The sequence below is a fragment of the Rahnella sp. BIGb0603 genome (assembly GCF_024808755.1).
Taxonomy (GTDB): domain Bacteria; phylum Pseudomonadota; class Gammaproteobacteria; order Enterobacterales; family Enterobacteriaceae; genus Rahnella; species Rahnella contaminans.
Map to the genome: position 1 here is coordinate 516,068 of NZ_JANUEX010000005.1, position 57,671 is coordinate 573,738.

Here is a 57,671-nt window from a genome sequence, read left to right on the forward strand (position 1 = left end):
TCAGTGAGAGCGGGTCGGCCAGCGAGAACCGGGTCGCCAGGTAGCCCGCTTTCTGGCGTACCACGTCGTCGGCGTTCAGATACCAGTCGTCCCATTCCGGTTCCGCAACATCGCCGTTCCAGTTGTTGAAACTGCCCATGGTGTCGCTGTCGATCGGGCCGTTGGCGCTGTATGTCGAGTTGTGCTGGCGGCTGTAACTGACGCCCGCGACCATTTCATGCTGGCGGCCAAAGAGCTGGAAAGGTCCGCTGGCGTAGGTATCCACCGAGTCCAGTTTACGCGTTCCGCGGTCTTTACTGCCGAACCCGGAAATCCCTTCGCCCGTCGTCGCGTCCGGGAAGTCTTCGATATACAGCAGCTTGTCGTCGAATTTCTGTTCGCCGTGCGTACCGTTGATGCGGAATGTCCAGCCGTTATCGAAATCATGTTTCACATTGGCGAAGACTTTGCGCGATTGTGTGTTGTAGTGCGTCCAGTCCGCGGAAGTGTTGGTGCTGCGGTCGAAATGCGTGCGTGCGCCGTTGCTGTACCAGGTCGGCAGCCCGCCCCACGTCGGATTGCCGGTATTGTTTTCCTGATAATCGTAGCCGAGCGACACCGTGGTGTTATCTGTCACGTCGGCATCGACCACGCCATAAATGAATTTCTTGGTTTTATGGTAACGGTCGAGCCAGCTGTCCTGAGCCTGATAACCGGCCACGACGCGGCCGCGCACCGAGCCTTCTTCGTTGAGCGGGCCGGAAACGTCGAGCACATAACGCTGCTTATTCCAGCTGCCGTAACTGGCGCTGATATTGCCGGTGAACTCTTTGCTGTCCGCCTGTTTGCGCACCATATTGACGGACGCTGCCGGGTTACCGGCACCGGTCATCAGCCCGGTTGCGCCGCGGACCACTTCGATGCGGTCATAAATGGCGGTGTCTTCGGCGGCATCGCCAAAGTTCCAGGTATCGCTGACGGAAGAAGGAATGCCGTCGTAGGTGTAATTATTGATGTAAAAGCCGCGTGAGAAATAGGAAACGCGTTCGCTGTCGATCACTTCCGTCGAGATGCCGGTGGTGTTATCCATCACGTCGCCGACCGATTGCAGGTTCTGATCCTGCATGCGCTGTTGAGTGATCACGCTGACGGACTGCGGTACGTCACGCGGCGTCAGCAACATTTTCGTGCCCGCGCGCGTGGTTTTGACGTTGTAATCCTGTGACTCATCGGCGGTTCCGCCCGTTGTTCCTTCCACAACCATATTCTCATCGGCGGCGGGCGCGGCGGCTGTCGCTGTGCCGGTGGCGGCTGCGGCGTGAGCCGCGGAGGAAGCCGTCATGACCAGGATCGCCAGTGCCGACAATGAGGTTGAAAGCTTACTTTTGTTCTCCGGCGCAGACGTTTCCGCGCCGTAATCCCTGCCACTGAAAGACATAATGTATCCCGTAAAAACCACATTAATAGAAAGCGCCGCCGCTTCTTTTCATTGTCTTTAAACAGGATCTTCTGACCGCAGTCATCAGCCCGAATCGCAAATTTTAAGAAGAGCACGCAATGAGAATGTGAATAGTAATCATTTGTGTTTTATCCGTCCCAAAATCTTTTGCCATCGTAAAGTAACAAAATATGTTTGCGTCTGACCGGCAGCATAAATCCCTGATTAAACGTAAACCACTGCCAGCTAAAATCGCCAAAGTCGTCATTGCGACGCAGGCACAGGCGACTGAAATAACTGACTAAACATTCTTCAAGGCCTGCCGATAAACCGTGCAAAGGGCGATCACCCATTTGCCATCTGGTGCTGACGCCTTCCTGTTGGATTACCGCTGTTATCAGAGGAATTGATATGGGATTTACCATCAAGAGCCGGTTGATTGGCATCGTAGGATTGTTGTGCGTCTTGCTGACTGTCGCCGCCGTCTGGGCCATTTTAGGGTTGCGCGCCGCCGATCAGCGGGCGATTTCGACCTACCGCACCGAGTTATTACCGTTACAGCATTCAGCGAAATTATACCGTCTGGCACAAATGCAATCGGCGACGCTGTTTGAATCGCTGCGCTACTGGACCGATCCGGCAGAAGTCGATCAGCGTGTTGCGCAGATTGATGCTTACGGCGGGCAAATTGCCACCGAGCGCAAGGCGTATGAAGCCACGTATGCGGTGCCCGGCAGCGAAAAACTCCGCACCACTTTTCTCGATGACCTGAACAGTTATCAGGCCGCCATCAGCCATGCTGCAAAACTGGTCGCCGGAGGCAATCCGTCCGGTGCGCTGGTCATTATCGAAACCCGCCTGAAAAATGGCAGTCAGGCATTGCAGCAGGATATCGACGGGCTGGATAACCTGATGCGAAGCCACGCCGAAAACAATTACGCCACCAGCTCAGCGGCGTACGCCACGATGCGCAACAGTATGGCGGCGATCCTGGCCGTCGGTTTACTGGTCGCCGGGATAGCGGGCTGGTTGCTGGTGCGTTCGATTACCGGCGCAGTGCGTCGCGCACGTCGTCTGGCTGAATCCATTTCCGAAGGCGGCCTGAATCACCGTCTGGGCGCAATCCCGAAAGATGAAATGGGCGAACTGATGCAGGCGCTGGCGAAAATGGACGCCCGTCTGAGCGGCATTGTGCGCGAAGTCGGGGAAAGCGCGCTGGCGCTGAGAAGCGCAGCCGGGCAAATGGCCGACGGCAACAATGATTTGTCCTCGCGCACGCACGCGCAGGCCAGCTCGCTCGAACAGACAGCGGCCAGCATGGAACAAATGACCGCCACGGTGAAATTCAACGCCGATAATGCCGCGCAGGCCAGCGTACTGGCGCAGACCGTCCGCAAACAGGCGCAGCAAAGCAGCGGAATTCTGGACGATGCGGTGACCGCAATGCGTGACATCGAAGAATCCAGTAATAAAATTGCCGATATTAACCGGGTGATCGACGAAATTGCCTTCCAGACCAATCTGCTGGCGCTGAATGCGGCGGTGGAAGCCGCGCGGGCAGGCGAACAGGGACGCGGTTTTGCGGTGGTCGCCTCAGAAGTGCGTCAGCTGGCACAACGTTCTGCCACGGCGGCGCAGGAAATCAAAACCCTGATCCAGACCAGCGTCAGCAAAGTCGATGCGGGCAGCAAACTGGTGCTTCGCTCCGGCGAAACGCTTCAGGAAATCAACGGCGGCATGGCGAAAATGGTGGAATACGTGGCTGACATCGCCGTCGCCAGCCGTCAGCAGTCCAGCGGTATCGATCAGGTTAACGTCGCCATCGTACAGATGGACAGCGCGACGCAGCAAAATGCGGCGCTGGTGGAAGAGGCCAGCGCGGCCAGCCATACCGTGAACGAACACGCGGCGCGGCTGGTTGAGAAAATGTCGTTCTTCCATCTGCGTCCGTCAGCACAGTTTGCGCCGGGTGCCGTGGAAGGCGTGCTGGAACCGCTGCCTGCGCTGAATTCGCCGGAAACAGCGCCCCGTCAACCGCGTCTGGCGAATGCCTGAGCCGAAAAGGAGCACGAATATGTCAGGTCTCATGCCAGGTCTTTTTCAGCGACGAGTCTTCAGTATTTTGCTGCCGCTGGCCTTTTGCGCCAGCGCGCAGGCGCAAACCGTGGTCAAAATTGCCACCATCGCCAACGGTGACATGACGATCATGCAGCAGATGTCCGGTGAGTTTGAGAAATCACATCCGGACATCAGACTCGAATGGCACGTCATGGACGACGGCGAGCTGCGCAAACAGGTGCTCAGCGACATGAACAGCGGGCAGGCGAATTTCGATGTGATCACGGTCGGCACGTATGAAGCGCCGTTGTGGGGCAAAAAAGGCTGGCTGCAACCGCTCAACAATTTGCCCGCTGATTACAATGTCGATGATCTGCTCAAACCCATCCGCAGCGCGCTTTCCTGGCAGGGCACGCTGTACGCGTTGCCGTTTTACGGCGAAAGCAGCATGACGTATTACCGCAAAGATCTGTTCGCGAAAAAAAATCTGACCATGCCGAAAAATCCGAGCTGGGATGAAGTGAAAGCTTTCGCGGCGCAGCTGACCGATAAATCACAAGGCGTTTACGGCCTGTGCCTGCGCGGCCTGGCGGGGTGGGGCGACAACGTAGCGTTTATCACCACGATGGCCAACGCCTATGGCGCGGAATGGTTTGATGAAAACTGGCATCCGCGCCTCGACAGCGACGAGTGGCGTGCAGTGCTCACTGATTACGTACAGATGATGCATGATTACGGCCCGCCGGATGGGACATCCAACAGCTTTGGTCAGAACCTGAAACTGTTTGCGCAGGGCAAATGCGCGATGTGGATCGACAGCACCGTCGCCGCCGGAATGGTAATTAATCCGCAGATTTCGCCTGTCGCCGACAGCGCCGGTTTCGCGCCCGCGCCGACGGCGCTTTCGAGTAACGGTTCGCACTGGCTTTGGGCGTGGGCGCTGGCTGTTCCGCAACGCGCCAGCCATAAAGACGAAGCTCAGCAATTCATCACCTGGGCCACATCGCAGGCATATATTCAGGACGTCGCGAAAACCGTGGGCTGGGGCGCTATCCCGCCGGGCAGCCGCTATTCTTCTTACGCGCAGGTGAAATACCAGAAACTCGCGCCTTACGCAGACGGCGTAAAACAGGCGGTGGAAACCGCGACGCCGGAACAGCCGACATTATATCCGGTGCCGTATCAGGGCGTGCAGTACGTGAGTATTCCGGGCTTTGATCAGATGGGTGATGCGGTCGGGCGGAATATTTCGGATTTGCTGGAAGGGAAGAAAACGCTGGATGAAACGCTGAGCGCCAATCAGCAGGCGGTCACCACAATTTACGCCGAGACGTCGCAGGGGAATTAAATGCAAAGAATCACAGGATGATGGAATCCTGTGATTCTTGTTTTGACCACACGTTTCTGTGATTACGTGCGGTCAGTCCAGACCGTCTGCACGTTGCAGAATTCACGCAGGCCGAAATGCGACAACTCGCGGCCATAGCCACTTTTCTTCACGCCACCAAACGCCACACGCGGATCCGATGCGCTGTATCCGTTAATGAACACGCCGCCGGTTTCCAGCTCTGCGGTCATCTGTTTTGCACGTTCTGCATCAGCGGTGAAAATCGTGGCGCTCAGGCCAAAATCGCTGTCATTGGCCAGTTCGACCGCGTGATCTGCATCGCGGGCAACCGTAATCGCGGCGACCGGCCCGAACAGTTCCTGACGAAATGCCGTCATTTCCGGTGTAACGTTGCCGAGAATAGTCGGTGCATAGAAGTTACCGTTTCCGGCCATTTTCTCACCGCCCAGCAGCAACGTCGCGCCTTCGGACAAGCTGTCCTGAACTTGTTTATCCAGCTCATCGCGTAAATCGAAACGGGCCATCGGGCCGATATAAGTGGCGTCATCCAGCGGATTTCCTACGACCAGCGCCTGGGTGGCCGCCACAAATTTCGTCGTAAATGCGTCGAGCACGCCTTCTTCAATGATCAGACGTTTTGCAGCGGCGCAAACCTGCCCGGTATTCTGATAACGCCCGGCGACGGCGGCTTTCACCGCTTCGTCAAGACTTGCGTCGTTCAGAACGATAAACGGATCAGACCCGCCGAGTTCCAGCACGCATTTTTTAACCTGTTTGCCCGCCAGTTCCGCAATCGCCGCACCGGCACGCACGCTGCCGGTGACCGTCACCGCCACCACGCGCGGATCGGCAATCAGCGTGGCAACGGCCGGAGTACCGACATTGATCACGCCAAATGCACCCGCCGGGAAACCGGCTTTCAGCACGGCCTGCTTCACCAGATATGTGGTGCCCATGACGCTCGGCGCAGGTTTGAGCAGGAACGTATTCCCCGCCAGCAAGGCCGGAACCGCGCCGCGCAGGATCTGCCAGACCGGGAAGTTCCACGGCATAATCGCCAGAATCATGCCGGAAGGGCGGTAATGAATGTGCGCTTCGCCGTTATCGACCCGAGCCGGTTCCGGTGCCAGCATCGCCGGGCCATTTTCGGCATACCATTCGCACAAACCGGCGGATTTCTCCACTTCGGCGCGCGCCTGTTTCACCGGTTTGCCCATCTCAAGAGAAATGCTGCGGGCGATGTCTTCACTGGTTTCGCGCAGTGCGGCTGCCAGGCGGAACAAAAGGGCAGCGCGTTCGCTGACGTCTGTTTTGCGCCACTGTTTGAAGGCAGAAAAGCCCTGCGCAACGGCGGCTTCAAGTGCCAGATCGGTGTCGTACGCATAATCTGCGATATGTTCGCCGTTAAACGGATTGACTGAGATTGCATGTGTGTTCGAAGTTGCTGTCGTCATTTCGGTGTCCTCGTTAAGCCAGTTCATTAAGAATAGAGGCTTGCGCGATTTAATAAAAATGAATAAAAATAAGCAAACCGTTCACTTTTTGAGAATCACTATGAACCTGTCCCAGCTTGAGATGTTCCGTGCCGTGGCCGAAACCGGCAGTATCAGCGCCGCCGCGCAGCGCGTACACCGCGTGCCGTCGAACCTGACGACACGCATTAAACAGCTTGAAGCCGAGCTGGGTGTGGAGCTGTTTATCCGCGAAAACCAGCGTTTGCGGCTTTCTCCTGCGGGCCGGAATTTTCTCAGCTATAACAACCGCATACTGGATTTAGTCGAAGAAGCGCGCTTGTCGGTGTCCGGCACAGAACCGCAGGGAATTTTCTCGCTCGGCGCGCTGGAAAGCACGGCGGCAGTGCGCATTCCGGCATTACTGACGCGCTATCATCAGCAGTTTGGCAAAGTCGAACTGGCGCTGAGCACTGGCCCTTCCGGCGAACTGCTGGATAAACTGGTGGAAGGTGAACTGGAAGCGACGTTTGTCGACGGGCCGGTTTTGCATCCGGTACTCGACGGGATCCCGGTTTATCAGGAAGAAATGGTGATTGTGGCACCGCTCAGTCACGCGGCGGTGACGCGGGGGAAAGAGGTTAACGGCGAAATTATCTATGCGTTTCGTTCGAACTGTTCGTATCGCCGTCATTTCGAAAGCTGGTTTGCCGATGACGGTGCCGCGCCGGGCAAAATCTACGAGATGGAGTCATATCACGGGATGCTGGCGTGTGTGATTGCAGGCGGCGGGCTGGCGCTGATGCCGCGCAGCATGCTGGAAAGTATGCCGGGCAGCACGACGGTCAGCGTCTGGCCGCTGGCGGATAACTACCGCTTTCTGACGACCTGGCTAATCTGGCGCCGGGGAACGCTGACGCGCAATCTGTCGGAATTCATCAGGATGGCAAAAGTCGCTGCGGTCAGCCCTCAACCGTCTGTAAAATAACCTGCCAGTCGAGCGCCAGTTTGAGTAACACGCAGGCGGAGCACACGAAAATAATGGTTTTGAACATAATATGAGGGAAATCCTGTTTGTGACCGAAGTCACAGTCTAAGGCGAGAATTGTTAAATTACGCCCTATTTCTTGTGCAGAAAATGCGTTGAGGCGTAGAAAAATCGGATGATTCTATCAAAACGCTATTTTCCCCGCAGCGGTTCGCACGAAAAGAAAAGAACTTGTGTCAGTCGTGCATAATAGCAACATCGGTTATTCACGCTGCGATACTATTAAGAAGATGCCTAAATTTAGGTTAATAATTCGCAACCTATTTCAAGGGGGTAAAGCGGAAAGTGGATAACTTTATTTATTCTCATGCGGCAAGCCCTTATAAAAATAGCATATTAACATTCAATGAAACTAAACGGCAGGCAAAGGAATTGTGTAATCGCTTGTAATATTATCCTGGCGCAATTGATATCATTATTTGTTTGTGTAGAATCAGTGTCACTAATTTAATGATACCCCCTAAAGTGAGCACATCATGGACAACGCGTTAAACGTTTTGAATAATATCCGTACACTTCGGGCTCAGGCTCGTGAAACGCCATTAAGCACTCTGGAAGAAATTCTGGAAAAACTGACCGCTATTGTTGAAGAATCCCGCGAGAACGTGAAAGCACGCAGCGCGCAACAACAAGAACGTGATGAGAAATTACTGAAATATCGTGAAATGCTGGCAAATGACGGCATCGCAATTGATGACCTGCTGGGGCATCAGGCGGCAAAAGAAACCACCAAAGCGAAGCGCAAGCCGCGCCCTGCGCTGTATGAGTACACCGACACCGACGGTTCCAAAAAAACCTGGACCGGTCAGGGTCGTACTCCTTCAGCCATCAAAGCCGCTCTGGATAAAGGCGCTGCGCTGGAAAGCTTCCTGATCGCGCGTTAATTAAATCGTGATGTGTTGGGGCGTTACCTGTCAGCTTGTGAAACGGGCAGGTAGCGTTATCCAACTTCTCAGCTTTTAAAGCCCTTATTCATTCACCGCCAAAGCGGTTAATTTTTCTTTCCACACAATCTTCTCCCCGGCGCGTTTACCGCCGTCTTAATGTAAGCTTAAGTCTCAACAAGTAAGATAACGGTAACTTTGTTTACCGGAACTTCTATGCGTACCCGATATTCTTATCCGCAAATTGTGCTTCACTGGCTGGTGTTTGTTTTGGTCGTTCTGACCTATACGACGATGGATATAAAAGACGCGTTCGCCAAAGGTTCCTTTGTACGAGAACTATTAACTCTTACGCATTACAGCCTGGGTTTCTGCGTATTATTTCTGATGTGCGTACGCCTTTTTATCCGCGCGATGTACGTCACGCCTGCCATTAAACCTGTTCCACCGCGCTGGCAACATTGTTTGTCGGTCCTCACGCATGGTTCTGTTTATCTGATGTTTATGGGTTTACCGGTGCTGGGCATTTTGTCGCAATATTTTGGCGGCCATGACTGGACGATGTTTAACATCAGAATGCCCAAAAGCTACCTGGCCGATCTGACATTACAAAAACAGTTAAAAACCCTGCATGAATGGCTGGCGAATGCCGGATATTATCTGATCGGATTACACGCTTTCGCTGCGCTCTGGCACCATTACCGCCGCCGCGATAATACGTTGATACGCATGTTGCCGGGGAAGAATTAGCAGACATTAAAAAAGGTAATCCGGAAGAATAAAATTTCCCGCGGTGGATTTAGTATTGGATATCACGCCAGGCGGTTTTATTGAAATAACCTGTTTGATTTTTGCAAGCGACTGAATTTATGGCTCAACTTAACTCAAATTAAACCCATGAAAGATATGCCAGAACAATGAGTTCGCGCGATTTGTAGCCGGGTGCGTGAATTTGAGTTAATCACCTCCCCGCAGGTCGTCTGTTTATTGTCAGACCGCTAATCGAAGCACCACAAAAATCCCGCCTTTTGGCGGGTTTTTTGTTTTTATCGTTTGAAGATCCTCTGGCCTTCAAATTTGGCAAAATCAGGTATTATTCGCGGTTCTTCTGATACACACACAAATGCGTATACGCTGCCTGTAAAAGTGGAATGCTGATCCCCACACGCGTTGCGCGTTCTACCAGGTCACCAATAATCTGCTCCGCTTCGATAGGATATCCCTGCGTCATATCGCGATACATAGATGACGTCTGCGGCGAATTTTTGTCGGTCACGGCTTCCCTGACTTTCGCCACCGCCGCCGCGCGTTCCGCGTAGCCAAAGGCTTTCATGGTGGTTAATGCTTCGCTCACGATGGCCTGTGCGAACTCCGTTCCGCCAGGCGCAGAGGCGACCTGACCGATGTTGCCGCGCATGGTGCAGGTGATGGCGCCGAAGCTTGACAGCAGCAGCCACTTCTCCCACAAATCGCTGATGATGGTTTCCGAAAGTAGGGCATCGATACCGGCGCTCTGAAATGCCTGATCAACGCTAAGGATGCGCTCGGTTTTCTCGCCGGAGAGTTCGCCATAGATAATCTGATGCAGCGGCGTCATCTGGTGGATATGGCCGTCGGCATCCAGCGTGGCGTTGATTTTGCACAGTCCGCCAATCAGCGCGTGCTCACCAAACCGCTGGCTGAGCGTTTCCATGTGCTTCATGCCATTAAGTACCGGCATGACCAGCGTATTTTCGCCAACGACCGGTGCGATATCCTTAATGGCCGCTTCCAGCCCAAAACTTTTCACCGTCAGCAAAATCAGATCATAAGGGCCGGTCAGCTGAGAAGCCTGTACCACGGCGGGTTGCAGGTGAAAATCACCGTGCGGGCTGTGAACCGTCAATCCGTCTTTCTGCACCGCCAGCGCGCGCTTCTCGCGCAGTAAAAACGTCACATCCTGCCCGGCCTGAGCCAGCCGCGCACCGAAATATCCGCCCGTCGCACCCGCGCCTACCACTAAAATCCGCATATGTTTTCCCCATTGTTTCAAGACATTCAGAAACCAAGCTGTGGGTTTAAACTACGGGACAGTGTGCCTTTTAATCAAGAGGGGGTAATAAAGGATTGAGTAACAAGGTGGTAATAAAGGGTTGAGTAACAAACAGAAAAGAAGAGTTTTTGATGATTTTTTTCACCTGATATTCTTCAGTGTCATTTATTCGACGACCTGCACTCCCCGCCCGTAGGCGGGGAGTGCAGGCCAGACGCTATTTCCCCCGCGCTGTCATCAGCCTCCGGTAGAGCACCGGCAGCGAAATCACCACAATCAGCATCGCGCCGACGATGACTGACATCACAATCCCCGGCACGTTCAGCAGGCTGAGGCCGAAGGTCAGCAGACCCATCAGGAAGGCGGCAATAATGACGCCGGTCATGCTGCCTGAACCGCCCAGCACGCTGACGCCGCCGAGCACCGCCATCGTAATCACGCTCAGCTCCCAGCCAAGCGCCAGCGTCGGGCGCGTACTGCCGAGCCGTGACGTCAGCAGAACCGCCGCCAGCCCGGACATCACGCCGACCAGCACAAACAGCGTCAGGTTGTGGCGCTTCACGTTAATGCCGGAATACCAGGCCGCCACCGGATTATTGCCGATGGCGTAGGTACGGCGGCCAAAGTTGGTTTTGTGCAACAGGAAGTAAAAGACAGCGCCCAAAACCAGAAATAACGCGAACTCAAACGACAGCGGCCCCCAGACATAACCCTGCCCGAACCACGCAAAGCTGGCCGGATATTTATTCAGTGACTGATCGCCGAGCAGCACATACGTGATGCCACGGAACAGGCTCATGGTCCCGATGGTGATCACGATCGATGAGAGATTCAGGCGCGTCACCAGCAGCCCGTTAATCAGCCCGCACAATAATCCCACGCTCAGCCCGACGCCCACCAGCGCCGGTGTCGGCAGACCGGCCTGCGCGCAGAATCCCATTATGGTGGAACTCAGCGCCATCGTGGAGGCGACGGATAAATCGATTTCACGGGCGATAATCAGCATCGCCATCGGCAGAACAATGATGGCCTTTTCCGTGAAATTGAACGTCGCGTCGGACAGATTCCAGATATTGAGGAAATACGGCGAGGCGAGGGCGTTCACCACGAACACCAGCAGCGTCACCACCAGCAAAAATCCTTCCCAGCACATCAGGCGGCGGAAGAAGGGCGTCACGGCCATCGGCACACTTTCCCGTGCAGGCGTGCGCGAAGTTAAGGTCTTATTCATGATCTGGCCTCTGATTCAGGTCCTGATGCGTGGACGGAAGGAGAATGGCGTAAAATCAGTCTTCCTTTACGTTTATTGCCGCGTTCGTTGAGGATCACCGCGATAACAATCACCGCGCCCGAAATGGCCATCTGCCAGAACGGCGACACTTCAATCACCGGCAGGGCGTTATTGATGACGCCGAGGAACAGCGCGCCGAGCAGGCAGCCCACCACTGAACCGATGCCGCCCATGGTGCTGATCCCGCCGATGACGCAGGCGGCGACAATCTGCAATTCAAAGCCGTTGGCGACGTCCACGTAGGCGACGGCAAAACGAGAAATCCACAGGTATCCGCAGAAACCCGCCAGCGCGCCGGACAGGCAGAAGCTGATGAACTGCATTTTGCCCGCGTTGATGCCGGTGTAATATGCCGCCGTGGCATTGCCGCCCGCGGTATATAACGCGCGGCCTGTGCGGCTGTAGTGCAGGAAATACGCCACCAGAATCAGCGCGACAATCGCGCACCAGCCGAGCAGCGGCAGGCCAAGAAACGGCGCGCGCGGCAGGCTGAGGAAATCCGGGCTCATCTGGTGTGCGTTAATCCAGCCGCCGTTCGAGAGCAGGAAAATAATCCCGCGATAAATACTCATGGTGCCCAGCGTCACCACAATCGGCGGGATCCCTACTTTCCAGACCAGCAGGCCATTAACCGCGCCCATGATCAGGCCGAGAACCGTCGCCAGCACGACCAGCGACCACACCGGAATGTCAGGGTGATGGAAGTTGATCAGCGCAACAATCATGCCGGTGAGCGCCAGATTGGCGGCCATCGACAAATCAATGCCCTTGGTCAGCAGCACCATCATCTGGCCGAGCGCCAGGATGATCAGAATCGAGGTGTCGTTGAACATCTCAAGCAGGTTTCCGGCGCCGATAAACTCCGGTGAGCGTGCGCCGACGCCGAGCACCATCAGGACAATCACCACCGCCAGCAACAGCTCACGGTACTTGAGTAAATTCTTGATCATGCCGCCTCCTCGCCCGCGCCGCTGGCGGCACTGACAATCATTTCGGCGGTCGCGTCACCCGCGTTGAATTCCGCCACCATCAGCCCTTCGTGCATCACAATAATTCTGTCCGCCATGCCCATGACTTCCGGCAATTCGGAAGACACCATAATCACCGCCAGCCCGCGTCCGACCAGCTCGGACATAAACTGATGTACCGCCGCTTTTGAACCGATATCAATCCCTTTGGTGGGTTCATCGAGAATGATGATGTCCGGCTGCGTCGCCAGCCATTTTGCGATCACCACTTTTTGCTGATTACCGCCAGAGAGCGTGCCCACCGGTTGTTTCCAGCTTGAAGCTTTCACCTGCAACCGGCGCGCATAATCGTCGGCCAGCGCCCACTCTTTTTTATCATTGAGCACGCCGCGCGGGTTGAGCTGACTAAGCTGCGGCAAACTGATGTTCTGGCTGATCGGCAAATCGATGATCGCGCCCTGTTTCTGGCGCTCTTCCGGCACGTAAACGATTCCCGCGCGGATGGCCTGAGAAGGGCGGGTGAAATGATGTTCCTTGCCGTGGATCAGAATCTTGCCGCTGCCCGGTTGCGTCACGCCAAACAGCGCCTGCATCAGCTCGGTTCGTCCCGCACCGACCAGCCCGTAGAATCCGAGAATTTCGCCCTTGCGCAGTGAGAAACTGATGCCTGCAAATTCGGTCGGATGGCTGAGATTCTGTACCTGCAACACCGTTTCACCCGGTTCGCAGTTCACTTTCGGATACGCCTGGCTGACTTCGCGCCCGACCATCATCGTGACCATCTGCTGCTCGCTGATATCACTGATTTTGCCGGAGCCGACATAACTGCCGTCGCGCAGCACCGTGTAGTAATCGGAAATCGCGAAAATCTCGTCGAACTTGTGCGAGATAAACAGGATGGCTTTTCCTTCATGTTTCAGGCGTTCGACAATCTGATAAAACTCCACGATTTCATGCTGCGACAACGCCGCCGTCGGTTCGTCGAGGATTACCACCTGTGCATCAAACGACAGCGCGCGGGCAATCGCCACCATATGGCGTTGCGCGATGCTCAGTTCTTTCAAAATGGCATGCGGATCGATGTTCACTTCCAGACGCGTCAGAATATCGCGCGCCTGCTGATGCATCGCCGGCCAGTTCAGCCGCTTGAAAATCCCGCCGTAAACATAGTGGCCGACGAAGATATTTTCGGTCACTGAAAGTTCATCAAACAGCACGGTTTCCTGATGGATGGCCGTAATACCGACTTTGTGCGCGGATTCCGGATTGGGCAGTTTTATCGGAATCGCTTTATAGCGCAGCTCGCCTTCTTCCGGCTGATAAATGCCGGTCATGACTTTCACCAGCGTGGATTTACCCGCGCCGTTTTCGCCAATCAGGGCCGTTACTTTTCCCGGATACAAATCCACATGCACGTTATTCAGCGCCCTGACGCCCGGAAAGACCTTGCTGATGCCCTGTAATGACAACAGCGGAGTCGTGGAATCTGTCATTTCGTTTCCCCTGTCTGGCTAAGTACAACAAAACGGCTCACCGAAAAACGATGAGCCGCCGTCAGGATCAGAATATTTTCGAGAATTTGTCGATGTTGCTGGCGTCGTAAACAAACGGTTCAGCCATCGCGCCGCTGCCGTCCGCGTCCAGTTTCACTTTACCTAAACGCCCCATGCTGGCTTCGGTTTTGGTGGCGGTGCCTTTGACCAGATCGTCGGCCAGATAGGTTGCCGCGTAACCAAGATCAATCGGGTTCCAGATGGCAAAACTTTTGGTCGCGCCGGATTTCACCGCACCCGCCATTTCAGACGGCAGACCGAGGCCGGTGACGTAAACTTTGCCGATTTTGCCCTGATCTTTCACCGCCTGCGCGGCCGCCACGATGCCGACGGAAGACGGAGAAATAATCACTTTCAGATCCGGATAAGATTTCAATAAGCCGATAGTTTCGCGATAACTTTTATCCGACAAATCATCGCCATACGCCACAGTCACCAGATTGACGGAAGGATACTTTGGCAGCACCTTTTTCATCTCGGCAATCCACAGATTTTGGTTGGTCGAGGTAGGTGTGGCGCTGAGGATCGCGACATCCCCTTTTTCGACATTCAGCGCTTTCAGTGCATCGGCGGCCAGTTTGACGTTGGTTTCGCCAATCAGCGCATTGTTGGACGGATTCAGGTGGATCTGACGGCCCTCTTTGGCGACGCCGGAATCCCAGGACACCACTTTAATGCCGCGCTGCATGGCTTTTTTCAGCACAGGCACCAGCGCGTCCGGGTCATTGGCGGAAACCGCAATCGCATCAACACCCTGTGCAATCAGGCCGTTCAGCACTTCAATCTGCGCTTCGGCGGTGGTAGTGGTCGGGCCGGTGTAAATTACTTTCACATCACCCAGCTCTTTCGCTGCCTGCTGCGCGCCAACGTTTGCCGCTTCAAAGAAACCGTTGCCCAGTGACTTTGCCACCAGCGCAATCTTCACTTCTGCCGATGCCGCGCCTGCCAGCAGGATGCTGCTCGCGATCAGGGTGAGGCTCAGTACGTGTTTTAATTTCATTGTTTGTACTCCGCATAAGTCTGCATAAAGTTTAACGACCAAAAATTGCCGACGCGCCAGGCGCATGATCACGACTCTAGGAGGTTGCTGAGGATCTGACCTTTCCGCGAGTGCCAGTTCTGCGCTAACTATGGCAAAGCTGCAAAGGTTTAAGAGAACAACCTCACAAATTGATAACAATCTTGTTTCGACCCATGGAAATGCCCCGAAAAAAACCGATTTCGGGCAGGGAAAAACCGCACTGAAAGAGGGCGTAAACCTGCGTCATACGCCGGATTGCGCAAGATTGTGCCGGGAAAGAAAGGTTTTGTTCAAAAGCGGCTGGCAGATCACAATTTCAGCCCGATGACGGCGTCAGTGACGACTAAGATATTACGATAATGTTAATAAGGAGTCGGAAATGACCGTGTTACGCAGTAGTGAATATTTCCCTTCAGGAGATTTTCCGGTCGCCATTGAACCCCGTTACCCGCAGGAAACTTTTCCTGAACATCATCACCAGGATTTCAACGAGATTGTGCTGGTCGAACAGGGCACCGGGACACACGTTTTTAATGACCATCCGCTGATCCTCAGTGCAGGCAGCGTCTGCTTTGTGCGCCACTGCGACCACCATCTTTACGAAGATACCGACAATCTGCATCTGACCAACGTTCTGTACCGTGGCCCGAATGCGTTTCGATTCCTCAACGGGGTCAGTGATTTACTGCCGAAGGAAGTCGATGGCATTTATCCGGCGCACTGGCGCATCAGCCCGAACCAGGTGACGCAGGCTAAAACGCTCATCGACCTGCTGGCGCGTAAAACGGTCAGCCAGACGCCGGAATCCCAGGCTCAGCAGGAACTGTATTTCATGCAGCTTTTATTGTTGCTGCGTCAGGGCAGCCGTGACGTCGGGTATCGCGGGCAGGGTGGCGACCTGAATAATCTGCTGGACTGGATGAACGAGCATTATGACGAAGAGATCAACTGGCCGGTGCTGGCGGAACAATTCTCGATGTCGCTTCGCACATTACACCGCCAGATGAAACAGCAAACCGGCTGCACGCCGCTCAATTATCTTAACCGCCTGCGGCTGCTCAATGCGCGCAACATGCTGCGTTTCAGCGACAGCTCGATCACGGACATCGCGCATCAATGCGGTTTCTGCGACAGCAATTATTTCTCTACTCTCTTTAAGCGCGAATTTGGGTATGCGCCCCGCCACGTCCGTCAGTAACTACCCGGCATATTCCTTTCACAAATGCTCAATTTTCAAAAATGTTATGTCGTGCAGACCGATCATGACATTTTTGCCATTTCTCAAAACCAACTGGCAATCACGGAAAGGTAAAAACGTCACGGATAGAACAGGCTGTTAGAACTTTACAAAAAAGAGCTTATTTTTTAACAACTCGTTCATCATCCCTCTATCCGTTCTTTGGAGATTTCTGACATGGGCACAGTTCAAAAACGTATGTACATCAACGGTGAATTCGTTGAAAACACCGGCGGTAAGTGGATTGACGTGGTCAATCCGGCCACAGAACAGCTGATTTCGCAGATCCCTGAAGGCTCTGCCGAAGACGCGAAAAAAGCCATTGATGCTGCCGAAGCGGCGCAAGCGGGGTGGGAAGCGTTGCCCGCAGTGGAACGGGGCGTGTGGCTGCACAAAATCGCCGCCGGGATCCGCGAACGTGAAGCCGAACTGACAGAAACCATTATTGCGGAAGGCGGAAAAACCTACGGTCTTGCGCAAACCGAAGTGCTGTTTACCGCCGATTATCTCGATTACATGGCCGAATGGGCGCGCCGTTACGAAGGCGAAATCATTCAGAGTGACCGTCCAAACGAAAATATCTTTGTGTTTCGCAAAGCCATCGGCGTGACGACCGGTATTTTGCCGTGGAACTTCCCGTTCTTTCTGATTGCCCGTAAAGCCGCACCGGCACTGATCACCGGCAACACCATCGTGATCAAACCGAGTGAAATCACGCCAAACAACGCCATTATTTTCGCAGAAATCATCCACAAAATCGGCCTGCCAAAAGGCGTGCTGAATATCGTCACCGGCTACGGGCCGGTTGTCGGGCAGGAACTGGCCGCCAACCCGAAAGTCGGGATGGTCAGCCTGACCGGCAGCGTGGCGGCGGGTATCGCTACCATGACCGCTGCGGCGCAGAACGTTACCAAAGTCTCGCTGGAACTGGGCGGGAAAGCCCCGGCCATTGTGATGAATGACGCGGATTTGGATCTTGCGGTCAAAGCCATCGTCAGCTCACGCGTGATCAACACCGGGCAGGTGTGTAACTGTGCGGAACGTGTTTACGTGCAGGAAGGTGTGTACGACGAATTCATTTCGCGGATCAGCGTGGCGATGAAAAAAGTGACCTTTGGCAATACCGCTGAACAAAAAGAGCTGGATATGGGGCCGCTCATCAGCGGTGCGGCGTTAAAACGCGTCGAGGACAAAGTGGCGAAAGCCGTCTCGCAGGGGGCGAAAGTGCTGCTGGGCGGCAAACGTCACGGCGACAAAGGCTTCTTCTATCAGCCGACGGTGCTGGTGGATGTAAAACAGGATATGCCGATCATGCATGAAGAAGTGTTCGGCCCTGTGCTGCCGGTCGCGACATTCAAAACGCTGGAAGAAGCCATCGCGATGGCCAACGACAGCGAGTATGGTCTGACGTCTTCTATCTATACCTCCAATATCAACACCGCGATGAAAGCGCTGAAACAGCTGAAGTTCGGGGAAACCTATATCAACCGCGAAAACTTTGAAGCGATGCAGGGGTTCCATGCGGGCTGGCGTAAATCCGGCGTCGGCGGCGCAGACGGCAAACACGGCTTGCAGGAATATCTGCAAACCCACGTCGCATATCTGCAATTCCATTAATTTCTGCATGAAAACAGCCGGAGCGGGGGAAACCGGGTTCCGGCTTTTTGTATCTCAAGACTACGGCCATTAATCCTTCAAAACATCCGCTTAAAATAACTTCGATAAATAAAACAAATCCTATCTGATACAATGAGTAATTAGAATCTGATGCACCTAAGGTCTGCATCATGCGTGTCCTGAATATATCCTGCGAGCGAGCACGACAAAATGAGCGTGATACAGAGCCTTATCAAACAAGCCTTTGGCACCGGTAACAGCAATGAAGCGGCCACTTTTCTGGCCAGCGCGTGCAACCGGATGAAGGCAATGGATAAAACGTCCATCGCCCGCGAAGTGGAAAGCGCACTCAGAGGCGTCAGTTTCAGCCGCGCTGAAGGCGATAAAGCCAAAGTCAAAACCGTTTTTAAAGACACCGCCGTCACGCTCGAAAAACTGGCATCACTGGAAAAGCAGGTGCGCAGTCTGACCCATGAACTGGCCGTTGCACGCAACCAAACCAGCAGCGGGAATAAAGAAGACGTTCAGCGACTGGAAGGAGAATTATACCGTCTGAATACGCGGGTCAGCGAACTGCTGCGCCAGGCTGAAATACAGAAAAAACAGCACGCTGACGAACTGGCGCTGATGCGCGCACGTCAGCAAACTGCCGGGAATTCAGTTTCCGCCGAGCTGGAAGAGTCCAGAAATCTTGTCGCATATATGGGCAGTCAGATGGCGGCGATGGCCGCTGCCCGCGACAGGCTTCAGGAGCAGGTGACCGGGGAAGAAGACAAACGCCACGCGGCTAACCGTCGTGCAGACGGGAATTACGCCTTGCTCGGTCAGCAGAAAGAACTGACGGCTGAGGCTAACCGTAAAGTCACGCAACTGCGTGCCAGTCTGAAACTGGAAGAGTACGAAGGGCAGAACGCGAAGAGTGAAAAAGCGAAACTGAAAAAGCAGCTCGCTGAAATTCAGGAAGAAAATACCCGTCTGGCAGAGCGCGTTCGCGATAACGAAGAAGATTGCGAACGCCTGAGCCAGGCGCTGGATCGCACGAATCAGGAATTCGCCGCCTACCAAGCACAAAAACAGCGTTTAACCCGCTGGATCCATATTCCCGGCGCGATGATGGGGATCGCCGTTTCGGCGGTCATATTGTATACCGGCGCCCAGCCGGGACATCTCTATGACAGCCTCGCCCCCGCCGCCTTCCTCGGCTGCGTGGTGTACGCGCTATCCCACATGATCGCGTACACCCGAAAAGCATAACTTTTTATACGCAGCGCCGGAAATGGCTGCCACAACTCAGCAGGGATCTGGCCCGGAAAAATATTTCCTGCAAAACAGGCATAAAATATTACCGGGCCTGATTTAGTCTGCTTATTTAAGTGCAAACATTTGCCATGCACCTTTGATATTTTTCAACTCAATATTACTGATTATGCAATGGTTGGGGTTACCCGGCTGCGGATCCGTGGACACCGTGGCATTTTTATTAACCAGCGTGGATGCATTGGTGCCTCCTGCCTGTTTTAAATCTTTAGATCTGCCGGTATCCGTTTTAATTAACGCTTCGACTTTAGCCTGATCAACGCCGGAATTCGCTTTAGAGCATAAGGCCGAGACGTTTTGTAAGGTGCCCGGATATCCATCCTGGCTGGCGTAATTCGCATCCGTATTAGCCGCACCGTAACGGACTACTAATGCCCCTTTAGGCACGTCGTTAACTTTTGCAAAAGATGACGCGGAAACCAGCAAACCAGCAGCAATAACGAGCATATAATGTTGTTTCATTTGAACCTCGCTAACAGATTGATTTAAAGACATATGCAGGAAATCTGCACAGGTCACTTCACAAAAAATGGCCGAGGACAGATCGCAAAACAGATCATCTGCTTCGGGAATCTAACGCTAAATAATTTGTACAGAATCTTTATTCTCATATCAGATTTCGGGCATAGGCATCTCCTGATTGTGATATTTAAACTGACGGCATTCAGCCCTTTCCGGGTATTACATTACGGCACATAAATAATCTCAAACGTGGTGGTCTGGTTATTACGCTCCACTTTTCCTCCGTCGACGTAACGAATTTGCAGGTCATAGGTATATACGGGTTTTTTATCCGGATGCAGGATGAGATCAATGACCGATACTTTTACGATGGCGTCGTGATCCGGATTCGTTTTATTCAATTCGAAAGTTTCATTCCCGATATTGACTAACATACGCTCGATCGGACGTGGCCCGGACGAACTGTAGGCCTGGGGATCACTTTTGAATGTAAGGGTATTGGAAATGTCCACGGGCGTGGACTGTGTAATAAAATCGAGCGGTTTATCCTTATATTTGTCATCCAGCGCAATTCTTACCGGCAGTTTATCGGGATTGAATCCCTTGAACTGAACCTCCAGCTCCCCTTTGAGTAACAGGCTTTGCGGTGATTTTGAAAACAGCGCATCCCAGATTGTCACAAACTGACTGACCGGCAGGGTGAACGAATCTGCGACGCCGCTTTGCAGGTTAATCAGCGCATTCTTTTCCTCTGTTTTACCCGCGGGCAATTCCAGCTGTAATGCCAGCGTATCGGCATTGGCAAACGGGATCAGTTTTCCGTCAGGATGTTTCGGGGTGAACTGGTCTCTGGCGTTGGCAATCCGCGCCTGGTTCACCTTAGGCAGTAAAAAGTAGTCCATCGTGACGTTGACCTGATCCAGTTTCGTGGCGTTATCAGGGGCAGAAAATGAAAATGAGAGCATCGGTTTAAGGTCTGTGCCAAGACCAACCTCAAAGGTATCAGGCAGGTAATACAGGTAATTCTGGAGAACATAGTCCTGATAATAGTTGTAGGTCACATTCTGAAAAACCAGCGGCAGAAGTTTCAGTTGCAGTCGGGCGGGTGGCGGCAGAATGCCCTGATAAATATACGGATAGTAGTTTTCCGCGAAGTAGAAAACTTTAGGATCGGTGATCGTATTGGTAATGCTGTGATCGGTTTTGAGTGTAACGACCAGCGTGGTTTGCGCATCAAAATCAGACAAGGCGCGCAGCAACGCATCACGCTGTGCCAGCTCGTTCAGCTCAAGCTCTGCCTGATAAACATTTTCCGTTTCAGTCTCCATCACTTTGTCAAAGACCAGTTCTTCGGCATTGCCGAAGGTGCTGAAGCTCAGCACAACATAAGGCGTTTGCGGAACCGGCTGGCTCAGCGCGAAGTTCAGCATCATCTTCCAGCTTGTGCCGTCGGTGCTGGTCGCAATTTCGTAGCGGGTTTCTCCTGAGATGATTTCGGTACACACTTTGGCGGTCAGCGCATCGGCCAGCACCGCCTGCGCAGCCCGGTAGCGCAGGTGTTTCCCCTCTGCAACCGGGAACTGTTCGCGAGCGTTTTGCAGAATAATTTGGTTCAGCGCCACCAGGTTATTAAGAAATATATTCATGGTTTTCCTCAGCATATTCAGTTTGAGCCAGAGATCTGAACTGATTCAGGCAGGGAGACGTCCAGAGATAGCGCCCGTCATGCCGGCGATAAAGCGGGCTTTCCCGTTGTCCTGCGGGCAATTGCCAGCAGGAAAGTGCATTAATCAACGGCGTGAGTTGCGGGATCCCCGCTTGTCGGGCGTAAATCAGTGTGGCCAGCCATTCCCCAGGGTGGGCGTAATACGGGGTTAATGTACTGAGCCGGTCGAAGTCACTGCCGCTCCATTGCACTGCCTGATTCAGCATCTGAGTAATGCGCGGATAAGCGGGCGGCAGAGGACTGCCTTCATCCGTCAGCCTGTGCAGCAAAATCAGGGCATTGGTGTTGACGCAGCAATCGAGCTGAGAGAGTTGGTTCTCATCCTGCATCCAGGTATAAAAGCTCTGACACTCAGCCCACTGGTTTTGCGTGGCTTTCAGGCGGGGATCCACTTTCCGCACCTGATAATTGTTCATATGAGAAAGCGTCTGCCGGGCCTGCGCGAGCGACAGTCGGCCAGATTTATAAAGCAGTTCGGTAATGATGGCCGTGTCATCAATATCGGCACAGATTTTCAGGTTCGCCATCCACTGAGGATGGGCGGCGGCTGGCCAGAAACTGAAATGGTGCGGACGGGTTTCACAGGTTGTCAGGAAACCGAGCGCCTTTTCAATGTACGGAGCCGTCTGCGCGGTGTTCTCCAGCGTGCGTAAGACCTGCGCGGTCACAAACGCATTTTCATCCTGATGCCAGCGCCCGTCGGGTGTTCTGACATACGACACAAAAGCACCGCTGGCAGACTGTTGCGCCAGTAAGGATTTCAGGCTGAGCCGGGGCGTGTGTACTGACGGCGGCGATGGTCTGACCGGCAATGTCTCAAAATGACTATTCTGCGGGCTGAAAGTGCAGCTGATGGCACGGCTTTCCTGCCTGTCCACCGAAAAGCCCACCACGTTGAACTGTATGGGAATTTGCTCAGTAACCACCCGTTGCAGTAAAGGCAGCTGGTGGTCATTTTGCGTCAGCAGGTTCTGAACTGCGGGGAAAACCCGCTGATTATCACCAAAGAAACTTGCCGCCATCACAAACAGCGTGAAGCTTGCAGGCTCTGCATCCTGACCATAAACCAGACTAAAACCGTAGGTTGTCGCCGGAAAAACCTGCCCGTTTAGGGTTTGTTGTACGGCCTGCTCCAGCAAGGGCTTCAGCGCAGGCCAAAGCGATTCACAGTCAAAAAAACGCATGACCGCCGCAATGTCAGCGTGCGTGATGTGCGCGCTATGCCATTGAAAGTAATACTCACGCGGCGAGGCGGATTGCTGCGGATATTCGCCGGTCATCAGCAATGACAATCCGGCTTCCCGGCAGGCGGCGAGGGAGAGATTCTCCATCGCGCCGGGCCAGTTCGTTTCGTCAAAACCACCGGACTGCACCTCGGAATAGATCTTCGTTTTCATCCCTTCAGGCGTATATTTTCGCCCCAGCCAGGAGCCAAACCGCAGCGGTTGCGCGCTTTGGTTTTGCATTATGGCCGCCGCATCAAAACGAATGTCAGCGTCATTCTGCGAAACCGGCGCAACTATCTGCCGGTAATGGCGGGCAAACGCTTCTATCCGGCGATCTTCTGCGTAATAAGGTAAAAAGGGATCCAGAGTGCAGGCAAGCGCCTGCGGTTTTGACGTCGAAACAGTAAATTCAAGCGGACAGCCGTTGTAGGCCAGCAGGCTGGTATTAAAAGCCGTCGCTAAACCGCCGGATGCCAGACGTGCCTGCGTGAAACGGGCAATTTCCGCGGTCAGCGTTGCCCGCAGATAAGGCGCTTCCCGGCAAAGTGCGTTGACCAGGGCGTTCCATGCCACTGGGATTACGGTGTTAAGTTCGACCATTGTCTGTCGCCTACGCTACTGCCGGAATAACGATAGCGGGCGGGTTTTCGCTGCCATCAAGCGTCGTTGTCTTACCGCCGACTAAGAAATACGTGATTTTGTAGTTAACGTTCCACGGTTTCTCGGTCAGACAGCGGTATTTAAAGGTCTGGGCTTCGCTTTTATCTTCGCTGAAGGTGTACTTTTTGCTTTTTTTGCTCTGCTTATCGTCCGTATAAGCCAGCTCGACGATCAGCTGGTTGCAATTCTCCCACGAAAATTTCTTGTCCAGAAAAATGGAGATTTCATTGAATGTCAGCACTGAGCCGGGATCGAGATTCAGCAAGGTTGAGGCCGATTGTGATTTTGGCTGGTAGCTGCTGCTGCCTTCCCAGCCGGACGCGGCGGCGGATTTAAAAATAAACTCGCTCTGGATATCGAACAGTTCATTGGTGTTTTTACTCCGGGAGATATTCTTGCCCCATGTCCCGTCGTCGGCGGTGAACGGCGGGGCGGTATACACCTGATTGTTGTACCCGATTTTGAAGCTCGCGGCTTTAATGCCGTATTCATCAAATCCGTCCGGCCCGAGCACGGTGAAGTCAATTTTCTGGAAGAACGGATCGTTAACGTTGACTTCAATGAAGTAGGGAGGAACCTTCTTCGCCCGCAGGATATCGCTGCCGATAAAGTTTTGCGGCACCGCGGCCTGGGTGATCGCCTGCGACGAGATGTAGTTGAAGTTCAGCGCTTTCGTCTCTTCGATGCGCACCATTTTTATCTCCAGTGATGCGCTGGGGAAGAGCCCGCCTTTTCCGCCTTCTTCGTCCTCTTTTTTGTCGCTGGCGATCAGGGAATCCAGAATGGAGGAACTGGCCGATTTCGCCTGAGTATTGCTGTCGTCGTTGGGGCTCAGCGAAGCGGTAAAGAAGCTTTTCAAAATCTCTTCTTTGACAAACTGCAACGCCCATTCCTTTTCTTTTTCCGCCTGATCGCCTGGCATACTTTCAGTGACCTTGATGATCAGTTTCTGGTCCTGCTGTAGCTTCTTAATGACGCTGTCAAAACCCAGCCAGAAGCTGGCGGGCGTTTCGACCGGGATCGGAATATTGGCCCCAAATTTAAGATCAAACTCTTTATAAAGGCTTTCAAGCTTGGCTTCGACTTCCACTTTTAAGGCTGGCGTGATGCCCGTAAAACTGAGGTTGTACGCCACGGCGGCCGGTGCCTGCGCCTGATTAAACGCGGCTTCCAGGATCACCGCTTGTTCCGGCGTTAATTTCGCGCTGAAGATCGCGCTGTTTTTGCCAAAAAGGCTGGGGCTTTGGGCGCTGATTAATTCGCCGTTCGTCCCTTCCGCACCCAGAACAAAGAAATTCACCGTGCCTTTGTCAAACATCACCTGCGTTTTGCGCGCCGTTTTCGGATCCACCTTGAGTTTGCTCAGGTACTCCTGAAATGCGTTGTTGAGTACATCTTCATCAATGGACGTGTTCACCTCGAAGTTGATGTAGCCCCCTTGCTGACCGCTGCCGTCGCCGGTGTATTTAATCAATGAAAATACCGGCTTTTTGTCATTTTCCGCGATATGGATATCACCGGGTAAATACCAGAACTGCTTGTCATCGGAGTCATCAGCAAAGAAGGTGATGTTGTTGATGGTTTGTGTTCTTTCTCTAAGTAATAACATGGCGTTTCCTTAAATGAGGTTGGCGATATTGATACTGTCTTGAACGGTTGCGGTTTGGACGTACTCGGGGTGATCACCGCCTTTGCCATTCTGGTAGGTGAACCAGATATCAAGGTTGACGGTGAGCCGCGCAGGGTCTGGCTGATCAGCGCTGAAACGCTGAATGGCGGCGTCGTTTTCGGTAAATTGAAAAACCTGTTGCAGGCAGGCATTCTCGTCAGTGGGAGAATAAGGGTAGCTGACCGACACGATCACTTTTTCGACCTCCTGCCAGTCCATGTTGGCGGAAAGTGTTATTACCCGCTGGTGATACAACGAGGAGAACAGCGAGATATCCTGGCTGGTCGGCTCATCAAGCACGGCGGATAAATGCGGCGAATTGACCTCACTGCTGTACTCCTTGCTGACGTCAAAGAGATACAAATCGGGGTCCGGCAGCGTGACCGGATAATCTTCTTCCCGGGACGTGGAGGTGATCTGAAAAATTTTTGACACGATGGGGCCCGGCAAGAGCCTGTGGCGGCAGCGCACGGTAACCAGAACCGACTGATACCAGTTCCAGTTAAACTGGCTTGCTGCGCGGATAAGAAAATCATAGCGGGCATAAACGGAATCGAGATCCAGATAAATGTCGTCCAGCTCAGTTTGCAGATCGCCGGAACTGACGGACGTCACGCTCCCAAAAGGCTTATTAAAATAGACGATAAAATCGTACCCGACGGGCCACAGCATTTTCCCCGTGTTCGGGTCGGTAATGCTCGGTGCTTTGAAATGCTTGGGCAGAACGTCGCCTTTACGGAAGGCATATTGCTGGACGTTGTCGCCATAACGCAGGCGCGCCATCACCAGCTGAATATTGCTGTCCAGCTCGGGCGTCAGTAAGTTTATCTGCACGTTTCGGGAGGCAAAAAAATCATCCTGCAGATCCGTTTCCGTGATCACGCGGCCGGCCTGATAGTCCGTGCCTTTGACCAGTTCACTGAATAAAGCCTGCGGATAAACCGAGCGTTTTACCACCGTCGTTTCGCTCAGTTTTCCGCTCAAACGGCGCTGCTCAATGTCTTTAACAGAAACCCGCTGCAGATAAAAACCGGCCTGTGGCCGGGGTTGCGCAGGGACATCGGCAAACACCGGGGTAAAGAATTCGCTGAGCAGGATCTGCGTCAGTTCGGCACCGGCCTGCGCGATATGTTTGTCGGGGTCTGTGTCGCGGACTTTGATGGTCACGATTTTATCGGTGATCAGCCGTGACGAGGTATTTTCGATATCGACCGAAAAAAACAGCAGGTTGAAGCCCATCGATTCTTGCAGGAACTCATAAACTTTGTCCCAGCTGGCCTCAAGTTCAAAGGTTGCGGGCGGCAGCTGTTGCAGATAATCAATTTTATAGCTGACCGTGACAGGTGCCGTTTCCGGCTTCGCCATCAGGCTGGTCAGCAGGGCGATATTGTCTTGCGGGCCGAGCCTGGCCAGCAGATAGCAATTTTGCTGGTCGTTCAACGCCGTCTTACTGGTTAGTCCGGTAATGAAACCGGGAATATTCAGCGTTGCGCTGCAGGAAATAGCCTGCAAGGGCAAAAGCACCGCATCGCGCGGGATATCCGTGCTGGCATCTGCCGCTGCGCGCGCGGCTTCGGGGCTGCTGGCTAATAAAGTTTGCAGTGACAAGCTGGCATAATAAACGGTGGCCGGTTCGCTGCTGTTTCTGAAAATCTGTAGCTGGACCGCGGGCTGATCGTCGCGGGTGACCATAATGCCCGGCGCTGCGGCGCAGTAAAAATAAACAGGTCTGTCCGGGTCGGCACGGATAAAACAAATGTTTTGCACTATGATCTGATTATTCATCGCGGCAATCCTGCGTGACGGAAGTAAAAACAGGGCAACGTAGATTGCCCTGTGTTATTTCAGAGCATCAGAACTTCACCACCACAATTGTCGTGGTGTTCGATACCTTATCTGTTTTCGTTTTCTCTTCGCCTTTGTCCCCGAAATACACGGTCGAGACATAGCTTATTTCCGGCTCATTGCCCGCTTCTGCCTGCATGAGATTGAAGGTCAGATATTGGGTCATCGACTTACTGTCGAATTCGGTGATGGCAATACTTTGCGATTCACTGAAGTCCCATTTCGGGTATTTCACCGTCATTTCATAGGTGATCAGCGTGACGTCTTTCTGCGTTGGCTGGAAGATAACCGTGTACTTCTGCGCTTTAGGCAGGGCGTTAGGGATCAGGATCTGATTGCCCTGCGTCAGGCCATAACCCGGCAATTGCGGGCTGGTCTCAACGCCATTGGGAATGTAGGTCAGGCTGTCGCCATTGATGGCGTAGTAATCGGCAGAATAATAAATCGGTTTATCCACGGTCGTGCCGATGGGATAAATGAACGGTTTAGGCGGTGCGGATTCGCTGATGACCTGGCTGGTGGTTTTAAGATCAACCCCCTTGTCGGGATCGGAATAGCGCGTTTTAACCACCACCTGGCTGAAGACTTTCCATCCCAGCGGGTCGAGCAGCGTAGAAATATCGGCGTAAACGACGCCACACTGGGCGGTGTTAATGGAGATGATCAGATCCCTGTCGCTCTGAATATCGCCGGAATGATAGGGTTTGGCCTGTGTACCGCTGAAGTTAACGGTGTAGGAATATTTAAACGCGCGGCCCAGCTCCGGCTTGATAAACCATTTGCCGGTTTTTTTCGGATCCATATCTTTAGGGTTAAATTGCAAGGTACTCTGATTGTCTTTGTCGTAGATGGCCGTCACGACAATATTGGCGATGTTATAGGTCGCCAGATCCTGAGTGACATAGAACTCAGGCTGAATAAATTGATAGAACGGATCGTTCAGGTCGTACTCTTTGAAATAATCCTTCAGGTTCGCTTCGCCCACGATGGACTGGATAGACGGCAGCTGGGTTTGCGGTGCGATGGCAAAGGAAACGACAGAGTTTTCGTCATAAACCCGGGTAAAACTTTTGGTCTGTTTGAGGCTTTCCTGGAATTTACCAAAGTTACCCGCGTCATTTAGCATATCGAGACTCATGTCCAGGCCGGTCTGACTGCTTAAGATTTGCTCAACCTGTTTCTGCCCCCACGCCGTCAGGCCCTCTTTCCACTTGATGTACTGATCGGCCGTCATCCCCATTTCTGCTGCGGTCAGCCCGACCTGAACATCAATTTTAATGGCCCCTTTCTCAATGTATTCGCGTTCAATCTTTTTCTCATCTGCCGACCACGTATGGTAAGAGATGGTTTGCGTGACCGACTTGGTGATTTCGCTGTCGTAGCTCACCGTTACTTTGGCCGCAGGCAGGGAAGCGTCCAGATTGAAGTTAAAACGAACGCCGACGCTTGAGTTTTTATCGGTGCCCGCCAGCACATTTTCAAACAGGGTGGCGCCTTCGCCGGTCAGTGTCAGCCCGAAAACGGTTCTGTTATCGCCTAAACCTGATGGCGATAAAGGCGTCGGGATCTGACGGTAGAATTTTTCATTGTCATCAAGAATTAATGTGGCCTGCGCCGAGGTGTAGTTAGGCTGCAACAGCTTAATTTTCTGTGCTTCTTCCGGCATCAGCTCAGGAAGAAACTGGTCATTGCCTTTGCTGCTGTCATACAGCGACACAAATTTGCTGGCCTGATCGGTGTCAAGGCCGGTATTTTTCAGCGCAGCGTCCATCGCCGCTTTTTTAGTCTGGTTTTCCGGATCCGCTGCCGAAGCCTGTTCGGCTTTAACATAGGTGACAATCAGGGTGGATTTCGCCGTCAGCTGGCCCTGAATATTGCCAAACAGTTCAGCGCGGATTTTGGCTTGCAGATCATCGGGAGGCAACGGCAGCATCACGGTGAACTGGGCATAACCGCCTTGCATGTCTTCGCCGCGATATTTATAGAACATGAAACTGGGGCTGTTAGCGTCGCGGGCAACAAATACCGGGATTTCGGGCACGACGTAATACGTATTCTTGTCCAGGCTGTCGCCGTAACAGGTACAGATATATTCAGTTTCGCCCAGATACTTATCCGTTGGGATTTTGATCGACTGCTGCAAAGCGGTGGTTAACATAGGGCATTCCTCTTGTTTATATCACTTGGTGTATTGCAGTTTGACGGGGCTGACACTGGCCTTCAGGCGGCCAGAGTCGTAGGTTTTCGGGAACAGCGATTTCAGGTTTCCACTCCAGCTGTATTCAATCTGGCCGTTGAGACCGGCAAAATGGGCGTTGACCCACCAGCTGGCCTGCCACGTGGGTTCTGTGGAAAATGAGAAGCTAAAAGATTGTTTTTTTGCCGGGCCCGCGGGCAGGTAGGTCGCGCTGCCTTTGACCGACTTAAAGCTGGATTTCAGGTCTTCGGCATCAAACAGGACGCTGTAAAAACCCAGTTCCTGCGGCGTAAGGGCAATGTCGTCTTGCCAGCGAAGTTGCGTTTCGTAGTCGCTGTAATCCGCAAATTTGACCCGGAGCGTGATCGTGCTGATGTCCGATTCGGTTTTCAGCGTGACCGGTGTGAAATTGGGCCACGGCATCGGTGTCTGCTCATCTGCGTACACCAGATCAACCGACATGATGTTGAAACCGGCCGGGTTGAAACCCAGACTAACCCGGCATTCACGCGTGATGACCGGCTTGTCAGGGCGGGTGGGTTCAGGCAGCGGCGTCGGGGTAAACGTGATAATGCTTTCTGCGGGCAACGTGCCCAGCAGCACGGCGATATCCTGTTGCTGTGTCAGCAAATACTGTTGCGGCACACTGTTGCTGTAGCTGACGTCGTAGCTGATTTTGGTCGGGATCTCATCCACAGAATGGATATTTCGCAGCGTATTACTGACCAGCAGCGACGCCGTTTCTACCAGAGAATTCCTGACCCGTTCGCGGGTCTGTTCTGAAGGTGCATTATCAAACTGTTCGTCCAGGGTAATCACACCGGCATCGATCTGCTGGTTGAGCAGGAGGGCGATGGTCTGCGGCTGACGGGCATCTTCATTGAACGCCAGCGTCAGAAATGCAACCCAGTCCGTTTCCATCCGTGCCGCCGCGCGGCTGCGGACGCTGAACTGGCTGCGGATCCGCAGGTAAACCTTGTTTTTATCGCCTCTGATAGCGTCGTCCAGAACCCCGCTTTCGCTATGCGTCAGCGCCATGCGGGATTGCTCAAACTCAACGTCATAACTGTCCGCTTCGGGCTGATGGACAAAACGCAGGAACAGGGACTGGCGGACATCGCCCTGGATCAGACTGATCTCGCCCGGCGACGGGATGAAATGTTCCCGGATATACGCTTTTAACGCCGGGGTATCTGCGGGCTGTGCAGGAGCGACGAAGGTCGCCATTCCCCCGCCGGGGCTGGTCAGTAAATGCAACGCGCTGATCTGACCTCCGGGAGTATCCAGCACGACCTGAGGGGCAAAGCTGCCATAGGTGTAGGCCTCCGGTGGCAGCGTCTGATCATGGAAAGCAAAGTCCCGGCCAAGCAGAAAGAAGTTTTGTAGCGTCTGCTCAGGGTTTAAATATTCAGTGTTCATCTTTCACCTTTAAAATCAATTGTTTGATTACCGGTTACATAGGCTGACCACGGGCCACCAGCAGATCTGTAGCGAAAACCGCTGGCATAAATAGAGGTGACCGTCCATTTGTAGTCGAATGTGTTATGCAGATGAGTGAAGTTATATTTTGTGGCAGGCATCAGGCTTTGCGGCTCAAACTCGAATTCTGCCGCAGTGACGCCGTCCGGAAGATTCACCGTGATGCGCGCCAGTTGCGCCCCAAACTGCGGAAAACTGTATGCGCCCAGTGTGGTGGACAGAGTGACTGGCCCGGGCAGCGGAACCACGCCTTCCCCGGATATCTGACGGGCTTCCACGTCGGCATACGTATTGCCGCAGAGGATCGGGTAACTGAAATCGGGCGCGTCAGAGGTTAATTTAAGGTTCTGATCCACGCCGCCAGAATGATAAGTCCCGCTGATTATGCTCTGGCGGGCAAAACCTTCATCCAGGCTGAGGGTCAGGAACTTACAGGGTAACGACGTGGGATCCAGCACCAGAAAGCGGTCCGCGCACTGCAACGGATCACCGGAGATTGTTTGCCAGCTTCCCCCGTGAAAATAATTCACGCGGACCTGATAGAAGAAGGGGCTTACGCCAAGTGAGCTGTTAAAAAACGTGAAGGTGACGCGACTTTTATCCGGCGTCAGAGCCTGCGTTTGTGTTTGTTTTTGCGGATAAATATTACCGGCCGGCAGCGTCAGCTGAATATCGATAGAAACGCCCGCGCCCAGCCCTGGCGGTGGCGTGTAAAAAACGTCGATCGCCCGTTTGTCTTCTGGCATAGGGGGCGGAGTGACCCGGTGAATTATCGTGTCGGGCGACTTTTTGGCAATTTGCTGCGCAGCGCTGAAGGGATCGAGTAAAAAGCTCAAAGGGCGCAGGCTCAGCACGACGGTATCAAGTATGAAAATTACCCGGCCGCTTTGTGGTTGCGACGCCAGGCAGATCATGGCGACATTGCTGTTCGCCGGGCCCGCACAGGGTGAACCCGCCAGGTTACAGAGCCGGTCAAGGAAGGCCTGACAGAACATTCGAATCGCGGCGAGATCGTTCACCGGCAGCGCCGGGGCGATCGTCAGAGGCAGTTGACGGATATTTTGGTACAGATATTGCGTTAACAGCTCATAGCCAAACGCCACCCGGGTGCCGTCAGCGGTAACGGTTCCCGGAACGTTATCGGTTAACACCTGCATCAGCGCACGGGGATCAAATTCGATGGAATAGGGCAGGCGAGGTGATACCCCTTCTACAAAACCGTCCAGCCGGGCATTAAACCCGATGATTTTGTCGAGGATCGTATCCTCAATCAGCTGAGTGCTTGCTGAATTAAGCAGAATAATGAACTGGATGTACTGCGCCGAATACCACGTGGCATCAAAGCTCTGCGCCCGCAGATCGCTGTGATACTCAACCGGCACGTCAAATCCCAGGCTCCCCGAGACCAGAGGCAAAATGTTCACCGCTTTACCCGGATACAGTTTTTTGAAATCTTCCAGGCTTTGCCCGCTGGCATACTCAAGCTCAGTCGTGAAACTCAGCCAACCATAAATGCTGTCTGCACTCGTACTACGGACAATATCCAGAGAAAACGGTAACGGCTCCGCCGCCTGAATACCGAGGGATTCCGGGTACAGAAAATAGGCTGCTTTTTGCTGATACGTCCCGATAAAACGTTGCGTAGCTGTTGTTATAATGTTCTGAAAGTCCGGATATCCTTCGTACATGATATTATTCACCCATTACGTTGAGATGATTTTGGTAATCTTCATGCCATTCTTCTGGTAACTGGCTCAGAATGTTTTCAGGTCTCCGGTAATATTCATCTTCATAAAATCTTTGCATCTGGATATCGCCAACCAAAATGTTATTAGCGTACAGCACATTTTCATCGCGTTTTTCGCCAGACAGTTGCAGGTTAAATACCGTAGCTTCATCCGGCTGCGGTTGAATATCGATAACAATACTTTCACCCGTCAGTGTTAAAAGTTTGTCGCCAGATTTAAGCTCCCGCGCAAGTATTACGCCAGACGAGGTTATAAAAGGATGTCCGGGGCTGGCGACCACGCTGAGTATTTTATTGTCCGCAGCCTGTGCGATTATTTTTATACAATGCTGTTCCTGCCCGGTGGTGACGTTTTCAACGGTAAGCTCACCATTATTTACGGTTTTCACCCGGTCTCCCATCCTCATCGCTGAAATTATTTTTTCACTGCCGTCAGTCATCGTTATTTGGGTGTTTTCATGCAGGCACCCGTAAACAATTTTCATCGGTTTTATTGTGACCGTATTTAAAAGTTGCTGACCGGGGACTATATCTTTAGGGGCATTAGTGATAAAGGCTGCAATGCTTTTTCCTGAGACGGAAAGAATGAGTTTAAAAACATAATAAACCATTTCGCCGGAATCAAAATCGACCTTATTAAATTTTAACCAGTTAAGGTCCCATTTGATGTTATTGCCGGCGATGGTTGAATTTTTTGGGTCGAAAAAATCAAATCCCGGATAAGGCGTAATCGGGTTACCCCCCGCGCGGGTGCGTATCAGATAGATACTGCTTATCCCGTTAACGGGTTTGCCACCACTGACATCAATATTCCCGCCGTAGGTGATATAACCTTTGACCGGGACACTGACGATGCCCCCGCCCTCATAGGGCTGGCTGTAGTCACAGTCGGCCTCCACGCGCGTTAAGCAAATTTTTATTTCGTTTGGATTATGAATAGTCTGTGGAGATTCATTATAAATTTCCTGAGGGTAGTTCTGCGTGGTAATGATTTCAGCGCCGTAGACCGTCATGTTATTGATGGTTTGCGCAAAGGTATAAATCACCGTGACCGGGAAATCAGCTTTTTTATCACTGTCCGGATATACCCCTTCAGCGCCGATAACACAATCCGCGGCATTCACATAATTCTGTGTATATTTTACCGGGCCGACATTGGTGGCATCACCGTCAAATAATCCCAGCGTTTGCGTCACATTGTTGGCGGAAACAGGAAGAGAACCCACGGCATCCGCGCGATAATTTTTTCCATCGGTAGAGTCAACCCGGACAATACTGTATACCGGAGTGACAGAGTCATTTGCTGCCTGACTTAACTGGCCGGTGCTGCCTTTAAGTTTTTTTGCGTTTTCCCAACATTGGGAGAATTGACGGGAATTCGCGTAGGCTAAACCGGAAAGCTTTAACTGAATGTCATAAAAATTGACCAGCAGAGTATTTCCCGGATCAATAATAAAAACGCCTTTATTGCCATAGTTGTTGATGACATTTTTTACAACGCTCTTTTCATCGGCTGTATAATTTTGTGTAGTCATAAATTCAGCACCCAATAAACTTCAGACACAAGGCTATGAAAATGGCAGTAACGAACTTCTGCCATTGCGAGTTATGCAATAATTATTTAAAAATTAAATGCACTAATGAATAGCAATCGAATTATTTTAGCCTGGTGGGGTGTGAGTGCACCAGATTACCCGTCAGGCAATATCCGGCGAACTTTAATATTTCAAAAGTTGCAAAGTGAAGTCATTATTTAACACGACTTTTCCTGAACAACAGGAAAGCCGTTTTTTAAGTAAATTCAAATTTTCATGTAAGAATGCGTTCCGTAATGGAGTGTGTTTCTTATATTTAGAGACTGTCATGAACGACATAATCAACAATAGCAACATTGCAAAGAAGATCAAACGACACATAAAAAAAGATTAAGAATTATCTTGATGCGGGAAAAAGGAGTTTGTGCACCAGTCGGTGTGGCAACACGATGATATCTCAGTGTGTTCTGCCGCTTTGATGCCGCATGCATATGTTCGTAAGGACAAAGTGACGCAAAAATCACCATTGTAATTGATTGAAATATATTAATAAAAATATTTTTCTGAGATATCGATAATGGCAATGATTTAAATATGCCAAAAACAAAGAAGAACCTGTTTAGACCATAAGTGAGATTTTTTTGTGATGGGAACAGCCTTTTTTACGTTTTTAATCTGACCTGACAGGCATAAAATTAGTAAATACATAAGTATGGGTTAAGTATTTCGGTTGGCTAAAGGAGAGGCCGTTACGCAACGTGTTGCCTAAAGGTAACAAGTTTTGAGACGCATCCCTGCATCCCCAATCCTGAATCTCTATTTCACTGCGCCTTTTGCCGCCTGTTCGATCAGTGCGGCCACTTCTTTTGGATGTGACTCGTAAACTGAATGGCTGGCGCCCGCGATTTCAACCGTGTGGCTGTGTGCGCGTTTGGCGTACATCCGTTCTAAATCCGGGTTAATGATCTTGTCGGACTTCGCCACCATGTACCAGCTTGGTTTTACTTTCCATGCAGGATCCGGGATGTTGGCCGTGAACACGCTGGCGGACGTCAGCATCTGCGCCTGCGCTTCGAATTCGGCTTGTTTAAGCGGTAAATCAGCGGCGAAGTCTGCCGGGAAATTCGCCGGATTGATGTAAAGGAAACCGTCCGGCGTTTTGGCAAACGGGTGCGCGGAGTTCGGGAATTTCCTGCCGTTTATCGCTTCAGTTTCGCCGTTATCCAGGGCATGCGCCGCGATATAAACCAGCCCGGCGACGTGCGGATCGTTACCCGCTTCCGTAATAATCGCGCCGCCGTAGCTGTGACCCACCAGGATCGCCGGGCCATCTTGCCTGTCTAAAATACGTTTGGTGGCAGCGACGTCTTCCGGGAACGACGTCAGCGGTTCCTGCACCAGCGTCACTTTATAGCCGTCATGCGTCAGGATGTCGTACACCGGACGCCAGCCCGAACCGCCGACAAATGCGCCATGAACCAGCACGATATTTTTGACCGGTGCGGCCAGTGCAGCCTGAGAACCGAACGCGGCTGCGGCGGCAACCAGTAATGTAGAAGCTAAACGTAAACGCATGGCATGACCTCTTTGCTTTAAATCAGAATGAACATCGGATGTGTGATTTCACTCTGAGCCCGCGGCTCTGACAGGCGGGTGACGGCTTCATGACAAAAACGTCATTTGTGAAAACGCTTTCCCTCAGTAAATCCTCACGTCACAGGGCATCCGGTTCTATTTGTTTTGTAAAGGCAGGGCGGGGCCATATATCGGAACATTGTGTGTACGAAAATGCCGCGACTTATTCCCGCTTGTGCAAATCGTGGTCTATATTCATTCAGTAAGCAGAACTTTCTGAGGGAAATGAAACAGGATATTCCGAATTATGGGGCGCTTTCTGAACGTAATTTATGGGGATATCTGGTAATGCAGGTTTTTTATAAATTAATTGCTAATCAATGGGTTGAATTTACTGTAACCGTTACCATGCAAAATTATTAATACCCTTGTGGTTATCGGGTTAATTTTCATGTGAAACAAACCGTTTATTTCATATGGGAGAAAAAACGCCACAAGTTGTATATACACGCAGGTTTGAGGCGGAGATTTAAAATGAGAATGGCCCTCAGATGTACTCTGCGTGCGATATTTTGTTAAAAAGTTATATTTGTAAAGTTGCGTATGTACTAACAGGAAGAAAAAAACTATAGTGACGCCCTTCACCGCTCTCAATCAGATTGGTCGATTTGTGTCTACTTCTAATGTCTAAAATTGAGATGTGCGTCGTCTTTTTTGACTCAGCCTTTTAACTTAAAACAAAAGAACTCATAAAGTGAACGCCAAAACCTCTGCTTTTATCATCACGTTTTTATCAGTTTTGAACCCAGTTTCAGTCAGTTACGCACAGTCAGCGCCGGGCACTTCCGCGAAAGATTCCGACGATTCGTCAGATTCTTCCTCGCTGATGGTCATCAAGCGTGAAAGCACCGGTGGATTATCCGAACTGGATACCCCTGCGGCGGTCAGCGTGATTGATGGCGACGATTTCAGAAACAGCAAAGCGCAGGTCAACCTGTCTGAAAGCCTCGGCAGCGTTCCGGGTTTACAGGTTCAGAACCGCCAGAACTATGCGCAGGATTTACAGCTTTCCGTTCGCGGATTCGGCAGCCGTTCCATGTATGGCGTGCGTGGTGTGCGCATTTATGTTGATGGCATTCCGGCCACCATGCCAGACGGGCAGGGGCAAACTTCCAATATCGACCTGAACTCGGTCGATCGCGTGGAAGTGCTGCGCGGCCCGTATTCAGCGCTTTACGGCAACTCCTCCGGCGGCGTTGTCAATGTGGATACCCAAACCGGTTCCCAGCCCGCCAGGCTTGAAGCCGGCACCTATTTCGGCAGTTACGGTTCTTTCCGTAACAGCGTAAAAGCCAGCGGCGCAACCGGCGACGGTACGCATGCGGGCGACGTGAATTACCTGATTTCCGGTTCGCGATTCACCACCGACGGTTACCGTGACCACAGCGGTACGCAGAAAAATCTTGGTAACGGCAAGCTGGGGGTGCGTATCGATGACGCCAGCACCCTGACGCTGATGTTTAACAGCGTGTCCGTTGATGCGAATGATCCGGGCGGTCTGACCGGGTCCGAATGGCACGATAACCCGAAACAGGCGACCCGCGCCGATCAGTATAATGCGCGTAAATCGCTGGATCAGACGCAGGTCGGCCTGCGCTATCAGCGTCAGATGGGCGAGAACGACGAGTTCAGCCTGATGACGTATCACGGCGAACGCCACACAACGCAATACCAAACCATTCCTGCCGCGTCGCAGAAAAACCCGCTGAACGCAGGCGGTGTGATTGTGCTGGAGCGTAAATATTCCGGTGTGGATACCCGCTGGAAACATGACGATCAGATGGGTTCCGTGCCGTTCTCCGTCACCGGTGGCCTGGATTATGAAACCATGACCGAGCGCCGTTTCGGTTATGAGAACTTCGATGCGGATGGCGATCTTGGCGTGAAGGGCAATGAACGCCGTAACGAAAAGAACGTGATGTGGAACCTTGATCCGTATCTGCAAACCACGTGGAACCTGACGCCGCGCTGGACGCTGGATGTCGGCGCGCGCTACAGCACCGTTAATTTCGATTCGACGGATTACTACATCACTGGCAGCAACCCGGATGACAGCGGTTCGCGCCGTTATCACAAACTGTTGCCAATGGCGTCCCTGAACTTCGCGGTGACGCCAACGCTGAATACTTATGTCTCTGCGGGCCGTGGTTTTGAAACGCCGACCATTAACGAGCTTTCTTACCGCACTGACGGCAAGTCCGGCCTGAACCTGGATCTGCAACCGGCGACCAGCACAACGGTTGAAGTCGGCAGCAAATGGCGCGTCGGTAACGGTTTAGTGACCGCCGCCGTGTTCCAAACCGATACCGATGACGAGCTGGTGGTGGCCGAAAGTGTCGGGGGCCGTTCGAGCTATATGAACGCCGGGAAAACACGTCGTCGCGGGCTGGAGCTGTCGCTGGATCAGCAGTTCGAAGAGAACTGGCGTCTGAAAATGGCCTGGACGTTGCTCGATGCGACATTCCGCAATGAGACCTGCGGCGCGGGCGACTGTACGCCAGCGGGTAACCGTCTGCCGGGGATCGCACGCAACATGGGCTACGCCTCGCTGGAATGGGCACCGGTTGACGGCTGGCACGCCGGCGCGGATGTCCGCTACATGAGCGATATCGAAGTCAATGATGAAAACAGCGAACAGGCACCGGCCTATACCGTGGCCAGTGTGAGTGCGGGTTACCGCTTCAACTGGGACAAAGTGACGCTCGACCTGTTCACCCGCGTCGATAATCTGTTCGACAAAAATTACGTCGGTTCCGTGATCGTCAATGAAGGCAATGGCCGCTATTTCGAGCCGGCACCTGGCAGGAACTACGGTGGCGGAGCTACGCTCTCTTATAGCTTCGAATAAGTTTTATGTTTTCAATCAGTCAGAGAAGTCCGTTTTAATTTTGTAAAAAAGTACCCCGCGAAGCTGCCAGACGCCTGTACGTGTTAACGCTGGCAGCATTCGCAAGGCATGACGCCCGGGTAAACCGGGTGTTCTTGAAGATTCAGCGCACCTGAATCGACGATTATAAAAATCTGTAAGGTCATCAACTATGGAAACGAAAGCCTCGTTATCACGCATCGTCGTAATAATTACCGCTTTGTTCGCCGCGTTAAGCGGGATTTATCTTTTAGTCGGCGGTATCTGGCTGGCGAAATTAGGTGGTTCTCTTTATTACATTATTGCCGGTGTTATTTCGCTGGTTACCGCGTGGTTGCTGTATCGCCGTCGCTCTTCTGCATTATTGCTGTATGCAATCTTCCTGTTCGGCACCACGGTGTGGGCTGTCTGGGAAGTGGGCACAGACTTCTGGGCACTGACGCCGCGTTTAGACGTCACCTTCTTCCTGGGCCTGTGGATCTTACTGCCTGTTGTTTATAATCAGATGCTGGCGAAAAATGCCTTTGCACGCGGCGCTCTGGCGCTGTCTCTGGTGTTCACAGTGCTCGTGCTGGCGTATTCCGTCTTTAACGACCCGCAGGAGATCAACGGCACCCTCAAAGCTGCCGATGCGGCACCTGCCGCGACCGATTCCGGCGTTCCAGCCAGTGACTGGCCGGCCTATGGCCGTACTCAGGGCGGTACCCGTTACTCGCCGCTGAGCCAGATCAACGATAAAAACGTCAGCAAACTCGACGTGGCATGGACCTTCCGTACCGGAGACCTGAAGACCCCGAATGATCCGGGCGAAATCACCGACGAAGTCACGCCAATCAAAATCGGCGACATGCTTTACCTGTGTACGCCGCACCAGAAGCTGTTTGCTCTGGATGCTGCAACCGGTAAAGAAAAGTGGAAGTTCGATCCTGAGCTGAAACCAAACCCAACCTTCCAGCACGTGACCTGTCGCGGGGTGTCTTATCACGAGACTACGCCAGCTGCGCAAGGCACCGAAACGAACGGTGCAGCGCCTGCTGTTTGTTCACGTCGTATCATTCTGCCAGTCAACGATGGCCGTCTGTTTGCGCTGGACGCTGAAACCGGCGCACGTTGCCCGGCATTCGGTAACAACGGTGAGCTGAACCTGCAAGGCAACATGCCTTACGCAACGCCGGGCCACTACGAGCCAACTTCACCGCCAATCATCACGAAATCTGTGATTATCGTGGCCGGTGCGGTTACCGATAACTACTCAACCCGTGAGCCTTCCGGCGTTATCCGTGGTTTCGACGTTGAAACAGGTAAACTGCTCTGGGCATTCGATCCGGGCGCTGCTGATCCGAACAAAATCCCTGCGGACGGTCAGCACTTCACGCCGAACTCCCCGAACTCATGGGCGCCAGCGTCTTATGACGACAAACTGGATCTGGTTTACCTGCCAATCGGCGTGGCGACACCAGACATCTGGGGCGGCAACCGTACTCCTGAAATGGAACGTTACGCGAGCGGCCTGCTGGCGCTGAATGCAACCACCGGTAAACTGGCATGGTTCTACCAGACTGTTCACCATGACCTGTGGGATATGGACGTTCCGGCGCAGCCGACGCTGGCTGACATCACCGACAAGAACGGCAACAAAGTGCCTGCGATTTATGTTCCGACCAAAACCGGTAACATCTTCGTGCTGGATCGCCGTGACGGTAAGCTGATTGTAGATGCACCTGAAAAACCTGTTCCGCAGGGCGCGGCGAAAGGCGACCATGTGTCTCCGACTCAGCCGTTCTCAGAACTGACTTTCCGTCCGGAAGCGAAACTGACCGGTAAAGACATGTGGGGCGCCACGATCTACGACCAGCTGATGTGTCGTGTGATCTTCCACAAACTGCGTTATGAAGGCACCTTCACACCGCCATCCGAGCAGGGCACTCTGGTGTTCCCGGGTAACCTCGGAATGTTCGAGTGGGGTGGGATTTCTGTGGATACCGACCGTCAGGTGGCTATCGCTAACCCGATTGCTCTGCCGTTCGTGTCTAAACTGATCCCACGTGGTCCTGGCAATCCTATGGAGCCAGATGAGAACGATAAAGGCGGTTCCGGTACTGAGACGGGCATTCAGCCACAGTACGGCGTGCCATTCGGCGTCACGCTGAACCCGTTCCTGTCTCCGCTGGGCTTCCCTTGTAAACAGCCTTCATGGGGTTACATCTCCGGTGTTGACCTGAAGACCAATGATATCGTGTGGAAAAAACGTATCGGTACCGTGCGCGACAGCTCACCATTACCGCTGCCGTTCAAAATGGGTATGCCAATGCTTGGCGCGCCGATTTCTACCGCCGGTAACGTGTTCTTCATCGCCGCGACCGCAGATAACTACCTGCGTGCGTTCGATATGAGCAACGGTGACAAACTGTGGGAAGCCCGTCTGCCAGCAGGCGGCCAGGCAACTCCTATGACTTACTCTGTGAATGGCAAACAGTACGTTGTTATCGCCGCCGGTGGTCACGGTTCATTCGGCACCAAACTGGGCGATTACATCATCGCTTACGCACTGCCAGACGAGAAGTAATCCGCGTTTGAAGAAAGTGTGAAGATAATGGAAAGGCCGCGAAAGCGGCCTTTTTTATGGCTATAGCAAACGCAGCAGTTTCGCCGGATTCCCCGCATACACGCCTTTCTCTGTGATATCTTTCGTCACCACGCTGCCCGCACCGATGACCGCGCCGTCACAAAGGGTCACCGCCAGAATGGTCGCGCCGCTGCCGATCGAAACGTGGTTGCCGACTACAATTCTGGCCCATGAATCACGATCCGGACCGGGTTTCCCATCACGGAACATATCGTTAGCAAACATCACGCCGTGGCCGATAAAACATTCTTCGCCGACGGTTACGTACTCGCAGACAAAACTGTGTGACTGGATTTTAGTACCACGTCCTATCACGGTGTTCGCCTGGATTTCGACAAAAGGGCCGATAAAAACCGCATCACCCAGCGTGCAGCCATAGACGTTGGCCGGTTCGATGATCACGACGTCGTTGCCGGTAATTACATTTTTGATCTGTGCGGTGTGAGATGTGTAGGGCATCCGGTGCTCCTTTAAATTAACATAATAATTCCACTCAATATTTCAGGCAAAATGCCGATGTCTTTTTAGTCTTTTGAAACAGACAATAATTTATACTTTATTGCGGAGTTCGTTTTGTAAGAAACGAATATCACTGAACTCATAAACTTCAGGGAAAATGTGAAATGACAGACATGGATGTAAAAATTGTAGAAGAAAATACGGTGCCTAAGGCGATCAATCGCCTGATCAAGAATGGCTGGACGGGCGCAGTGGCTTCGGCACTGATTACCGTTGCGCTGGATGTCTATTTCTGGACAAGCGGCGTCAGAAACCTGCTCGTTTATTTCAACCTTATTTATGTGTTTGTAACCTGTGGTCTGGCATACGGTATTTACCGGCGCAGCCGGGTTTGTGCGGTGCTGATGCTCTTGCTGTTTGTGCTGGACAAAGTCTATGCGCCCGTTACATACAGCAGCGGTAATATCGTATTCTTCGTCATGTTTATGATGTTTTTTTCCGGCGGGGTTGTGGGCACTTTCTGGTATCACTCAAAAGCACGTTCGCAGGATGTCAGCAGCACAAAAGTGCTGCTCCTGACGGCGCTGTGTGCTGCCGTTTGCATAGGATTCGTGGCTGGCGTGAAATACCTGATGACCGATTCCCCGCAGAAAGCCTGGCATGAATTCCATCAGCAACTCGATACAGCCAAGGCGAAAGGCAGCTTCCCGGTCAGATTGGATTATTACACCGTTCTGCAAAACGCCGAGCTCAATGACAAAACCCTCATTTATACCTACACCATCGAAAACACCCGCCTTGCCGATATCACCGATGCCCAACTTGAAACTCAGAGCCGGACTAATTTCACGGGCGCGTATTGTGCGGGCAATATGGTGAAGAAATACGGTCTGCAGGTTGAGTACGTGTATACGCAAGGGTTGACTGAAAAATCATATTCATACAATAAAAATGATTGCATGAATTAAGGCATTGCCGGACAAAGTTTTCGCTATGTCCGGCACCCTGTCACCTGCGGGTAGTTTCGGCAAACCAGGATGAGTTTATTTTCAGGTTCGAAGCCTTTATCCAGCATACATTGCTGAATCTGTGCGGCCTTCAGACCATCGGAAGAAAAGACACTGAGCCCAGCGGTTTCGGATAGCCACACTCATACATCGTGTCTGACGCGAGCTTATCGTTCTCAACAGCATGGGAAAAATGCAGCGAAGCCCCGGCTTTACGCCACCGAATGAACTGGGATTCATCTGCGCCCGAATCCGGTTTGATGGAGTAGAAACCCATCAGCAACAAAAGGCAGCGCTTCGAGTTGCTTCTGGCTCACCGGGTAACCCTGCTGTTTAGCCACGCAGGCGGGCGTGTTTTTGTTCACATCACAAATATGAAAATCATGCTTAAACGTGAATCCCTTTCCTTCCATGCACTGGTAGTAAAGAACCTTTTCGTTATCGGTAAAATCCGGTTCAGGCCCCGGCAGCCGTGATATAAAAAGGCTCGGTCTGCTTCTATGTGAACAGGAATTTAATCGTCGATCCTACAAGATATAAAGCGAATGCGATCTGCAATACCCGGAATAAGCGCCTAACATAGCGCCATTGGTTGCGTTCTCTGGCGTTGGCTTTAGCGATTGAAACATCGGGGTTTTCTCTTTTTTTCCTTCTTTTCTGTAGCTCAGCATAGCCCCAATAGATAAGAAGAAGAACAACCAATATTTTCATAAGGACTGAGCTTTCTATATTGAAATGTGCTTCCCAATTCCAGTTTGTATTGCTCATTCCTTCTAATCTCTTCGGTTGACTTCGGGGTTTTATAACAAGTAATGGCCTTAATATCCATGCTTATGGAAAGGTTATGATGCATTCAGGCAGAGACTCCGGGTCAAGCAATTTGCTTGCTCAACCCGGACGGCGTTCTTTTCAGGCGGGGTTATTTAGCCAGCAGTTCTTTACGGACGATTTCTGCGCCTGCGCTTAACGCATCGAGCTTGCCTCGTGCAACGCCACGCGGTAACGGGATCATGCCGCAGTTGGTGCAAGGGTAGAGCTTATCGGCGTCGACGAACTGCAATGCTTTGCGCAGCGTCGCGGCGACTTCCTCAGGTGTTTCAATGCTATTGGTTGCGACATCAATCGCACCAACCATCACCTTTTTACCGCGAATGAGTTCCAAAAGTTCGATGGGAACATGCGAGTTATGGCATTCCAGTGAAATAATATCGATATTTGATTTCTGCAGTTTCGGGAAAATCTTTTCGTATTGTCGCCAGTCTGTTCCCAGCGTTTTTTTCCAATCCGTATTGGCTTTGATGCCGTAGCCGTAGCAAATATGCACCGCCGTCTCACATTTCAGCCCTTCAATGGCTCTTTCTAACGTGGCAATGCCCCAGTCATTCACTTCATCAAAGAACACATTAAAAGCGGGTTCATCGAACTGGATAATATCGACGCCAACGGCCTCTAATTCTTTCGCTTCTTCATTGAGAATTTTAGCGAATTCCCAGGCCAGTTTTTCGCGGCTTTTATAGTGGTTGTCATAAAGCGTGTCGATCATCGTCATAGGCCCTGGCAGGGCCCATTTGATCGGCTTGTCGGTTTGCTGACGCAAAAACTTGGCATCTTCAACAAACACCGATTTCTGGCGGCTCACCGGGCCCACGACGGTCGGCACGCTCGCATCATAGCGATCACGAATTTTAACGATCTCACGTTTCTCGAAATCAACGCCGTTAAGATGCTCAATAAACGTGGTGACAAAATGCTGACGCGTTTGCTCGCCATCACTGACAATATCAATCCCTGCCTGCTGCTGATCTTCCAGACAAAGACGCAGGGCATCTTGTTTACCGTCGATTAATTCCTGATCTTGCAATTTCCAGGGTGACCAAAGGACCTCAGGTTGTGCCAGCCAGGAAGGTTTAGGTAAACTGCCCGCCGTTGAAGTGGGTAATAACTTTTTCATAATAAATGACCCTGTATTTTGGTTAATCAAAGAACGGAATTAGCAGTCCACTGCTCAAGAATTGTCTGGTAGGGTTTAATGAAATTATCTTCAGTAAACTTTCCCTGCTCAATGGCTAAATGGCTACGTTCTTCCCGATCATAAACAATTCGTGTTAATGAATAATCTTGTTGATTCAGGCTTGGCTGATAGCATATTCCTGCCGCTGAATTCGCGTTATAAATCTCAGGACGGTAAATCTTCTGGAACGTCTCCATCGTGCTGATGGTGCTGATAAGCTCGAGATTGGTGTAATCGCTGAGTAAGTCGCCAGAGAAATAGAAAGCCAAAGGCGCAACGCTATTTGCAGGCATGAAATAACGAACCTGTAATCCCATTTTGCTGAAATAGTGATCGGTTAATGAAGATTCATCCTGCTGATATTCAATGCCTAAAACAGGATGCACATTACCCGTACGGTTATAGATGTTTTTACTTGAGACACTGAGACAAATTACCGGCGTTTTGGTGAAATTGCTTTTGTAACTGTCTGAATTGACGAAGTGCTTGAAGATGTTTCCGTGTAATTCGCCGAAATTATCGGGAAGGGTAAACTGGTTTTTTCCCTTATTGTGCGCAGAAAGCAGCACGCTAAAATCATAATCACGTACGTAGGAGGAAAAATTATTCCCGACAATACCGTCAATGCGTTCATTCGTTTTTTTATCAACGATATTCGTTTTTAATATTTCAATGACCGGGAAAGTATCGCTATTGTCTTGAGCGTCAATCTTCAGCTCAACGGAAACAATTTCAAGTTCGACGCAATAACGATCGCCTTTAGGGTTATCCCAATGCGCAAGAGAATTGAAACGATTGTCAATCATCACTAAGGCATTGCGCAAATTCTCCTGGCGTTTCTCACCTCTGGCCAGATTCGCAAAGTTGGTGGTGATACGCGTACTTTCCGAAGGGTTATAATCCTCGTCGAAACGAATGCTCTTAACAGTAAATGCAAACTTTTTATTCATTGTATTCCGGCGCCCTGATGTATGAAATATAAACTGATATGTTGCTTGCCTTACAGGAATAAACCTTTTTCGTTTCTGACTTGCTACATCCTGTAGCCTTCAACCTGTTTACAGATAACAATTATGTAAAATTCTTGTATGCACAATTTATGCCTGAGTCATTGAATGAGGAAAAGTGATTTAATTTCACCGAACATGAACGATGTTCATGATCAGTCGTACGGCAGGAATGCGACAGAGCTCACATTACGATGATTTATGGAGTTGATGCTGAAGGTCAGAGGGGGAAGGAACCGGCTGGCAGCTGATTTTCCATCAGGGCACGCCAGCAGCTGAAACGCTGGCGTTGCCTTGTACCGGTTAATCATCAGGAAGAAGCACAGCCCGCAGGATTCAATACCCGTGTTGCCGACGCCGGATTATTGGCGAGTTTATTTTCCGGCCTGCGGGGACGCGCAACCAATTCTCCGCCACAATTCGGGCAAATTCCGCCCAGTTTTGTGTCGGCGCACGTGACGCAGAAGGTGCACTCAAACGAACAAATTTTCGCGTCAGCCGACGTCGGCAGCAAATCGGTATTACAACACTCGCAGTTGGGTCTCAGTTCCAGCATAGAAATTTATCCTCTGTGGGTTTACTTCATGAGCACGCTTCAATTTTCACCGACGTGTATCGTCGTCAACATAACCTGAAACAGCGGCTTGGGAAAAGGCTTAGCCAGTAGAACGCCCGTCATTTCTCTGCCTGCAAATCATGTCGCTGCCCGCGCAACCGGCTCACGCTGATTACAACCGCCAGAATGGTCGCAATCACGGCGACCCACAGGCTCAGTTTTACGGCGTGGGCTTCACGGATCACGTTGCTGGCGGCGTAAACGGACAGGATCACGCCGACGACTGCCGCGCCAAGGCACTGCCCGAAGGTACGCATAATCGCCAGTACGCCGGAGGCGTAGCCGCTGTGTTCGCGCGAGGCGTTCGACAGCATTTCGCGATTATTCGGGCTCTGGAAACAGCCGAAACCCAGGCCACAAACGAAACTTCTCAGGCCGATATCCCAGAATTGCGGATGTTCAGGCAGTTGCGCGAGCAGCAATAATCCCACCCCGAAGACCGCCAGACCGATTGTGGAAATGATGGCGGCCGGATAGCGATCTGCGAGACGTCCGGCGTGGGGCGCAGCGAGAATAATCCCCAGCGGCCACGGCGTGAAAAGCAGGGCGGAGACAAACGCGCTGTAACCGTAAACGCTCTGGAACAGAAACGGCAGCGCCACGAAGGTAATTCCCTGGCTGACAAATGAGGCCAGCGAGGTCAGCGCCGCCAGAGAAAAGCGCGGGGAGGCGAAAATGCCGAGCGGCAAAAGAGGTTTTGTTGCGCGGCGCTGACGCCAGACAAACGCGACGCCGGTCAGAATAGCGATCAGCCCGTAGCTGACAGCCATCGTTAAATCATCTGCACCGGGGCGTGAAAACGCGTCTGCGGCCATGATCAGCGCACCGAGCATCGCGGCGGATAATACCGCACCCGCAAAATCAAACGGCTGGCGTGTGGCTGCCGGATTCGCCGGAATGACGCGCAGCGCGAGGATCATCGCAATAATGCCCAGCGGGATATTAATCGCAAAGAGCCATTGCCAGCTGAGCGCCGATAAAATGGTGCCGCCCAGAACCGGCGCGATGGCCGTGCTGGTGGCGATAATCAGGGCATTCAGGCCAAGAATTCGTCCCAGCAGACGGGTCGGAAATACGGATCGTAAAATCGCCGGGCCAATACTCAGCGTGGCCGCCGCGCCAATTCCCTGCAGCACGCGCATGAACACCAGCACGTCGAGGGAGGAAGAGAGCGCGCAGCCCAGAGATGAAAGAGTGAAGAGGGCCAGTCCGGCGACGAAAATCGAACGAAAGCCGATATGGCTGGCCATCGCGGCAAAAATCGCCAGCGCCATCGACGCTGAAAGCAGATAACCGTTGGAAACCCACACCGCCGCGCCCGCCGAAATATCCAGCGCCCGCGCGATTTGCGGCAACGCGATATTCACCATCGAACCGTCAAAAACCGACATCGTTGCCATCGTCATGACGGCCGCCATCGCAAAACCGCGCTCGCGGCCCGGTAATCCTTCATCGCCGGGTCTGTCTGAAAATAATTCCATAATTAAAACCGTTCTCTCTCACAGGGGATGCAGGGAATATAGCGGGACGCCGGATATAGCGGAAGACGCAGCATTTGCATTGAATACCTGCACCAAACGCCTTCTCTCCGGTTTCATGGCGCGTTACACTGCGCGCATGACTGAACCTGATCTGAACTTACTCATTGCGCTGGATGTGCTTCTCGCTGAAAGAAGTGTAGCGGGTGCTGCGCGCCGTCTGGGATTAAGTGCTTCCGCGATGAGCCGGACGCTCAGCCGCCTGCGCTCGACCACCGGCGATCCTTTGCTGGTGCGCGCCGGACGCCAGATGGTGCTGACGCCGTATGCCGAAGCGATCCGCGAACGTGCACAGAACGCCAGTTTTGAAGCGCGTGCGCTGCTTCGCCCGTCTTCGGCAGAACTCAATTTAGCCCGGCTTGAGCGCACTTTCCTGATCCGCTCCAACGATGGTTTTGTGGTGGCGTTTGGCGCCGCGCTGATTGCCGCTGCCGCGCAGGCCGCACCTTCCGTGTGTTTGCGGTTCACGCCAAAACCGGAAAAAACGTCTAGCGCATTGCGCGAAGGGCGGGTTGATCTCGAGATCGGCGTCGTCGGCGACATGGGGCCGGAAATCCGTTTGCAGACATTGTTCCGCGACAGATTTATCGGCGTGGTGCGCAAAGGCCATCCGCTGGCGCGAAAGAAGGGGCTTACCGCGCAGGAATATGTTTCGTTCGGGCACATTGTTGTAGCCCGCCGCAACGGCACGCACGGCCCGGTGGATAACGCGCTGGCCGAAGCGGGGCTGAAACGCAGAATCGCCGCTGTGGTGCCGGGGTTTTCCGCCGCGCTGGCGATTGCCCAAAACTCCGATCTGGTGGCACTGATTCCCGCGTCATTCCTGATTTCTGATCCCGTCGGGCTTCACGCGTTTGAACTGCCGGTGAAAACCCGCGAGATCACGATTTCACAAATGTGGCACCCGCGTTCGGAAGTCGATCCGGCGCACCGCTGGCTGCGTCAGCTTGTGCTGGGCATTTGCCGAGAAAAAGTGCCGCAATAAACCCTATTGCGCATCCAGATAATGCTTAAGCGTCATCCGCAGGTCGGGCGTTAATTCTTTGATGTTTTTCAGCATCCAGCGCAGATAAGCGGGGTCGTCTTCGGCTATTTCTGCAATCTTTTTGCCGCGATATTTGCCGAACATCATGGTGTTGATCAGCGCAGGCCGGCCGGTGATAGTGACCATTTCTTCCGGCGTCCAGTCGGATTCATCCATGATACGGATGAGTAACGCGGCGGTGATATAGCAGTCAAAAAGCGCGCGGTGATGGTGCAAATCCGCAGGCGTGGCGACTTGCAGCTTGAGGGACTTGTAGAGTGCCATATTGCTGTACTTGATCCCCGGCCATAAACGGCGCGCCAGCTTAGCGGTACAAATCCACTGGCCGGGCATTTCAGGCAGCATGCGCTGGTCAAAACTGGCGTTATGGGCGACGTAATATGGGCTGCCGTGGTAGCGGGGAATGACGTCTTCAATCCACGGTTTGTCGGCCACCATCGCTTCGGTGATTTTGTGGATGGCCATCGCCTGATGGCTGATAGGCCGGTCAGGGCGCACCAGATCACTCATCGGGTTAACGATTTTCCCGTTCTCAATATCGACGGATGCCACTTCCACCACGCCACCCTGCAATCCGCAGGTTTCCGTATCAATAACACGCAACATTTCTTACTCCAGCTGGTCACCGAACACTTTCTGTTTACGTTAGCCTAACGGAATGGCGTTCGTGTGCCCACTTTTGTGATCACAACTTTTTTCATCACAAACAAAGGCTGAATATTTCCCCACATTCACTCCGTCTATTTCCTGTACAGATCACACTTCCCCACGCTTTCGTGAAAATGCTCACATTCATCCGTGCAGATGCCCAAACTTACGCGGATATTTTCGGCTTTTAGCCGTGGCAATGCGTGAATAAACTGGCTAACTTCAATAATGAAACGCTATTTTATTTATGTTGGATTGCGGTTTTAACACAATGTGAGTGCGCTCACAAAGCGGGTGAGAACGCAGTCCGGGGGCGCTCTGATGAGCGTTAACTCTCTCAGTAATGGCAGGTATCGCTGTGAAAATAAGTTCTGTTGAAGTCTCTGTTTTTACTTATCCGACCCGTCGCGTTTCTGACAGCGCGGGTCATTCGCATCCGGGTGAAGAAAGTCTGGCAAAAATGGCAATGCTCACCATCACTACCGACGAAGGTGATTGCGGTTATTCGTTCGCTCCGCCGGAAGTGGTGCGTCCGCACGTCGTGAACGCCTTTTTCAGAAAGGTACTGATCGGCCAGAATCCGTTTGACCGCGAACGTCTCTGGCAGGATCTGGTGCACTGGCAGCGCGGCAGTGCGCATCAGCTGACCGAAAGGGCGCTGTCGTTTGTCGAACAGGCGTTGTGGGATCTGATTGGCCGCAAGCTGAACATGCCGGTACACAAACTGCTGGGCGGGTTTCGCGAAAAAGTCCCGGCGTACGGCAGCACCATGTGCGGCGATGAGCTGAAAGGCGGATTGTCGACACCGGACGAATTCGGTCAGTTTGCCGAAAAACTGGTCGCGCGCGGTTATCAGGCCATCAAGCTGCACACCTGGATGCCGCCGGTGGCCTTCGCGCCCGATCCGAAAATGGACATCAAAGCCTGCGCCGCCGTGCGTGAAGCGGTCGGGCCGGATATCGAACTGATGCTCGACGGTTATCACTGGTACAGCCGCAGTCAGGCGCTGACTATTGGTAAGGCGCTGGAAAAACTCAACTTTGCATGGTTCGAAGAACCGATGGAAGAAGAGAGCATGGCGTCCTACGCGTGGCTGGCGGAAAACCTGTCCATCGACGTGATCGGGCCGGAAAGTCTGGGCGGTAAACATCACAGCCGTGCGGACTGGGTGAAAGCCGGAGCCTGCGACATTCTACGCGCCGGTGCCAACGGCGTTGGCGGTATCTCGCCGTGCATGAAAGTCGCCAGTCTGGCTGAAGCGTTCGGCATGGACTGTGAAGTTCACGGTAACGGCGCTGCCAGCCTGGCGGTGGTCGGCGCTATCCGCAACTGCCGCTGGTACGAACGCGGCCTGCTGCATCCGTTCCTTGAATACGATGAACCGGCTGCGTATCTGAACAGCATTGTTGATCCGATGGATGAACAAGGCTTTGTGCATCTTTCTGACCGCCCGGGTCTGGGTGAGGACATCAATTTTGATTACATAGAAACCCATACCGTCAGCCGCGACTGACCTGCGGGCAGAAAAAATAATAAACCTCTGACTCTACCCGGAAGGTACATCATGAACTCTGGCAAAACGTGGGGCGCGTGGATTTTCGCGCTCCTGCTGATGACCGGTGGCTGGACGGCGCAGGCAAAAACGCCGCCCGACCAGCTGATCATCGGCATGAACATGAATAACCTGTTAACGCTCGACCCCGCAGCAATGACCGGCAATGACATTGTCGGCATCGTGGTCAATCTTTATGACCCGCTGATTGAGCTCGATCCGCAACAACTCACCAATGTGCGACCGGCGCTGGCGACCTCGTGGGAGGTTAATGACGCCCGTAATCTGATCACGTTTCATCTGCGCGACGGCGTGAAATTCCACTCGGGCAATCCGGTCACTGCGGACGATGTGGTGTGGTCGATGCGCCGCATTTTGCACCTCAATCTGGCACAAGCCTCGGTGTGGAAGTCCTACGGATTCACCAAAAAGAATGTTGATGAAATGGTGCGTTCGCCCTCTCCGGGTATCGTCGAAATACAGTTACCCAAACCCAACGATCCGAAACTGGTGATTTACTCACTGGCGGCGCTCGGCAGCGTGGTGGCGTTAGACCGCAAAACCGTGCAGGCGCATGAAGTGAATGGCGACTGGGGTAACCGCTGGCTGACCACCAACGAAGCCGGTTCGGGACCGTTCCGCCTCGACAACTGGCAGGCGAAAGACGTGCTTAATATGAGCCGGAACACGCAGTACTGGCGCGGCGAACCTAAGCTTTCTCGCGTAGTCTTCCGTCATTTTCAGGAATCCCAGACCTTACGTCTGATGATTGAAAAAGGCGATCTGGATATCGCCAGTAATATGGCGGTATCGGATGTGACCGCGCTCAGCCACGACCCGGCGATGCAGGTCGATCAGGTGAAAAAGGGCACTATTTATTACGTGGCGATGAGCATGAAAGAGCCGCATTTCGCCAATCCTAAAGTACGCGAGGCGGTGCGCTATCTGATTGATTATCAGGGCATTGGCAAGGCGCTGATGAACGGTTACGGCATTGTGCATCAGCGTCCGATTCAGGTCGGCATGCCCGCCACGCTGCCGGATCCGGGTTATACCCTCGACATCGCGCGCGCCAAAACCCTGCTGGCAGAAGCCGGTTATGCCGACGGTTTTGATACCACCTTGCGGGTGCTGGCCGATCAGCCGTTCCTCAATATTGCTATTGCCGTGCAGTCCACGCTGATGCAGGCCGGCATTCGCGCCAAAATCGTTACCGGCACCGGCAACCAGATTTACGGCGCGATGCGCGAGCGTAAGTTCGACATGCTGGTCGGTCGCGGCGGCAGCGGCGTGGAACCGCATCCGCATTCCAGCCTGCGCGCGCTGGTTTATAACCCTGATAACAGCGACGCCGCCCGCCTGACCAATTTCCAGGGCTGGCGCACCGGTTTTTACGATAAGCAGCTGAATGCGGATATCGATCAGGCGCTGCTCGAACGTGACCCGGAGAAACAAAAGCAGGATTACTTCGCGATTCAGGAACGATACGACGCGCTGATCCCGGCGCTGGTCCCGGTTTCGCAAATGGTCGATTCCATCGTGGTGCGCAGGGACGTCAAAAACTATCTGCCGCATCCTTCAGCGACGACGTTCCTGCGCGACGTCTGGAAAGACGAGGCTGCTGACGTTCTGCCAACCGGAGGAAAAGGGTTATGACTATGCAAATTCCCGCTCCTGCTTCAAAGCCAGCGGCGCGGATGTCGTTCCCCGCCGGACGCATCGGCAAACGGCTGGTGCAGGTAGCCGTCACGCTGTTCGGCCTTTTACTGCTGACGTTTTTCATTGGCCGCGTGATGCCGGTGGATCCGGTGCTGGCGATTGTCGGGCCGGACGCCGACCACAGCACATATCAGCAGGTTTATCATCAGCTTGGCTTTGATAAACCGCTGTGGACGCAGTTTGGCATTTACCTTTCCGGGCTGGCGCACGGCGATTTAGGCAATGCGCTGCTGACCGGTAAACCGGTGACGCAGGACATTCTGCGCGTGTTCCCGGCCACTATGGAACTGGCAACGCTGGCGATCATTCTCGGCGCAGGTGCTGGCATTCCGCTTGGCGTGCTGGCGGCGGCAAAACGCAACAGCATTGCCGATTACGGGGTGCGCATCATCAGCCTGGCGGGTTATTCCACGCCGATATTCTGGGTCGGCATGATGGGATTGCTGGTGTTTTACGCCTGGCTCGGCTGGGTTGGCGGTGCCGGACGGGTGGATTTCAGCCTCGACGGGCAGGTTACGCGGCACAGCGGTTTTATGCTGATTGATGCGCTGATCGCCGGAAATTGGGAGGTGTTTCGCAACGCGCTGAACCACCTGATCCTGCCCGCGTCTCTGCTCGGTTTTCACTCGCTGGCGTACATCAGCCGCATGACCCGCAGTTTCATGCTGGCGCAGCTTTCGCAGGAATTCATCATCACCGCCCGCGTTAAAGGGCTGAGCGAATGGCATGTGCTGTGGAACCATGCATTTCGCAACATTCTGGTTCAGCTGCTGACCGTGGTCGCGCTGGCCTACGGCTCGCTGCTGGAAGGCGCGGTGCTGATTGAAACCGTGTTCTCGTGGCCGGGTTTCGGTTCGTATCTCACCAGCAGCCTGATGTTAGGTGACATGAACGCGGTGATGGGTTGCGTGCTGGTGGTCGGCATGATTTTCGTGGTGCTGAATTTGCTCTCTGACCTGCTGTATCAGGTCTTTGACCCGAGGACAAAAGTATGACGATTTCCCTCGATTCTGTGACGCTCAGCGCAGGCGACGAAACACGTCAGCGCGTGAAAAGGGCGTTCGGTCGTATCGCGCATTTTGTGTGGCAGATGGCGTGTAATCCGCTGACCGCCATCGGTGGTGCGATTGTTCTGGTGTTAATGATTGTGGCGCTGTTCGCGCCGTGGATTGCGCCGTTCCATCCGCTGGTGCAGGACTTAAATAACGCGCTCAGCCCGCCGTCGGCGGCGCACTGGTTTGGCACCGACGAGTTTGGCCGCGATATCTTCAGCCGTCTGGTTTACGGTTCGCGCATCACGCTCTACATCGTGTTGCTGGTGTCCGTCACCGTCGGACCGCTCGGGTTATTACTCGGCGTGACTGCCGGTTATTTCGGTGGCAAAACCGACATGGTGCTGATGCGCGTCACCGATATTTTCATCTCCTTCCCGAGTCTGGTACTGGCGCTGGCGTTTGTCGCCGCACTGGGTCCCGGTCTGGAGCATGTAGTGATCGCGATTACGCTTACCGCCTGGCCGCCGATTGCGCGTCTGGCACGTGCCGAAACCCTTTCTCTGCGGCAAGCCGATTTTATTTCGGCGGTGCGTTTGCAGGGGGCGAGTCCGCTGCGGGTGTTGTGGCGTCACATCGTGCCGCTGTGTCTGCCGTCGGTGATCATCCGCATCACCATGAATATGGCGGGGATTATCCTGACCGCCGCCGGTCTGGGCTTTCTCGGCCTGGGCGCACAGCCGCCGGATCCGGAATGGGGCGCGATGATTTCCAGTGGCCGTACTTACATGATGGAGTGCTGGTGGGTGGCGACGATCCCCGGTCTGGCAATCCTGATTAACAGCCTGGCGTTCAATTTTTTAGGAGATGGCCTTCGTGACATTCTCGATCCCCGAAATGACTGACGCTCCGGCGTTACTCGACGTGCGTGACCTTAACGTCAGCTTTGTGAATGGCCGTCAGGTAACGCACGCGGTGCGTGGCGTGTCCTTCCAGCTCGGACGCGAAAAGCTGGCGATCGTCGGTGAATCCGGCTCGGGTAAATCCACCGTCGGACGCGCGTTGCTGCACCTTCATCCGTCCAAAGCGCAGATCACCGCCAGCAAAATGCAGTTCGCCGATGTGGATTTGCTGCACGCCAGCCCGAAACAAATGCGGCAGGTTCGCGGCAAGCGTATTTCGATGATTATGCAGGATCCGAAATACTCGCTGAATCCGGTGCTGTGCGTCGGTGACCAGATTGCCGAAGCGTGGCGGTCGCACCACAAATGTTCGTACAACGATGCTAAAAGCAAAGTGCTGAACATGCTGGATGTGGTGCGTATCCGCGACCCGGAACGGGTGTACGGCCTGTATCCGCACGAGATTTCCGGCGGGCAGGGCCAGCGCATCATGATTGCGATGATGCTGATCACCGACCCCGAAATGGTGATTGCCGATGAACCGACCTCGGCGCTGGATGTGTCCGTGCGTTTACAGGTGCTGGCGCTGCTCGATGACCTGGTGAAAACGCGCGGTCTGGGGCTGATTTTTATCAGTCACGACATCAATCTGGTGCGCAGTTTCTGCGACCGTGTGCTGGTGATGTACGCCGGACGCATTGTGGAATCCATCGCTGCCACCGATCTGGATAACGCACAGCATCCGTACACGCGCGGCCTGCTCAACGCGCTGCCGGACATGGATAACCGCCGTTACCCGCTGCCGGTGATGCAGCGCCAGGCCAGCTGGCTGACCGATTAAGGAGCCGACATGACAGCTAAAACCATGATTGATGTGCGCAACCTGAACCTCACGTTTGGCGAAGGTGCGAAAACCACGCAGGTGCTGACGGATGTGAATATCGCCGTGCGCGAAGGCGAGATTTTCGGGCTGGTGGGCGAATCCGGTTCCGGTAAAACCACGGTACTGAAATGTCTGGCGGGGTTGTTTACCCACTGGAAGGGCGAACTGGCAATCGACGGCCAGCAGCTCGAACACCGCATCGGGCGTGGCCGCTGCCGTCTGGTGCAAATGGTGTTTCAGGATCCGTACGGGTCGCTGCATCCGCGCCATACTGTCGGCGATATTCTGGAAGAGCCGCTGCAAATCCACCGTATCGACCAGCGGGATCAGCGCATTAATACCATTCTGGAAAAAGTCGGCCTTAACCGGGCGTTCCGCAGCCGTTATCCGCATCAGCTTTCCGGCGGACAGCGCCAGCGCGTGGCGATTGCGCGGGCGCTTATCCTCAAACCGCGTGTGCTGTTGCTCGACGAACCGACCTCCGCGCTGGATGTGTCAGTTCAGGCGGAAATCCTCAATTTGCTGTTCGATCTTCAAAAAGAGGAAGGGCTGACGTACCTGATGGTGACGCATGATTTGGGCGTTATCGCGCATCTCTGCCAGCGCGTAGCGGTGATGCAATACGGCAAAATCCTCGAAACGCTGGAAACCGATGCCCTGCTGCGCGGCGACATTCACGACGACTATACCCGCGTTTTGGTAGACGCCAGCCGCGATTACAGCCGCGAAATGGCGGCGAAAGTGATGCTGTAGAGAGGGGTAAGTTCACCTGAAAGGAGGCCGCTGTATTACATACGGGACAGCGGCCGTACCGGTTTTTTATCCCTGATCCGCCCCAGTTTCATCGTCACCTCTTTGGGCATCTCATCCAGATTATCTTCCCTCAACCCCATCACCACGTTATAGCCCGCCATTAGCATAGGGTCACCCAGGCGTGGCAGCGGTGCGAGCTTCATCGGGATAGTCAGCGTCAGGCTGGCATCGTAGTCGCAGCCCAGATAAACGCGCAGCAGGGTAAACACGTCCTCCCGCAACTGACCACCGGGCAGCCAGCCTTTAGCCTCTGCCGCGTCATCGGTAAACATTTCTACGCCGATGCAGTAGTTGGCGTCCGAGGTTTCACTGTCCAGTACCAGATGATCGCCAAGGCGTTGCTGAGCTGAGAAAAAAAACATCGCCTGCTTACCGGCCGGCATCCGCGTGACCTTGTGCGGTTTCACGGTGACCTGCGTGTGGGGTGCCTGCGTTTTTATCACGCTGACAATACCTTCCGCCGTGCGGGTGGTTCTGACCAGCGGTTGCAGTAACGCCAGCAAGCGCGAGGCGGGCACGTCGCCACTGTCGGTGATACCGGTCAGGGCCATCAGGCTGCGCGACGTTTTGTCGGTACCTCCGTCCTCAAAGGTGGCGGGATAGCTGTATTTTCGCCAGATACGGTAAAACTGCGTCATCATCCGGTGGTTGAAGATGTCTGAGAAGGCTTCCAGCGCTTCATGGCCTTCGCGCTTTTGGGCAATGTCATCGATGTAGCGGGTCGGCAGCGGCGAGTCCACGCCGTACAATCCCATAAACGTGGTGCGCACCGTCGGCGGCGCGTCCGGGCGTTCTTCGCTCGTTTCGACGGCTTTAAGTTCGCTGACCGGGAATCCCATTCCGGGGTGCGGGCGAAAACGCACGGGGTCTTCTTTCGGCGAGAAGGTGCTGCCGATCGGCTTGTTATCTGAGAGCTGTTTCTCCAGCAGCTGGCAGAAACGGTAGAAGTTAAAGGCGTGCGCCCGGTCGTTGCCGTCCTTGTCCCGCCAGAATTCGCTCAGCCGCTTTTCGTTATCATCCGTCGTCATCAGAATAAAATCCGTTTCAAGCGCCTTTCCGGCCATGCCCATTGAGTCCCGGACTGACTGAGCGTCACAGTCAGTTGCGTGAAGCGGCGGATATCGGCGTACTGGGTGTAAAACTGTTCGAGAACTTCACAAAACAGCAAAGCATCACCCTGACCACAGAACTGATGTTCATCCAGTGTCACGCGGATCTCTACGCCGTGCCAGCCTTCGGCGGGGTAGTGCGACGGCGTGTATTCAACATGCGTGATGCCCGCAATGCGACGGGCGTTGTCCGCGTCGTTTGTCCAGTCAAGCAGGCTGAGCGCGTGACGCAGCGTATCGATTTCCATCAGACCGGCGATGGCCTGCGGATGCAGCAGCGACAGCACCTGCCACTGATAGAGTTCAGCGGTCGGCGGGTAATGCGGCATGGAGGGACGCGTGCGGGTCGCACACTTCAGCTCAAGATTACCCAGGGCCGTCTCGCCGTCGAAAACACTTTCCTGTAACGTCATGCGCGGCCAGGCACCGTTTGTGCAGGTCATGTTCAGGCGCAT

The 57,671-nt window shown here is 53.2% G+C and carries 45 protein-coding genes and 1 pseudogene (2 of these 46 running past the window's edge); 19 read left to right on the forward strand and 27 right to left on the reverse strand.

All coding sequences use genetic code 11. The features are described 5' to 3' along the window. A protein-coding gene (gene fhuE, locus M2403_RS16455) for a ferric-rhodotorulic acid/ferric-coprogen receptor FhuE (protein WP_259230114.1) crosses the window boundary here: on the reverse strand, positions 1 to 1,417 show its 5' portion. 785 nt of this gene lie to the left of the window's left edge; 1,417 of the gene's 2,202 nt are visible here — the first part of the coding sequence; the start codon lies at positions 1,415 to 1,417; its stop codon lies beyond the left edge, outside the window. Positions 1,418 to 1,828: 411 nt separating this feature from the next. Here fhuE and M2403_RS16460 point away from each other — a divergent pair, with 411 nt between their 5' ends. Beyond that, positions 1,829 to 3,472: a methyl-accepting chemotaxis protein gene (locus M2403_RS16460; protein WP_259230115.1), complete on the forward strand. Its 1,644-nt coding sequence runs from the start codon at positions 1,829 to 1,831 to the stop codon at positions 3,470 to 3,472. A 19-nt stretch (positions 3,473 to 3,491) separates the two neighbouring features. Next, positions 3,492 to 4,823, forward strand: coding sequence for a sugar ABC transporter substrate-binding protein (locus tag M2403_RS16465; protein WP_244370789.1), 1,332 nt, complete (start codon positions 3,492 to 3,494; stop codon positions 4,821 to 4,823). Between the two features lie 62 nt (positions 4,824 to 4,885). Here the strand turns inward: M2403_RS16465 and M2403_RS16470 are convergent, their stop codons facing one another. Continuing rightward, positions 4,886 to 6,277: an aldehyde dehydrogenase family protein gene (locus M2403_RS16470; protein WP_259230116.1), complete on the reverse strand. Its 1,392-nt coding sequence runs from the start codon at positions 6,275 to 6,277 to the stop codon at positions 4,886 to 4,888. A 100-nt stretch (positions 6,278 to 6,377) separates the two neighbouring features. Between M2403_RS16470 and M2403_RS16475 the strand changes: the two genes are divergently transcribed. From M2403_RS16475 to M2403_RS16485, 3 genes are all read left to right on the forward strand, one after another. Then, the gene (locus M2403_RS16475; protein ID WP_165059929.1) at positions 6,378 to 7,262 is read left to right on the forward strand and encodes a putrescine utilization regulator PtrR; all 885 of its coding nucleotides are present in this window, start codon (positions 6,378 to 6,380) and stop codon (positions 7,260 to 7,262) included. Between the two features lie 536 nt (positions 7,263 to 7,798). Then, positions 7,799 to 8,206 (forward strand): H-NS family nucleoid-associated regulatory protein, encoded by a 408-nt coding sequence (locus tag M2403_RS16480; RefSeq protein ID WP_152326686.1) that lies wholly within the window; start codon positions 7,799 to 7,801, stop codon positions 8,204 to 8,206. A gap of 216 nt (positions 8,207 to 8,422) precedes the next feature. Continuing rightward, complete coding sequence (locus tag M2403_RS16485) at positions 8,423 to 8,956, forward strand: cytochrome b (RefSeq protein WP_165059931.1); 534 nt, start codon at positions 8,423 to 8,425, stop codon at positions 8,954 to 8,956. A gap of 343 nt (positions 8,957 to 9,299) precedes the next feature. On the opposite strand, the gene panE is transcribed toward M2403_RS16485, so the two are convergent. The 5 genes from panE to rhaS (M2403_RS16510) all read right to left on the reverse strand — a co-directional run bounded on the left by panE (position 9,300) and on the right by rhaS (M2403_RS16510) (position 15,050). Then, a complete protein-coding gene (gene panE / locus M2403_RS16490; RefSeq protein ID WP_152326684.1) occupies positions 9,300 to 10,217 on the reverse strand; it encodes a 2-dehydropantoate 2-reductase in 918 nt (305 codons plus the stop codon). A 238-nt stretch (positions 10,218 to 10,455) separates the two neighbouring features. Beyond that, entirely contained in the window at positions 10,456 to 11,421 is a 966-nt protein-coding gene (locus M2403_RS16495; protein WP_152326813.1) for an ABC transporter permease, read from the reverse strand. 44 nt (positions 11,422 to 11,465) lie between these two features. After that, on the reverse strand, positions 11,466 to 12,479 hold the full coding sequence (locus tag M2403_RS16500; protein ID WP_259230121.1) for an ABC transporter permease: 1,014 nt from the start codon (positions 12,477 to 12,479) through the stop codon (positions 11,466 to 11,468). Beyond that, positions 12,476 to 13,990, reverse strand: coding sequence for a sugar ABC transporter ATP-binding protein (locus M2403_RS16505; protein WP_208951969.1), 1,515 nt, complete (start codon positions 13,988 to 13,990; stop codon positions 12,476 to 12,478). Before M2403_RS16505 ends, M2403_RS16500 begins: the two co-directional genes overlap by 4 nt. Positions 13,991 to 14,057: 67 nt before the next feature. Continuing rightward, positions 14,058 to 15,050, reverse strand: a complete 993-nt coding sequence (gene rhaS, locus M2403_RS16510) for a rhamnose ABC transporter substrate-binding protein (RefSeq protein WP_104925188.1) — start codon at positions 15,048 to 15,050, stop codon at positions 14,058 to 14,060. Between the two features lie 130 nt (positions 15,051 to 15,180). Between rhaS (M2403_RS16510) and M2403_RS16515 the strand changes: the two genes are divergently transcribed. The 4 genes from M2403_RS16515 (at position 15,181) to M2403_RS16530 (ending at position 19,179) form a co-directional block, all read left to right on the forward strand. Then, positions 15,181 to 15,399 carry a hypothetical protein gene (locus M2403_RS16515; RefSeq protein WP_193333159.1) on the forward strand — a complete coding sequence of 73 codons (219 nt, stop codon included), beginning with the start codon at positions 15,181 to 15,183 and terminating at the stop codon, positions 15,397 to 15,399. A 51-nt stretch (positions 15,400 to 15,450) separates the two neighbouring features. Beyond that, a complete protein-coding gene (gene rhaS, locus M2403_RS16520; RefSeq protein ID WP_152326680.1) occupies positions 15,451 to 16,269 on the forward strand; it encodes an HTH-type transcriptional activator RhaS in 819 nt (272 codons plus the stop codon). A 216-nt stretch (positions 16,270 to 16,485) separates the two neighbouring features. Continuing rightward, entirely contained in the window at positions 16,486 to 17,925 is a 1,440-nt protein-coding gene (aldA, locus tag M2403_RS16525; protein ID WP_259230124.1) for an aldehyde dehydrogenase, read from the forward strand. A gap of 210 nt (positions 17,926 to 18,135) precedes the next feature. Next, positions 18,136 to 19,179 (forward strand): hypothetical protein, encoded by a 1,044-nt coding sequence (locus tag M2403_RS16530; RefSeq protein WP_259230125.1) that lies wholly within the window; start codon positions 18,136 to 18,138, stop codon positions 19,177 to 19,179. A gap of 111 nt (positions 19,180 to 19,290) precedes the next feature. Here M2403_RS16530 and M2403_RS16535 read toward each other — a convergent pair whose 3' ends face one another. From M2403_RS16535 to M2403_RS16580, 10 genes are all read right to left on the reverse strand, one after another. Beyond that, positions 19,291 to 19,737 carry a hypothetical protein gene (locus M2403_RS16535; RefSeq protein WP_152326677.1) on the reverse strand — a complete coding sequence of 149 codons (447 nt, stop codon included), beginning with the start codon at positions 19,735 to 19,737 and terminating at the stop codon, positions 19,291 to 19,293. Positions 19,738 to 19,928: 191 nt separating this feature from the next. Continuing rightward, the gene (locus M2403_RS16540; RefSeq protein ID WP_259230128.1) at positions 19,929 to 21,350 is read right to left on the reverse strand and encodes a hypothetical protein; all 1,422 of its coding nucleotides are present in this window, start codon (positions 21,348 to 21,350) and stop codon (positions 19,929 to 19,931) included. Then, the gene (locus M2403_RS16545) at positions 21,334 to 23,256 is read right to left on the reverse strand and encodes a hypothetical protein (RefSeq protein ID WP_259230129.1); all 1,923 of its coding nucleotides are present in this window, start codon (positions 23,254 to 23,256) and stop codon (positions 21,334 to 21,336) included. Before M2403_RS16545 ends, M2403_RS16540 begins: the two co-directional genes overlap by 17 nt. A 10-nt stretch (positions 23,257 to 23,266) precedes the next feature. Next, entirely contained in the window at positions 23,267 to 24,925 is a 1,659-nt protein-coding gene (locus M2403_RS16550) for a hypothetical protein (RefSeq protein ID WP_152326674.1), read from the reverse strand. A 9-nt stretch (positions 24,926 to 24,934) separates the two neighbouring features. Continuing rightward, on the reverse strand, positions 24,935 to 26,770 hold the full coding sequence (locus M2403_RS16555) for a hypothetical protein (RefSeq protein WP_259230132.1): 1,836 nt from the start codon (positions 26,768 to 26,770) through the stop codon (positions 24,935 to 24,937). A gap of 67 nt (positions 26,771 to 26,837) precedes the next feature. Next, a complete protein-coding gene (locus M2403_RS16560; protein ID WP_208951961.1) occupies positions 26,838 to 28,988 on the reverse strand; it encodes a hypothetical protein in 2,151 nt (716 codons plus the stop codon). A gap of 21 nt (positions 28,989 to 29,009) precedes the next feature. Then, on the reverse strand, positions 29,010 to 30,446 hold the full coding sequence (locus tag M2403_RS16565) for a hypothetical protein (protein ID WP_259230134.1): 1,437 nt from the start codon (positions 30,444 to 30,446) through the stop codon (positions 29,010 to 29,012). Next, positions 30,443 to 32,194: a hypothetical protein gene (locus M2403_RS16570; RefSeq protein WP_259230135.1), complete on the reverse strand. Its 1,752-nt coding sequence runs from the start codon at positions 32,192 to 32,194 to the stop codon at positions 30,443 to 30,445. Before M2403_RS16570 ends, M2403_RS16565 begins: the two co-directional genes overlap by 4 nt. 4 nt (positions 32,195 to 32,198) lie before the next feature. After that, on the reverse strand, positions 32,199 to 33,788 hold the full coding sequence (locus M2403_RS16575; RefSeq protein ID WP_259230136.1) for a Hint domain-containing protein: 1,590 nt from the start codon (positions 33,786 to 33,788) through the stop codon (positions 32,199 to 32,201). 816 nt (positions 33,789 to 34,604) lie between these two features. Further along, a complete protein-coding gene (locus M2403_RS16580) occupies positions 34,605 to 35,363 on the reverse strand; it encodes an alpha/beta hydrolase (protein ID WP_152326668.1) in 759 nt (252 codons plus the stop codon). Between the two features lie 754 nt (positions 35,364 to 36,117). Between M2403_RS16580 and pqqU the strand changes: the two genes are divergently transcribed. Both pqqU and M2403_RS16590 read left to right on the forward strand, forming a co-directional pair. Further along, entirely contained in the window at positions 36,118 to 38,271 is a 2,154-nt protein-coding gene (pqqU, locus tag M2403_RS16585; protein WP_165059969.1) for a TonB-dependent receptor PqqU, read from the forward strand. A gap of 190 nt (positions 38,272 to 38,461) precedes the next feature. Continuing rightward, entirely contained in the window at positions 38,462 to 40,855 is a 2,394-nt protein-coding gene (locus tag M2403_RS16590; protein ID WP_259230137.1) for a glucose/quinate/shikimate family membrane-bound PQQ-dependent dehydrogenase, read from the forward strand. A gap of 60 nt (positions 40,856 to 40,915) precedes the next feature. Here the strand turns inward: M2403_RS16590 and M2403_RS16595 are convergent, their stop codons facing one another. Beyond that, positions 40,916 to 41,374: an acyltransferase gene (locus M2403_RS16595; protein ID WP_165059975.1), complete on the reverse strand. Its 459-nt coding sequence runs from the start codon at positions 41,372 to 41,374 to the stop codon at positions 40,916 to 40,918. 164 nt (positions 41,375 to 41,538) lie between these two features. Here M2403_RS16595 and M2403_RS16600 point away from each other — a divergent pair, with 164 nt between their 5' ends. After that, positions 41,539 to 42,342 carry a hypothetical protein gene (locus M2403_RS16600; RefSeq protein ID WP_259230139.1) on the forward strand — a complete coding sequence of 268 codons (804 nt, stop codon included), beginning with the start codon at positions 41,539 to 41,541 and terminating at the stop codon, positions 42,340 to 42,342. Positions 42,343 to 42,365: 23 nt separating this feature from the next. Here the strand turns inward: M2403_RS16600 and M2403_RS16605 are convergent. From M2403_RS16605 to M2403_RS16630, 6 genes and pseudogenes are all read right to left on the reverse strand, one after another. Further along, positions 42,366 to 42,851, reverse strand: a pseudogene (locus M2403_RS16605) (hypothetical protein); the annotation flags it as partial. Between the two features lie 28 nt (positions 42,852 to 42,879). After that, the gene (locus tag M2403_RS16610; protein ID WP_259230142.1) at positions 42,880 to 43,149 is read right to left on the reverse strand and encodes a hypothetical protein; all 270 of its coding nucleotides are present in this window, start codon (positions 43,147 to 43,149) and stop codon (positions 42,880 to 42,882) included. A 151-nt stretch (positions 43,150 to 43,300) separates the two neighbouring features. Continuing rightward, the gene (locus M2403_RS16615; RefSeq protein ID WP_152326662.1) at positions 43,301 to 44,332 is read right to left on the reverse strand and encodes a methionine synthase; all 1,032 of its coding nucleotides are present in this window, start codon (positions 44,330 to 44,332) and stop codon (positions 43,301 to 43,303) included. A 26-nt stretch (positions 44,333 to 44,358) separates the two neighbouring features. Continuing rightward, on the reverse strand, positions 44,359 to 45,342 hold the full coding sequence (locus M2403_RS16620) for a DUF1852 domain-containing protein (RefSeq protein WP_259230145.1): 984 nt from the start codon (positions 45,340 to 45,342) through the stop codon (positions 44,359 to 44,361). Positions 45,343 to 45,709: 367 nt separating this feature from the next. Beyond that, positions 45,710 to 45,955, reverse strand: coding sequence for a DUF1272 domain-containing protein (locus M2403_RS16625; RefSeq protein WP_152326660.1), 246 nt, complete (start codon positions 45,953 to 45,955; stop codon positions 45,710 to 45,712). A 119-nt stretch (positions 45,956 to 46,074) separates the two neighbouring features. Continuing rightward, positions 46,075 to 47,496, reverse strand: a complete 1,422-nt coding sequence (locus tag M2403_RS16630) for an MFS transporter (RefSeq protein ID WP_152326659.1) — start codon at positions 47,494 to 47,496, stop codon at positions 46,075 to 46,077. Between the two features lie 136 nt (positions 47,497 to 47,632). Here M2403_RS16630 and M2403_RS16635 point away from each other — a divergent pair, with 136 nt between their 5' ends. After that, the gene (locus M2403_RS16635) at positions 47,633 to 48,538 is read left to right on the forward strand and encodes a LysR family transcriptional regulator (RefSeq protein ID WP_259230147.1); all 906 of its coding nucleotides are present in this window, start codon (positions 47,633 to 47,635) and stop codon (positions 48,536 to 48,538) included. 3 nt (positions 48,539 to 48,541) lie between these two features. Here the strand turns inward: M2403_RS16635 and exoX are convergent, their stop codons facing one another. After that, positions 48,542 to 49,204 (reverse strand): exodeoxyribonuclease X, encoded by a 663-nt coding sequence (gene exoX, locus M2403_RS16640; protein WP_259230149.1) that lies wholly within the window; start codon positions 49,202 to 49,204, stop codon positions 48,542 to 48,544. A gap of 400 nt (positions 49,205 to 49,604) precedes the next feature. On the opposite strand from exoX, the gene M2403_RS16645 reads away from it, so the two are divergent. The 6 genes from M2403_RS16645 to M2403_RS16670 are packed head-to-tail and all read left to right on the forward strand — an operon-like array spanning position 49,605 to position 56,047. Then, a complete protein-coding gene (locus M2403_RS16645; RefSeq protein ID WP_259230150.1) occupies positions 49,605 to 50,759 on the forward strand; it encodes a mandelate racemase family protein in 1,155 nt (384 codons plus the stop codon). Positions 50,760 to 50,810: 51 nt separating this feature from the next. Next, on the forward strand, positions 50,811 to 52,454 hold the full coding sequence (locus tag M2403_RS16650; protein ID WP_405047833.1) for an ABC transporter substrate-binding protein: 1,644 nt from the start codon (positions 50,811 to 50,813) through the stop codon (positions 52,452 to 52,454). A 41-nt stretch (positions 52,455 to 52,495) separates the two neighbouring features. After that, a complete protein-coding gene (locus tag M2403_RS16655; RefSeq protein ID WP_405047837.1) occupies positions 52,496 to 53,512 on the forward strand; it encodes an ABC transporter permease in 1,017 nt (338 codons plus the stop codon). After that, on the forward strand, positions 53,509 to 54,414 hold the full coding sequence (locus M2403_RS16660) for an ABC transporter permease (RefSeq protein WP_259230152.1): 906 nt from the start codon (positions 53,509 to 53,511) through the stop codon (positions 54,412 to 54,414). Before M2403_RS16655 ends, M2403_RS16660 begins: the two co-directional genes overlap by 4 nt. Next, on the forward strand, positions 54,386 to 55,252 hold the full coding sequence (locus tag M2403_RS16665) for an ABC transporter ATP-binding protein (protein ID WP_165060006.1): 867 nt from the start codon (positions 54,386 to 54,388) through the stop codon (positions 55,250 to 55,252). Before M2403_RS16660 ends, M2403_RS16665 begins: the two co-directional genes overlap by 29 nt. Positions 55,253 to 55,276: 24 nt before the next feature. Then, on the forward strand, positions 55,277 to 56,047 hold the full coding sequence (locus tag M2403_RS16670; protein WP_259230182.1) for an ABC transporter ATP-binding protein: 771 nt from the start codon (positions 55,277 to 55,279) through the stop codon (positions 56,045 to 56,047). A gap of 35 nt (positions 56,048 to 56,082) precedes the next feature. Here M2403_RS16670 and tssG read toward each other — a convergent pair whose 3' ends face one another. Next, positions 56,083 to 57,171, reverse strand: coding sequence for a type VI secretion system baseplate subunit TssG (gene tssG / locus M2403_RS16675; RefSeq protein WP_405047834.1), 1,089 nt, complete (start codon positions 57,169 to 57,171; stop codon positions 56,083 to 56,085). Next, on the reverse strand, positions 57,135 to 57,671 hold the final stretch of the coding sequence (gene tssF, locus M2403_RS16680) for a type VI secretion system baseplate subunit TssF (RefSeq protein ID WP_259230154.1). Its footprint extends 1,239 nt past the window's final position; only the last 537 of its 1,776 coding nucleotides appear in the window; the start codon falls outside the window, past its right edge — the gene reads right to left on this strand; the stop codon is at positions 57,135 to 57,137. Before tssF ends, tssG begins: the two co-directional genes overlap by 37 nt.

What these genes read in the sequence shown, in the direction of transcription:
- M2403_RS16650 (WP_405047833.1), top strand. Translation starts at nt 50,811, where the DNA reads ATGAACTCTGGCAAAACGTGGGGCGCGTGGATTTTCGCGCTCCTGCTG.
- aldA (WP_259230124.1), top strand. Translation starts at nt 16,486, where the DNA reads ATGGGCACAGTTCAAAAACGTATGTACATCAACGGTGAATTCGTTGAA.
- panE (WP_152326684.1), bottom strand. Translation starts at nt 10,217, where the DNA reads ATGCGGATTTTAGTGGTAGGCGCGGGTGCGACGGGCGGATATTTCGGT.
- M2403_RS16615 (WP_152326662.1), bottom strand. Translation starts at nt 44,332, where the DNA reads ATGAAAAAGTTATTACCCACTTCAACGGCGGGCAGTTTACCTAAACCT.
- M2403_RS16570 (WP_259230135.1), bottom strand. Translation starts at nt 32,194, where the DNA reads ATGTACGAAGGATATCCGGACTTTCAGAACATTATAACAACAGCTACG.
- M2403_RS16540 (WP_259230128.1), bottom strand. Translation starts at nt 21,350, where the DNA reads ATGAATATATTTCTTAATAACCTGGTGGCGCTGAACCAAATTATTCTG.
- M2403_RS16655 (WP_405047837.1), top strand. Translation starts at nt 52,496, where the DNA reads ATGTCGTTCCCCGCCGGACGCATCGGCAAACGGCTGGTGCAGGTAGCC.
- M2403_RS16560 (WP_208951961.1), bottom strand. Translation starts at nt 28,988, where the DNA reads ATGTTAACCACCGCTTTGCAGCAGTCGATCAAAATCCCAACGGATAAG.
- M2403_RS16480 (WP_152326686.1), top strand. Translation starts at nt 7,799, where the DNA reads ATGGACAACGCGTTAAACGTTTTGAATAATATCCGTACACTTCGGGCT.
- M2403_RS16575 (WP_259230136.1), bottom strand. Translation starts at nt 33,788, where the DNA reads ATGACTACACAAAATTATACAGCCGATGAAAAGAGCGTTGTAAAAAAT.
- tssG (WP_405047834.1), bottom strand. Translation starts at nt 57,171, where the DNA reads ATGGCCGGAAAGGCGCTTGAAACGGATTTTATTCTGATGACGACGGAT.
- M2403_RS16610 (WP_259230142.1), bottom strand. Translation starts at nt 43,149, where the DNA reads ATGAGCAATACAAACTGGAATTGGGAAGCACATTTCAATATAGAAAGC.
- M2403_RS16505 (WP_208951969.1), bottom strand. Translation starts at nt 13,990, where the DNA reads ATGACAGATTCCACGACTCCGCTGTTGTCATTACAGGGCATCAGCAAG.
- M2403_RS16465 (WP_244370789.1), top strand. Translation starts at nt 3,492, where the DNA reads ATGTCAGGTCTCATGCCAGGTCTTTTTCAGCGACGAGTCTTCAGTATT.
- M2403_RS16530 (WP_259230125.1), top strand. Translation starts at nt 18,136, where the DNA reads ATGAGCGTGATACAGAGCCTTATCAAACAAGCCTTTGGCACCGGTAAC.
- M2403_RS16625 (WP_152326660.1), bottom strand. Translation starts at nt 45,955, where the DNA reads ATGCTGGAACTGAGACCCAACTGCGAGTGTTGTAATACCGATTTGCTG.
- M2403_RS16495 (WP_152326813.1), bottom strand. Translation starts at nt 11,421, where the DNA reads ATGGCCGTGACGCCCTTCTTCCGCCGCCTGATGTGCTGGGAAGGATTT.
- M2403_RS16470 (WP_259230116.1), bottom strand. Translation starts at nt 6,277, where the DNA reads ATGACGACAGCAACTTCGAACACACATGCAATCTCAGTCAATCCGTTT.
- M2403_RS16460 (WP_259230115.1), top strand. Translation starts at nt 1,829, where the DNA reads ATGGGATTTACCATCAAGAGCCGGTTGATTGGCATCGTAGGATTGTTG.
- M2403_RS16670 (WP_259230182.1), top strand. Translation starts at nt 55,277, where the DNA reads ATGATTGATGTGCGCAACCTGAACCTCACGTTTGGCGAAGGTGCGAAA.
- M2403_RS16535 (WP_152326677.1), bottom strand. Translation starts at nt 19,737, where the DNA reads ATGTCTTTAAATCAATCTGTTAGCGAGGTTCAAATGAAACAACATTAT.
- rhaS (WP_152326680.1), top strand. Translation starts at nt 15,451, where the DNA reads ATGACCGTGTTACGCAGTAGTGAATATTTCCCTTCAGGAGATTTTCCG.
- M2403_RS16595 (WP_165059975.1), bottom strand. Translation starts at nt 41,374, where the DNA reads ATGCCCTACACATCTCACACCGCACAGATCAAAAATGTAATTACCGGC.
- exoX (WP_259230149.1), bottom strand. Translation starts at nt 49,204, where the DNA reads ATGTTGCGTGTTATTGATACGGAAACCTGCGGATTGCAGGGTGGCGTG.
- M2403_RS16515 (WP_193333159.1), top strand. Translation starts at nt 15,181, where the DNA reads ATGGCAAAGCTGCAAAGGTTTAAGAGAACAACCTCACAAATTGATAAC.
- M2403_RS16590 (WP_259230137.1), top strand. Translation starts at nt 38,462, where the DNA reads ATGGAAACGAAAGCCTCGTTATCACGCATCGTCGTAATAATTACCGCT.
- M2403_RS16555 (WP_259230132.1), bottom strand. Translation starts at nt 26,770, where the DNA reads ATGAATAATCAGATCATAGTGCAAAACATTTGTTTTATCCGTGCCGAC.
- M2403_RS16600 (WP_259230139.1), top strand. Translation starts at nt 41,539, where the DNA reads ATGACAGACATGGATGTAAAAATTGTAGAAGAAAATACGGTGCCTAAG.
- M2403_RS16660 (WP_259230152.1), top strand. Translation starts at nt 53,509, where the DNA reads ATGACGATTTCCCTCGATTCTGTGACGCTCAGCGCAGGCGACGAAACA.
- M2403_RS16580 (WP_152326668.1), bottom strand. Translation starts at nt 35,363, where the DNA reads ATGCGTTTACGTTTAGCTTCTACATTACTGGTTGCCGCCGCAGCCGCG.
- M2403_RS16485 (WP_165059931.1), top strand. Translation starts at nt 8,423, where the DNA reads ATGCGTACCCGATATTCTTATCCGCAAATTGTGCTTCACTGGCTGGTG.
- M2403_RS16545 (WP_259230129.1), bottom strand. Translation starts at nt 23,256, where the DNA reads ATGGTCGAACTTAACACCGTAATCCCAGTGGCATGGAACGCCCTGGTC.
- M2403_RS16500 (WP_259230121.1), bottom strand. Translation starts at nt 12,479, where the DNA reads ATGATCAAGAATTTACTCAAGTACCGTGAGCTGTTGCTGGCGGTGGTG.
- M2403_RS16635 (WP_259230147.1), top strand. Translation starts at nt 47,633, where the DNA reads ATGACTGAACCTGATCTGAACTTACTCATTGCGCTGGATGTGCTTCTC.
- rhaS (WP_104925188.1), bottom strand. Translation starts at nt 15,050, where the DNA reads ATGAAATTAAAACACGTACTGAGCCTCACCCTGATCGCGAGCAGCATC.
- M2403_RS16630 (WP_152326659.1), bottom strand. Translation starts at nt 47,496, where the DNA reads ATGGAATTATTTTCAGACAGACCCGGCGATGAAGGATTACCGGGCCGC.
- M2403_RS16565 (WP_259230134.1), bottom strand. Translation starts at nt 30,446, where the DNA reads ATGAACACTGAATATTTAAACCCTGAGCAGACGCTACAAAACTTCTTT.
- M2403_RS16550 (WP_152326674.1), bottom strand. Translation starts at nt 24,925, where the DNA reads ATGTTATTACTTAGAGAAAGAACACAAACCATCAACAACATCACCTTC.
- M2403_RS16620 (WP_259230145.1), bottom strand. Translation starts at nt 45,342, where the DNA reads ATGAATAAAAAGTTTGCATTTACTGTTAAGAGCATTCGTTTCGACGAG.
- M2403_RS16475 (WP_165059929.1), top strand. Translation starts at nt 6,378, where the DNA reads ATGAACCTGTCCCAGCTTGAGATGTTCCGTGCCGTGGCCGAAACCGGC.